At 68.2% G+C, this 56,265-nt stretch carries 51 protein-coding genes, 1 other RNA gene and 1 pseudogene (2 of these 53 cut by a window edge); 31 read left to right on the top strand and 22 right to left on the bottom strand.

The window, feature by feature from the left end; translation table 11 throughout:
• A protein-coding gene (gene ptsP / locus ACORQU_RS18680; RefSeq protein WP_491642515.1) for a phosphoenolpyruvate--protein phosphotransferase crosses the window boundary here: on the bottom strand, positions 1-2,296 show its 5' portion. Its footprint begins 212 nt before the window's first position; 2,296 of the gene's 2,508 nt are visible here — the first part of the coding sequence; its start codon is at positions 2,294-2,296; its stop codon lies off the left edge, out of view.
• Positions 2,297-2,451: 155 nt separating this feature from the next.
• On the opposite strand from ptsP, the gene ACORQU_RS18675 reads away from it, so the two are divergent.
• A complete protein-coding gene (locus tag ACORQU_RS18675; protein WP_491642514.1) occupies positions 2,452-3,438 on the top strand; it encodes a LacI family DNA-binding transcriptional regulator in 987 nt (328 codons plus the stop codon).
• A 16-nt stretch (positions 3,439-3,454) separates the two neighbouring features.
• Here ACORQU_RS18675 and ACORQU_RS18670 read toward each other — a convergent pair whose 3' ends face one another.
• The 12 genes from ACORQU_RS18670 to asnS all read right to left on the bottom strand — a co-directional run bounded on the left by ACORQU_RS18670 (position 3,455) and on the right by asnS (position 14,438).
• Positions 3,455-4,819, bottom strand: a complete 1,365-nt coding sequence (locus ACORQU_RS18670; RefSeq protein ID WP_491642512.1) for an FAD-dependent oxidoreductase — start codon at positions 4,817-4,819, stop codon at positions 3,455-3,457.
• Between the two features lie 31 nt (positions 4,820-4,850).
• Positions 4,851-6,125 (bottom strand): kynureninase, encoded by a 1,275-nt coding sequence (gene kynU, locus ACORQU_RS18665; RefSeq protein WP_491642511.1) that lies wholly within the window; start codon positions 6,123-6,125, stop codon positions 4,851-4,853.
• A gap of 96 nt (positions 6,126-6,221) precedes the next feature.
• Positions 6,222-8,342, bottom strand: a complete 2,121-nt coding sequence (locus tag ACORQU_RS18660; protein ID WP_491642509.1) for an FUSC family protein — start codon at positions 8,340-8,342, stop codon at positions 6,222-6,224.
• Positions 8,343-8,354: 12 nt separating this feature from the next.
• Positions 8,355-8,885 (bottom strand): 3-hydroxyanthranilate 3,4-dioxygenase, encoded by a 531-nt coding sequence (locus ACORQU_RS18655; RefSeq protein WP_491642508.1) that lies wholly within the window; start codon positions 8,883-8,885, stop codon positions 8,355-8,357.
• A gap of 35 nt (positions 8,886-8,920) precedes the next feature.
• A complete protein-coding gene (gene can, locus ACORQU_RS18650) occupies positions 8,921-9,586 on the bottom strand; it encodes a carbonate dehydratase (protein ID WP_491642507.1) in 666 nt (221 codons plus the stop codon).
• A gap of 124 nt (positions 9,587-9,710) precedes the next feature.
• Positions 9,711-10,523 (bottom strand): endonuclease VIII, encoded by an 813-nt coding sequence (nei, locus tag ACORQU_RS18645; protein WP_491642506.1) that lies wholly within the window; start codon positions 10,521-10,523, stop codon positions 9,711-9,713.
• A 60-nt stretch (positions 10,524-10,583) separates the two neighbouring features.
• A complete protein-coding gene (locus ACORQU_RS18640; RefSeq protein ID WP_491642504.1) occupies positions 10,584-11,372 on the bottom strand; it encodes an SDR family oxidoreductase in 789 nt (262 codons plus the stop codon).
• Positions 11,373-11,523: 151 nt separating this feature from the next.
• A complete protein-coding gene (locus ACORQU_RS18635; protein WP_491642502.1) occupies positions 11,524-12,153 on the bottom strand; it encodes an FMN-binding negative transcriptional regulator in 630 nt (209 codons plus the stop codon).
• A gap of 8 nt (positions 12,154-12,161) precedes the next feature.
• Positions 12,162-12,470, bottom strand: coding sequence for a hypothetical protein (locus tag ACORQU_RS18630; RefSeq protein WP_491642501.1), 309 nt, complete (start codon positions 12,468-12,470; stop codon positions 12,162-12,164).
• The gene (locus tag ACORQU_RS18625) at positions 12,467-12,772 is read right to left on the bottom strand and encodes a hypothetical protein (RefSeq protein WP_271645644.1); all 306 of its coding nucleotides are present in this window, start codon (positions 12,770-12,772) and stop codon (positions 12,467-12,469) included. Before ACORQU_RS18625 ends, ACORQU_RS18630 begins: the two co-directional genes overlap by 4 nt.
• Complete coding sequence (locus tag ACORQU_RS18620; RefSeq protein WP_271645645.1) at positions 12,769-13,035, bottom strand: hypothetical protein; 267 nt, start codon at positions 13,033-13,035, stop codon at positions 12,769-12,771. The genes ACORQU_RS18625 and ACORQU_RS18620 overlap by 4 nt, the downstream gene beginning before the upstream one ends.
• 2 nt (positions 13,036-13,037) lie before the next feature.
• Entirely contained in the window at positions 13,038-14,438 is a 1,401-nt protein-coding gene (gene asnS, locus ACORQU_RS18615; RefSeq protein ID WP_491642500.1) for an asparagine--tRNA ligase, read from the bottom strand.
• Positions 14,439-14,589: 151 nt separating this feature from the next.
• On the opposite strand from asnS, the gene ACORQU_RS18610 reads away from it, so the two are divergent.
• From ACORQU_RS18610 to ACORQU_RS18570, 9 genes are all read left to right on the top strand, one after another.
• Positions 14,590-14,928, top strand: coding sequence for a HesB/IscA family protein (locus ACORQU_RS18610; protein ID WP_271645647.1), 339 nt, complete (start codon positions 14,590-14,592; stop codon positions 14,926-14,928).
• A gap of 305 nt (positions 14,929-15,233) precedes the next feature.
• Positions 15,234-15,674: a 30S ribosomal protein S6 gene (gene rpsF / locus ACORQU_RS18605; protein WP_271645648.1), complete on the top strand. Its 441-nt coding sequence runs from the start codon at positions 15,234-15,236 to the stop codon at positions 15,672-15,674.
• Between the two features lie 11 nt (positions 15,675-15,685).
• On the top strand, positions 15,686-15,916 hold the full coding sequence (gene rpsR, locus ACORQU_RS18600) for a 30S ribosomal protein S18 (RefSeq protein WP_093137332.1): 231 nt from the start codon (positions 15,686-15,688) through the stop codon (positions 15,914-15,916).
• 156 nt (positions 15,917-16,072) lie between these two features.
• A complete protein-coding gene (gene rplI, locus ACORQU_RS18595) occupies positions 16,073-16,522 on the top strand; it encodes a 50S ribosomal protein L9 (RefSeq protein WP_271645649.1) in 450 nt (149 codons plus the stop codon).
• 198 nt (positions 16,523-16,720) lie between these two features.
• Positions 16,721-18,139, top strand: coding sequence for a replicative DNA helicase (locus ACORQU_RS18590; protein ID WP_491642498.1), 1,419 nt, complete (start codon positions 16,721-16,723; stop codon positions 18,137-18,139).
• A gap of 75 nt (positions 18,140-18,214) precedes the next feature.
• On the top strand, positions 18,215-19,630 hold the full coding sequence (locus tag ACORQU_RS18585; protein WP_491642497.1) for a cryptochrome/photolyase family protein: 1,416 nt from the start codon (positions 18,215-18,217) through the stop codon (positions 19,628-19,630).
• A gap of 132 nt (positions 19,631-19,762) precedes the next feature.
• Positions 19,763-20,452 (top strand): YiaD family glycine zipper/OmpA-like lipoprotein, encoded by a 690-nt coding sequence (locus ACORQU_RS18580; RefSeq protein ID WP_271645652.1) that lies wholly within the window; start codon positions 19,763-19,765, stop codon positions 20,450-20,452.
• A gap of 552 nt (positions 20,453-21,004) precedes the next feature.
• Positions 21,005-22,021 (top strand): carbohydrate kinase family protein, encoded by a 1,017-nt coding sequence (locus ACORQU_RS18575; RefSeq protein ID WP_491642496.1) that lies wholly within the window; start codon positions 21,005-21,007, stop codon positions 22,019-22,021.
• Positions 22,018-23,211 carry an AGE family epimerase/isomerase gene (locus tag ACORQU_RS18570; protein WP_491642495.1) on the top strand — a complete coding sequence of 398 codons (1,194 nt, stop codon included), beginning with the start codon at positions 22,018-22,020 and terminating at the stop codon, positions 23,209-23,211. The genes ACORQU_RS18575 and ACORQU_RS18570 overlap by 4 nt, the downstream gene beginning before the upstream one ends.
• Positions 23,212-23,376: 165 nt before the next feature.
• On the opposite strand, the gene ssrA is transcribed toward ACORQU_RS18570, so the two are convergent.
• Positions 23,377-23,777, bottom strand: a transfer-messenger RNA (tmRNA) gene (ssrA, locus tag ACORQU_RS18565).
• 164 nt (positions 23,778-23,941) lie between these two features.
• On the opposite strand from ssrA, the gene ACORQU_RS18560 reads away from it, so the two are divergent.
• Positions 23,942-26,365 (top strand): S8 family peptidase, encoded by a 2,424-nt coding sequence (locus tag ACORQU_RS18560; protein WP_491642494.1) that lies wholly within the window; start codon positions 23,942-23,944, stop codon positions 26,363-26,365.
• Positions 26,366-26,377: 12 nt separating this feature from the next.
• Here ACORQU_RS18560 and smpB read toward each other — a convergent pair whose 3' ends face one another.
• Positions 26,378-26,872 (bottom strand): SsrA-binding protein SmpB, encoded by a 495-nt coding sequence (gene smpB, locus ACORQU_RS18555; protein WP_491642493.1) that lies wholly within the window; start codon positions 26,870-26,872, stop codon positions 26,378-26,380.
• A 70-nt stretch (positions 26,873-26,942) separates the two neighbouring features.
• Between smpB and ACORQU_RS18550 the strand changes: the two genes are divergently transcribed.
• Complete coding sequence (locus ACORQU_RS18550) at positions 26,943-27,371, top strand: type II toxin-antitoxin system RatA family toxin (RefSeq protein ID WP_271645657.1); 429 nt, start codon at positions 26,943-26,945, stop codon at positions 27,369-27,371.
• Positions 27,372-27,378: 7 nt separating this feature from the next.
• Positions 27,379-27,633 (top strand): RnfH family protein, encoded by a 255-nt coding sequence (locus ACORQU_RS18545; protein ID WP_491642492.1) that lies wholly within the window; start codon positions 27,379-27,381, stop codon positions 27,631-27,633.
• A 65-nt stretch (positions 27,634-27,698) separates the two neighbouring features.
• Here the strand turns inward: ACORQU_RS18545 and ACORQU_RS18540 are convergent, their stop codons facing one another.
• Positions 27,699-28,097, bottom strand: coding sequence for an outer membrane protein assembly factor BamE (locus ACORQU_RS18540; RefSeq protein WP_271645659.1), 399 nt, complete (start codon positions 28,095-28,097; stop codon positions 27,699-27,701).
• A 114-nt stretch (positions 28,098-28,211) separates the two neighbouring features.
• Between ACORQU_RS18540 and fur the strand changes: the two genes are divergently transcribed.
• Positions 28,212-28,616 (top strand): ferric iron uptake transcriptional regulator, encoded by a 405-nt coding sequence (fur, locus tag ACORQU_RS18535; protein WP_271645660.1) that lies wholly within the window; start codon positions 28,212-28,214, stop codon positions 28,614-28,616.
• 66 nt (positions 28,617-28,682) lie between these two features.
• Here the strand turns inward: fur and recN are convergent, their stop codons facing one another.
• Positions 28,683-30,350, bottom strand: a complete 1,668-nt coding sequence (gene recN, locus ACORQU_RS18530) for a DNA repair protein RecN (RefSeq protein ID WP_491642491.1) — start codon at positions 30,348-30,350, stop codon at positions 28,683-28,685.
• A 91-nt stretch (positions 30,351-30,441) separates the two neighbouring features.
• Between recN and hrcA the strand changes: the two genes are divergently transcribed.
• The 4 genes from hrcA (at position 30,442) to dnaJ (ending at position 35,438) form a co-directional block, all read left to right on the top strand.
• Positions 30,442-31,512 carry a heat-inducible transcriptional repressor HrcA gene (gene hrcA / locus ACORQU_RS18525; RefSeq protein WP_491642490.1) on the top strand — a complete coding sequence of 357 codons (1,071 nt, stop codon included), beginning with the start codon at positions 30,442-30,444 and terminating at the stop codon, positions 31,510-31,512.
• Between the two features lie 46 nt (positions 31,513-31,558).
• On the top strand, positions 31,559-32,086 hold the full coding sequence (grpE, locus tag ACORQU_RS18520; protein WP_271645663.1) for a nucleotide exchange factor GrpE: 528 nt from the start codon (positions 31,559-31,561) through the stop codon (positions 32,084-32,086).
• Positions 32,087-32,232: 146 nt separating this feature from the next.
• Entirely contained in the window at positions 32,233-34,161 is a 1,929-nt protein-coding gene (dnaK, locus tag ACORQU_RS18515; protein WP_491642489.1) for a molecular chaperone DnaK, read from the top strand.
• Positions 34,162-34,307: 146 nt separating this feature from the next.
• A complete protein-coding gene (gene dnaJ, locus ACORQU_RS18510; RefSeq protein ID WP_491642488.1) occupies positions 34,308-35,438 on the top strand; it encodes a molecular chaperone DnaJ in 1,131 nt (376 codons plus the stop codon).
• Positions 35,439-35,506: 68 nt separating this feature from the next.
• On the opposite strand, the gene ACORQU_RS18505 is transcribed toward dnaJ, so the two are convergent.
• Positions 35,507-36,781: a cation:proton antiporter gene (locus tag ACORQU_RS18505; protein ID WP_491642487.1), complete on the bottom strand. Its 1,275-nt coding sequence runs from the start codon at positions 36,779-36,781 to the stop codon at positions 35,507-35,509.
• 66 nt (positions 36,782-36,847) lie between these two features.
• On the opposite strand from ACORQU_RS18505, the gene ACORQU_RS18500 reads away from it, so the two are divergent.
• The 5 genes and pseudogenes from ACORQU_RS18500 to dapB all read left to right on the top strand — a co-directional run bounded on the left by ACORQU_RS18500 (position 36,848) and on the right by dapB (position 41,271).
• Positions 36,848-37,486 carry a hypothetical protein gene (locus ACORQU_RS18500; protein WP_491642486.1) on the top strand — a complete coding sequence of 213 codons (639 nt, stop codon included), beginning with the start codon at positions 36,848-36,850 and terminating at the stop codon, positions 37,484-37,486.
• Positions 37,487-37,548: 62 nt separating this feature from the next.
• Positions 37,549-38,655: pseudogene (locus ACORQU_RS18495) on the top strand (prephenate dehydrogenase); the annotation flags it as partial.
• A gap of 120 nt (positions 38,656-38,775) precedes the next feature.
• Positions 38,776-39,147, top strand: a complete 372-nt coding sequence (locus tag ACORQU_RS18490) for a GNAT family N-acetyltransferase (protein ID WP_491645173.1) — start codon at positions 38,776-38,778, stop codon at positions 39,145-39,147.
• A gap of 191 nt (positions 39,148-39,338) precedes the next feature.
• A complete protein-coding gene (locus tag ACORQU_RS18485; RefSeq protein WP_491642485.1) occupies positions 39,339-40,547 on the top strand; it encodes an aminotransferase-like domain-containing protein in 1,209 nt (402 codons plus the stop codon).
• 10 nt (positions 40,548-40,557) lie between these two features.
• On the top strand, positions 40,558-41,271 hold the full coding sequence (gene dapB / locus ACORQU_RS18480) for a 4-hydroxy-tetrahydrodipicolinate reductase (RefSeq protein ID WP_271645669.1): 714 nt from the start codon (positions 40,558-40,560) through the stop codon (positions 41,269-41,271).
• A 25-nt stretch (positions 41,272-41,296) separates the two neighbouring features.
• Here the strand turns inward: dapB and ACORQU_RS18475 are convergent, their stop codons facing one another.
• From ACORQU_RS18475 to ACORQU_RS18465, 3 genes are read right to left on the bottom strand one after another with little or no spacing between them, the layout of a single operon-like run.
• Positions 41,297-41,482: a hypothetical protein gene (locus tag ACORQU_RS18475; protein WP_271645670.1), complete on the bottom strand. Its 186-nt coding sequence runs from the start codon at positions 41,480-41,482 to the stop codon at positions 41,297-41,299.
• Positions 41,479-42,912, bottom strand: a complete 1,434-nt coding sequence (locus ACORQU_RS18470) for a radical SAM protein (protein WP_491642484.1) — start codon at positions 42,910-42,912, stop codon at positions 41,479-41,481. Before ACORQU_RS18470 ends, ACORQU_RS18475 begins: the two co-directional genes overlap by 4 nt.
• Positions 42,897-43,637 carry a prolipoprotein diacylglyceryl transferase gene (locus ACORQU_RS18465; protein WP_491642483.1) on the bottom strand — a complete coding sequence of 247 codons (741 nt, stop codon included), beginning with the start codon at positions 43,635-43,637 and terminating at the stop codon, positions 42,897-42,899. Before ACORQU_RS18465 ends, ACORQU_RS18470 begins: the two co-directional genes overlap by 16 nt.
• Positions 43,638-43,944: 307 nt before the next feature.
• Between ACORQU_RS18465 and carA the strand changes: the two genes are divergently transcribed.
• From carA to recJ, 5 genes are all read left to right on the top strand, one after another.
• On the top strand, positions 43,945-45,075 hold the full coding sequence (gene carA / locus ACORQU_RS18460; protein WP_491642482.1) for a glutamine-hydrolyzing carbamoyl-phosphate synthase small subunit: 1,131 nt from the start codon (positions 43,945-43,947) through the stop codon (positions 45,073-45,075).
• A gap of 95 nt (positions 45,076-45,170) precedes the next feature.
• Positions 45,171-48,413: a carbamoyl-phosphate synthase large subunit gene (gene carB / locus ACORQU_RS18455; RefSeq protein ID WP_491642481.1), complete on the top strand. Its 3,243-nt coding sequence runs from the start codon at positions 45,171-45,173 to the stop codon at positions 48,411-48,413.
• On the top strand, positions 48,410-48,886 hold the full coding sequence (greA, locus tag ACORQU_RS18450) for a transcription elongation factor GreA (protein ID WP_271645675.1): 477 nt from the start codon (positions 48,410-48,412) through the stop codon (positions 48,884-48,886). Before carB ends, greA begins: the two co-directional genes overlap by 4 nt.
• 13 nt (positions 48,887-48,899) lie before the next feature.
• Entirely contained in the window at positions 48,900-49,817 is a 918-nt protein-coding gene (locus ACORQU_RS18445; protein ID WP_491642480.1) for a phosphoglycerate mutase, read from the top strand.
• A complete protein-coding gene (recJ, locus tag ACORQU_RS18440; protein WP_491642479.1) occupies positions 49,814-51,535 on the top strand; it encodes a single-stranded-DNA-specific exonuclease RecJ in 1,722 nt (573 codons plus the stop codon). Before ACORQU_RS18445 ends, recJ begins: the two co-directional genes overlap by 4 nt.
• Before the next feature lie 17 nt (positions 51,536-51,552).
• Here the strand turns inward: recJ and ACORQU_RS18435 are convergent, their stop codons facing one another.
• Complete coding sequence (locus ACORQU_RS18435; protein ID WP_491642478.1) at positions 51,553-53,019, bottom strand: glycosyltransferase family 39 protein; 1,467 nt, start codon at positions 53,017-53,019, stop codon at positions 51,553-51,555.
• Between the two features lie 249 nt (positions 53,020-53,268).
• Here ACORQU_RS18435 and ACORQU_RS18430 point away from each other — a divergent pair, with 249 nt between their 5' ends.
• The 3 genes from ACORQU_RS18430 to lysS form a co-directional block, all read left to right on the top strand.
• On the top strand, positions 53,269-54,135 hold the full coding sequence (locus tag ACORQU_RS18430) for a LytTR family DNA-binding domain-containing protein (RefSeq protein WP_271645679.1): 867 nt from the start codon (positions 53,269-53,271) through the stop codon (positions 54,133-54,135).
• A gap of 238 nt (positions 54,136-54,373) precedes the next feature.
• Positions 54,374-55,499, top strand: a protein-coding gene (gene prfB / locus ACORQU_RS18425; RefSeq protein ID WP_271645680.1) for a peptide chain release factor 2 whose coding sequence is annotated in 2 segments (ribosomal slippage) — positions 54,374-54,448 and positions 54,450-55,499 — 1,125 coding nt in all. Because the reading frame shifts where the segments join, the coding sequence is not laid out codon by codon here.
• A gap of 127 nt (positions 55,500-55,626) precedes the next feature.
• Positions 55,627-56,265, top strand: partial view of a lysine--tRNA ligase gene (lysS, locus tag ACORQU_RS18420; protein ID WP_491642477.1) — the 5' end (the start) only. The gene runs 885 nt beyond the window's last position; 639 of the gene's 1,524 nt are visible here — the first part of the coding sequence; it begins with the start codon at positions 55,627-55,629; the stop codon falls past the right edge of the window.

Genomic DNA, 56,265 nt, shown 5'->3' with positions numbered 1-56,265 from the left:
CGACCCAGCGCCCGTGCGCGCGGGCGCCTTGGACCGTGCTGTGAATGGCGCGCAGCACGGCCGGATGCAGGCTGTCGGCCTCGGCGGCCAGTTCCGGATTCTGGCGGTCGATCGCCAGCACGTACTGGGTCAGGTCGTTGGTGCCGATGGAGAAGAAGTCGGCGTGCTGGGCCAGCACGTCGGCCTGGGCGGCGGCGGCGGGCACCTCGATCATGATGCCGATCGGCACCTGCGGGGCGTCCAGCTCGCCGCGCAGCCGCTCGCAGATCTCGCGCAGGGCGACCAGTTCGGGCACCGAGGTGATCATCGGGAACATGATCGACAGGCGCGCGCCTTGGCTTGCGGCGCGATACAGCGCGCGCAGCTGCGGTTCGAGCAGGTCGGGGCGGCGCAGCAGCAGGCGCGCGCCGCGCACGCCCAGGAACGGGTTTTCCTCGTGCGGCAGATCCAGGTGCGCCACCTGCTTGTCGCCGCCGATGTCCAGCGCGCGCACGATCAGCGGGCGTCCGTCCAGCGCGGCGGCCATCGCCAGGTAGGTCTGCAGCTGTTCCTCCTCGTCCGGCGTGCTGCTGCGCTCCAGGAACAGGAACTCGGTGCGCATCAGGCCCACGCCCTCGGCGCCCTGTTCCAGCGCCAGCGGCACCTGGTCGGGCAGGTTGACGTTGGCGCCGATGTCGATGCGATGGCCGTCGGTGGTCTGCGCCGGCAGCGCCCGCTGCTGGGCTTCGCGTTCGCGCACCTGCTGTTGTTCGTCGATCCAGGCGCGCGCGGCGGCCAGGTCGTTGGCCGAAGGCGACAGGTACAGGCGCCCGCTGTTGCCGTCGAGGATGGCCTCGGTGCCCGATGCCACGGCCAGCAGGTCGGCGCCGCCGGCCACCAGCGCCGGCACGCCGAGCGTGCGCGAGAGGATGGCGGTGTGCGAGGTGGGGCCGCCCTGTGCCGTGGCCAGGCCGAGCACGCGCTGCGGATCCAGGTTGGCCGTGTCCGAGGGCGACAGGTCGGCGGCCAGCAGGATGCAGGGATGCTCGGGCAGCTCGGCCAGCCCGCCATCGGCGGCACTGGGATCGAGCTGGGCCAGCACGCGCCGGCCAACATCGCGCAGGTCCGCGGCGCGCCCGGCCAGCACCGGGTTGCCCAACGCCGCCAGGCCCGAGGCGGTCTGTTCGATCGCCTGGTGCCAGGACCAGGCCACGCCATGGCCTTCGACCATCAGCTGGCAGGCGCGGGTGATCAGATCAGTGTCGTCCAGCAGCGCGCCCTGCGCCTTGAAGATCGCCGCGTCCGCCGCGCCGAGGCGACGCTGGGTGTCGTCCTCCAGCGCCCGCAGCTGCTGGCGGGTGCGGCTGAGGGCCTCATGCAGCTGGGCACCGCCTTCGCCCAGCGGCGTGGGCCGGTCGGCCACCTCGGTCTGGGCGCTGGCCAGCACATGCACCGGCGCGATTGCCAGGCCCGGGCTGGCGCCGATGCCGACCACCGCCGCCTGCGCCTCGGGCGGCGTCCAGCCGTTGACCGGCGCGGCACGGCGCTGGACGGCGCGTTCGGCGTCGGCCTTTTCCTGCAGGATCAGCCCGTCCATCGCCTTGCGCAGCGCGGCCAGGGCGTCCTGCGCGTCCTGGCCCTCGGCCGAGACCACGATCTCATCGCCCTGGTGCAGGCCCAGCTGCAGCAGCGCCACCAGGCTCTTGGCATCGGCCGCCTGATCGCCGGCGCGTACCTGCAGGCGGGCGACGAAGCGACGTGCGGCTTCGGCCCAGCGCGTGGCGGGGCGCGCATGCAGCCCGTTGGGATAGGCGATGGTCCAGTCGAAGCGGTGTTCCAGATCGGCGACTGGCGCGGCCGGCTGGCTGGCGGTGTCGCCAGAGAGCGCGGCGACGATCTGCTGCGCATCGGCGGTGGTGAACAGGCGCTGCAGCGTCGCCTCGTCCTGGATCAGGCGCGTGAGCCGGCGCAGCAAGGTGATGTGGGTGTCGGACTGGGCGGCGATGCCGACCACCAGGTGGGTGACCTGGCCCGGATTCCATTCCACGCCCTGCGGCAGCTGCAGCACGGCGATGCCGTCGCGACGCACCAGATGACGGTCCTCGCCCAGGCCGTGCGGGATGGCCACGCCATGCCCCAGGAAGGTGTTGGCCAGTTCTTCGCGGCGGGACATGCTGGCCTGGTAGCCGTCGGCCACGCAGCCGCCGGCGGTGAGCAGTTGGGCCACCTGGGCGATGGCGTCGGCCTTGTCCCGCGCGCGGGCATCCAGGCGGATGAGCTCCAGCGCGACCGGAGCAGGGGAGGATTGTGGCGGCACGAGGAACTCCGAACAGATCGCTGGGATGCAATTGGGAACGTTCCCAATCAAAATTTCAATGTGCAGTGCACAAAAGCCCTGGGAGCGAGGCGCGATAAGCTTTTGCTGAGGCCAAGATGGCCGATATTGGCAACTTAACCAGGGAAACGATCCCAGTGAGCATCAGCATCAACGACGTGGCCCGGGTGGCGGGCGTCTCCAAGTCCACGGTGTCGCGCGTGATCGGCGGTGGCGCCGTCAGTGCCGAGGTCCGCGCACGGGTGGAGGCGGCCATCGCCCAGACCGGCTACCGGCTCAACCTGCAGGCCCGGCGCCTGCGCTCGCGCCACAGCGGCATCGTCGGGGTGATCGTGGCGGATATCCGCAATCCCTTCTTCACCGCCCTGATCCGCGCGGTGGAAGCGGTGGCCTATCAGCAGGGCCTGCGGGTCATGCTGTGCAACACCGACGAGGACCCCTCGCGCGAGGCGCTGTACCTGCAGATGATGCAGGAGGAGCGCATCAGTGGCCTGATCTTCGCGCCTACCCGCACCACCGTCGGCCGTCTCGATCGCATGCAGTGGGACTATCCCACCGTCCTGGTCGATCGCGCGCCGGCTGGCGGACGGCACGACAGCGTGGTGATCGACAACGTCGCGGCCATGACCGAGCTGGTCGCGCACCTGCTGGCGCAAGGCTATCGCCGCATCGGTGGTCTGTTCGGCAGCACCAGCACCACCGCGACCGAACGCCGCGACGGCTATCTGGCCGCCATGCAGGCGCACGGCCTGGCGCCGGACTACCGCGAGATCGAGCCCACCGCCGAGGCGGCGATCGCCACGGTCGGCCAGTGGCTGGCGCAGGACCAGCCGCCGCGGGCGCTGGTGGCCAGCAACAACCTGCTGCTGATGGGCGCGCTGAAGGCCGCCCGCGCCGCGGAGTTGTCCATTCCCGGCCAGCTGGCCCTGGCCGGCTTCGACAACGAGCGCTGGACCGAACTGGTCGAACCTGGCATCAGCGTGGTCGAGCAACCGGTCGAAGACATGGGCCGGGCGGCCATGTCGCTGCTGCTGGAGCGGATGAAGTTGCCGGAGCTGCCGGTGCGCCGACTGGTGATGACCGCGCGCTGCGTGCTGCGCGGCTCGACCCGCGCACCGGCCTGAGCCGGCGCCAGGCGGTTCAGGCGATGTCGGTCAGCACGCTCAGCCGCGCATGCACCTGGGCGTCCAGCCAGTCCCAGTCCACCTGGGCCAGCTCGGTCTTGCCCGCGGTGGCCTCGATGAGCAGGGCGCGCTGGATCTGGGTCCGCGAGAACGCCAGCGCATAGGGAATGCGCATGAAGGTGACCATCGTGTAGTGCGGCACGAAGCGGCTCGGGTGGCGCTGCTGCAGCGCCTGTTCCAGCTGGCGCTGCAGCAGGAAGTCCGTATCGTCCACGCGGTCGCGCATCTCGACGTAGTTCTCCAGCGCCATGGCCTGGATCGCCTCGGCGTTGGGCCTGCGCTCGGCTTCGAACGCGGCGAAGGCGCGGGCCAGGTCCTCGTGCGCGTCGAGCTGGTCGGCCAGCGCCACGCAGTCCTCGAACGCGCAGTTCATGCCCTGTCCGTGGAAGGGCACCATCGCGTGCGCGGCATCGCCCAGCAGCACCGCGCGCTCGCCCAGGCGCCAGCGATCCAGGTAGAGCGTGCCCAGCAGGCCCGGCGGATGGTGCTCCCAGTCGCGGACCAGGTTGGGGATCAGCGGAAGCGCGTCGGCGAAATCGCGTGCGAACAGCGCCCGTGCCTCGGCGCCGCTACGCACGGTCGCAAAACTGGTCGCACCCTCGTTGGGCAGGAACAGGGTGACGGTGAAGGTGCCTTCGTCATTGGGCAGCGCGATGCACATGTAGTCGCCGCGCGGCCAGATGTGCAGGGCATGGGGCTCGATGCGGAAGGCGCCCTCGGCGGCCGGCGGGATCTCCAGTTCCTTGTAGGAGTGATCGAGGAATTCGCTGCGTTCACCCAGCGGCGCGACGCGGCCCATGGCCGCACGCAGCGCCGAGCCGGCGCCATCGGCCCCGATCAGGGTCTGGAAGCGGATGTCGTGCGGCGAATCGTCGCGGTCGTCGATGAAGCGCGCATACCCGGCCGGGAAGTCGACCGTATGCAGCCGGCGATAGAAATGCACCTGGGCTCCGGCGGCCTCGGCCAGGTCCAGCAGGGCGATGTTGAGGTCGGCACGGTGGATCGACCAGATCACTTCGCTGTCGTCGCGCCCGTAGCGCTGCAGCTGCTCGCCCCCGTCCGCGAAGTGCACCATGCGCCCGCGCATCATCACCGCGCGCGCCATCACCGCCTCCTCGGCCCCGGCCTGGCGCAGGGCATGACGCCCGCGTTCGGCCAGCGCCAGATTGATCGAACGGCCGGATTCGTAACCCTTGACGCGCGGATCGCCGCGACGTTCGTAGACGGTGACCTGCCAGCCGCGACGCGACAGCAGGATGGCCAACAGACTGCCGGCCAGGCCGGCGCCGATGAGGGTGATGCAGCGTTTTGGGTGGTTCAAGGCAAGGCCTGGTCGGTGGTCGAGCGCGGGGTCAGAAGCCCGCCCAGCTCTCCACTTCTTCCACGAAGCGGTAGACGTCCTTGAACGAGTTGTACAAGGGTACCGGCGAAATGCGGATCACGTCCGGTTCGCGCCAGTCGCCCAGTACGCCGACCGACACCAGGTAGTCGAACAGCTCGCGGCCGCGCTCACGCCCGCCGGCCACGCGCAGCGACAGCTGACAGCCGCGACGCTCCGGTTCGGCGGGGGTGATGATCTCCAGCGTGTCCAGCAGGCGCGCCTCGATCAGTTCCTCCAGAAAGCCGGTCATCTTCTCCGACTTGGCGCGCAGGGCCGGCATGCCGCCGGCCTTGTCCACCAGCTCCAGCGAGGCCAGCAGCGGAGCCAACGCCAGCACCGGTGGATTGCTCAGCTGCCAGCCCTCGGCGCCGGGCGTGGGGGTGAACTCGGGCGCCATCAGGAAGCGGGTTTCCTTCTCGTGCCCCCACCAGCCGGCAAAGCGGGGCCGATCGGTGTGCGCGTGGCGCTGGTGCACGAAGGCGCCGGCCACCGCGCCGGGGCCGGCGTTGAGGTACTTGTAGTGGCACCACACCGCAAAATCCGCGTCGTCGTCGTGCAGGGTCAGCGGCAGGTTGCCGACCGCATGGGCCAGGTCGAAGCCGGCCACCGCGCCAGCGGCGTGCGCCAGGCGGGCGATCTGGCCCAGGTCGAAGGCCTGGCCGGTGCGGTACTGCACGCCCGGCCACAGCACCAGCGCCAGGCGATGGCCGTGTTCGGCGATCGCCTGTTCGATGGCGGCCATGGAAATAGTGCCTTCCCCTTCATCCGGCTGCAGCTCGATCAGGTCGGTGGCCGGATCGAAACCATGGAAGCGGATCTGCGACTCCACCGCGTGGCGGTCAGAGGGAAACGCGCCGGCTTCGATCAGGATCGCCGGCCGCTCGCGCGTGGGCCGGTAGAAGCTGACCATCATGAAGTGCAGGTTGGCGGTGAGCGTGTTCATGGCGACCACTTCACCGGGCAGCGCGCCGACCACGCGCGCCAGCGGGTCGCGGACCTGCTCGTGATAGGTCATCCACTGCGCCTGGCCGCGGAAGTGGCCTTCCACCGCTTCGTGCGCCCACTTGTCCAGCACCTGTTCGATCGCCTTGCGCGCGCCGCGCGGCTGCAGTCCCAGCGAATTGCCGCAGAAATACGCCTGTTCGACGTTCTTGTGCCGGGGCAGCAGGAATTCGGCACGCAGCGCACGGAGCGGATCGGCGGCGTCCAAGGCGATGGCGTGAGTGCGGTGCAGGGTGTCGGTCATGGGTGAAGTGGTCGAAGTCACTGGAACATCGTCGCGCGCGACGGAGCGAGGCATCACGCACGAACCGTGCCATGGATGCTTCAAGCGCCGGAAAGTCTAGCCAGGTCCCGCGTGAGCGGCCGTGTCGGCGATCCGGTTTGGGACGTGCGTACCGCTGCGACGGAGCAGGTGGGTCAGGGTATCGAGGCTGTCGGCGATGCGGTCGGCGGCGTCGAGTAGCGCCGGCGTTGCGTCATGGTCTTGCGGCAGCGCATGGGCCAGGCGCCGCTCGAACGGCCGCAGGGCGGGGATTTCCGAGAATTTCCCGGTCAGGCGCAGGTAGCGGCTCTGGGCGCCGAGCGCCTGGTCGACCGCGTCGGCATAGGCCTGGAGCTCGGGCAGGGCCGGCAGCGGCACGCCTTCGCGCAGTTGGGCTTCGAGGGTGAGCGGGGCGCGCATCAGGCGCGTGGCATTGGCCAGGAGGGACTCGGCCAGCTGGGCCTCGTCGCGGTTGCCGCCGCGGCGCGGTTCGGCCTTGAGCCGGTCGATGGACGCCTGCACGTTGGTGCGCGCCGCGCGTGCGGCGCCGCGGGTGTCGTCCAGGACGTCCACGCGCCCGGCCAGCAGCGCGGTCAGGTGGCGCTGGTCGGCTTCCAGCAACGTGGCGAGCGCGGCGCGGCCGCGCCGGCCCTCCCAGGTTGGCCACAGCGCATAGCTGACCATCGCCAGCGCGCTGCCGATCAGGGTGGCGACCACGCGTGCGCTGAGCGCATCGCCGGGCACGTAGCCTTCGAAGGAGAGCAGCATCACGACCATGCCGGTCAGCAATGCCACGCCCAGTCCATAGTTGACCTGCGCGGTCAGCCGGAAGCCAAAGCACAGTGCCCACAACAGCAGCAGCCGCACGAGGGTGCCGTCCATCGCGAAATGGATCAGCGCAGTGCCGATCAGCAGTCCGGCCAGGGTGCCGGTCACGCGCGCCGCGCCGAAGCTCAGCGTGCCACCGAAGTCCGGCTTGAGCACGATGGCCGTGGTCATGGGGATCCACACCCCGTGCGGCAGCTGCAGGGCGCGTTCCAGCAGCAGCGCCACGACCAGGCTGGTGCCACAGCGCAGGGCGTGGCGGAAGGCCACCGACGACAGGGTGAGGTTGGCGCGCAGCGTGATCCACGGCGAGTTGGGGCGCAGGGCCGGTGGCAGGCGCGCCTCGGCCCGCTGGGCGTTGATCTGGCCCTGGCTGCTGGCCCAGTAGCTGTTGCGCACCAGGGCGCGCAACTGGCCGGCCAGTCCCGCGGCACGGCCGGCGGCCAGGCGCAACAGGCGCGGGTCCCGTGTTCCCTGCGCGGTCTGCCGCGCCGCCTCCAGCGGCGGGGTGAAGTCCTTCAACTTGGCGACCTCGGCTTCGGCACGCAGCGGCGCGGCGGCCTCGCGCATGGCGGCGGACAGGTGATCCAGGACCAGGGCGGACTGCTTGAGCAGGCTTTCGATCGCCTCGCGGGCCGCGCCGCTCTCCAGGCGCGCATGCACATCGGCCAGGGCCAGCAGGTCCACCCGCACGCGTTCGCAGATCTCGGCCATGATCCGGAACGACTGCAGGGCCACGCCGCGGGTGTGGTGCTGTCCGTGCAGCAGCACCAGGGTGTCCTGCGCGGCCTGCAGGGTCGGCGAGGGCTGGCTGGCATCGGGCCGGGTGCGCGCGGTGATCGCCAGCTGCTCGAGGATGGTGGCCACGGCGAAGCGTTCGGGCCGGTAGCGCTGCAGCGGCCAGGCGGCCACCGCCATCACCATCTGCAGCAGGCCGCCGGCGAACACCAGCATGGCCACGCCCGGCGCCTGTGCCGGCGCCAGTCCCATGCTGGCGCAGATCATCAGCAGGATCATGCTGGCCAGTCCGTTGCGCGCGGCCAGCGGACCCAGTGCGACCACCAGTCCGCCCCCGAATCCAAATGCGAACACGGCCGGGACCAGCACCGCGGTGTGTCCGCCGATCAGGATGCCCAGGCCGGCGGCAAGCCCGGCGATCGCGGCGCTGAGCAGCATCCGCCGCATGCGCAATCGGTAGGCACCGGGCTGGTCGGCGAACATGGTCTGCAGCGCGCCGATGGCCACGCCCAGGCCGATGGCCGGCTGCCCCAGCCACATGGCCAGGGCGAGCGGAGCGAACACCGCGAAGGAGTTGCGCAGCGCGACCCGGACCGGGACGTCACGCGGCTTGAAGCGGAGCAGGGTGCGCAGCACGGACGACGATGCTCAGGTGTCGGGCATCACGTAGCGATCCGGGGCTGGATGGAGATGCCCGCAGGCCTGGCAGGTCCGGTGCACCGGCGAGGCGTAGAAGCGGTCGAATACCGGCGGGAAGTCGGTCTCGATGTTCCGCAGCGGGAAGTACTCCTCGTACAGCTTGTGGTTGCAGCGTTCGCAGAACCACAGCAGGCCGTCCTGCTCGTGCGGCAGGCGGCGACGTTCGACCACCAGCCCGACCGAGCCTTCCATGCGCTGCGGCGAATGCGGCACGCGCGGGGGCAGCAGGAAGATTTCGCCGGCGTTGATCGGGATGTCGCGTGCGGCGCCATCCTCCTGGATCCGCAGGACCATCTGCCCTTCGAGCTGGTAGAACCACTCCGGCCCTTCGTCGTAGTGGTAATCGGTGCGGCGGTTGGGCCCGCCGACCACCATCACGATGAAGTCACCGGCGTAGATCACCTTGTTGCCCACCGGCGGCCTGAGCAGGTGGCGGTGTTCCTCGATCCAGGCCTGCAGATTGAGCGGGGCGGGCAGCATGGCGGGACTCTCCGGTCGACGTGCGACGGCAGCGACTACGCGTCGCGCTCGCCGGTGACCGGCATCTGCGCCAAGGCGCGCTCGTAGGCGGGCCGGAGATCCTCTGGGCCGGCCACATCCATGCCCAGTTCGCGCACGCGGCCATCGGACAGGGCATAGCACCAACCGTGCACGGCCACCTGCTGGCCGCGCGCCCAGGCGTCCTGCAGGATCGTGGTGTGGCACAGGTTGGCGACCTGTTCGATCACGTTGAGCTCGCACAGGCGCGCATGGCGCAGGGCCTCGGTTTCCACCCGTTCCAGCCGCGCGGCGTGCTTGCCCGCCACATCGCCCACATGCCGCAGCCAGTTGTCCACCAGCCCCAGGCGCATGCCGGTCATGCTGGCATGCACGCCGCCGCAGCCATAGTGGCCGACGATGAGGATGTGCTCGACCTTGAGGACATCCACCGAGAACTGCACCGCCGACAGGCAGTTGAGATCGCTGTGCACGACCACGTTGGCGATGTTGCGGTGCACGAACACCTCGCCCGGGTCCAATCCCAGGATCTGGTTGGCGGGCACGCGCGAGTCGGAGCAGCCGATCCACAGATAGCGTGGCGATTGTTGCTTGGACAGGCGTTCGAAGAAGCCCGGATCGTCCTGGCGGACCTTGTCGGCCCAGTCGAGGTTGTTGCGCAGCAGGTCGTTGAGGTTGCTCATGGCACGGATTATCGCAGAAGCTTTCGATCAGGCGGCGTGGAGGTCTGCTGCTTGATGGATCGGGCGCTTCGCTGCACCGCCACGGCGGTGATGAAGCTTCCAGGCAGCGCCGCGCCCATGCGCGCTAGTGCTGGCAGTGTGCGCAGTCGTACAGCCGCCGGCCGGCCAGTTCGCGGCGGCGGATGCGCCTGCCGCACTCCGGGCACGGCTCGCCGGCGCGGTCGAACACCTTGAAGGCAAAACCATCGGGCGTATCGGTGATGTATTCGGCACGCATGCCCGCCGCCTTGCGGATGCCGCGGCTCCGGTAGCTGCGGCGGGGGACCTCCAGCAGCGCGCTTGCCAGCAGCTTGCGTTCGTCCTGGCTCAGGCTGGCCGCATCGCGGGTCGGGGCGATGCCGGCTTCGAACAACACTTCCGAGCGCAGGTAGTTGCCCATCCCGGCCAGGAACGCCTGGTCCAGCAGCAATGCGGCCAGCGACATGCGCGCAAACCGGGGTTCCTGCAGGCGCCGGGCGACCTGCGCGGCGGTCAGGCGCTTGTCCAGCACGTCCGGCCCCAGCTTGGACAGAAACGGGTGGGATGCCAGTTCCGCGTCCTGCCACAGGGCCACGTCCGAGGCCGAATACAGCAGGATCGCGGTCTTCTCGGTCTCCAGCGCCACGCGCAGGCTGCGGTTGGTCTCGGGCCGCTCGCCGGCCTGCGCGATCATCCACACCCCGTAGAGCTGGTTGTGGCTGTAGAGCGTCAGCCCGTTGTCGAAGCGGGTGAGCATGGCCTTGCCATGGGTGTCGATGGCGGTGATGCGCGCGCCGACCAACTCGCGCTGGCGCGGCTTGAGCGATGGCGCATGGAACCAGGCGCTTTCCAGCGGCTGGCCGCCGACGGCCTTGAACAGGCGATCGGCGGCGCGTCGGATTTCGGGACCTTCAGGCATGGGCGCGATTGCAGCACGGGCCGCGTCCGTGGCGGATGACGATCCGCCTTCAGCAAGACATCAGATCGACTGCAAGCGCCCGCCGTCGACCGCCAGGCTGACGCCGGTGATGTAGCCCGCCGCCGGGCTGGCGAGGAAGGCGATGGCCGCGGCAACGTCGGCCGCCTCGCCGATGCGGCGCACCGGCACGCCGGCGGCGATGCCCTCGATAACCTGTTCGGCGCTCTGGCCGCTGGCGGCCACGCGGTCGGACACGATGTGGTCCATGCGCGCGGTGCGGGTGAAGCCGGGCAACACGTTGTTGACGGTGATGCCGTCGGGGCCGAGTTCGCGCGAGAGGGTTTTGGCCCAGCCGGCCACCGAGGCGCGAACGGTGTTGGACACGCCCAGGTTGGGAATGGGCTCGTAGACCGAGGTGGACACCACGTTGACCACGCGGCCCCAGCCGGCCGCGCGCATGCCCGGCAGCACGGCCTGCACGCGGGCGTGGTTGGCCAGGGTGTGGTGGCGGAAGGCGGTGAGGTAGGCGTCCAGGTCGGCGTCGATGGCCTTGCCGCCCGGCGGGCCGCCGCCGTTGTTGACCAGGATGTGCACCGGCTGGCGGGCGGCCAGGGCGGCAATGTCGGCCGACAGCGCTTCGGTCTTGCCATCGTCGCCGACCAGATAGCCGTGGGCCTGTCCTTCAGCCTGGACCGGCAGTTCGGCCACGACCTGCTGCAGGGCGGCTTCGCGTCGGGCGAGCACGGTGACGCTGCAGCCCAACAGCGCAAGCTCGATCGCGGCAGCCTTGCCGATGCCATCGGAGGCGCCGCACACCAGGGCGTGCTTGCCGGAAAGATTCAAGTCCATCGCAATACCTCGTATTTGGATCGCTGGGTCGTACTGTGCCGCCGCGCAGGTGACGGCGTCGAGTTCGGTCGGGTGGGAGCCGGCATGGCGGCGATGAGGCGTTACCGACGAAGCCCCAATCGCCGCCATGGCGGCGATTGGGGCGGGTCTGTCAGTCCGCTTCGTCAATCAAGCCGCGCATCAGCGTTGCAAGCGCGTGCGCCTCGGGGTCCGCACGTGCAGACAGGTCATCGACCACCGCCTGCTGGTTGGCGAGCGGGTGGTTCTGGCTGAGCTTGAACTTCAGCACGGGCCGGGTGACCTGCAGGCGAAACCCCACGATCCCGCGCAGCTGGCGCGCGTGATCCTCGCGTTCGGGATCGAAGCGCCAGTCGCGTCCGACCAGACTTTCGAAGTGCTCGCTCAGGCGCTGGACCAGCGGCCCCAGCGAAGCGGCACCATCGAAGCGCTCCAGCGCGCCGTGCAGATGGGCGACCGCGTAATTCCAGGTCGGCACGCGGCCGGCCGCTTCCTTGTCCGGATAGACCGAAGGCGAAACGTAGGCGTGCGGGCCGTGGACGATGGCCAGCGCCGGGCCGGTGTGGGCGGCCTGCGGGTTGGGACGTGCCCAGTGGCCTTCGAGCAGGATCGCCTCACCCGAGCGCCGGTAGAGCACCGGCAGGTGACTGACCTGCGGGCTGCCTTCGGCGTCGGTGGTGACCAGGGTAATGAACGGATCGCGTGCGACCAGGGCGTCCAGCCGCGTCAGGTCGCCTTCGGCGAAGGCCCGTGGCACGTACATGGCTGTGCTCAGGCGCGGCCGCCCAGCGACTGCACCATCAGCGGGCGCAGGGCGGCCTCGTCCTCGGCGAAGGGGGGCACGACCTCGTGCAGGGAAAAGCCGCGCCGCAGCGCATCTTCCTCGTCCAGGCCGTCGTAGGAGACGAACTCCGCATCGAACAGCGCCGCGCGGGCACTGTCCTCGCTGTCGTAGGCCAGGGTGTTGCCATCGCTGTCCAGGACCTCGGCGGTGCCGGCGTCCTTGACCCGCAGACGGGCCCAGATCAGGGTGCGGCCCAGGCTGGCCAGCCACCATTGGGTATGGGGGGAATCGCTCATTTGAAGACCTCGTAGGCCAGCCACAGCGCTCCTGCCATGCCCAGGCCGAAAATGATCACGCCCGCGGAAATCCGTGCCGGCGTGGCCAGGCCGCTGAGGGACGCATCGCGTGCCTGGCGATAGTCGCCCCGGATCAGCCAGGCCAGGGCCGCGGGCTTCATGAAAGCTCCCGGTCCCAGGCGCGCGCCGATGTCCGGATGGCGGTCGCGCACGTGCACCAGGGTCAGCGGCCAGAAAATCACGAACGCGCAGAACCCGGCGATGGCGGTGGCCACGAACAGCAGGGCGAAGAACAGGATCATCCCAGTGCCATCCGCACCAACGAGGGCGCCGCCGCCGAGCCCACCGCCAGGGTCGCGGCCAGGATCAGGGGAACCCGCAAACCGCGCAGCGCGGCTCGGACCTGGGGATCATGCTTGGTCGCCTGCGCGTCCAGGCCCTGCTCCTGCTTGTGCACCAGCAGCTTCTGCAGGCGCAGGCTGCGCACGATGCCGATCACCCCCGCGGCAAAGGCACCCACGCCCAGGACGATGATGATCCACTGCGTGACCAGCTCAGGATGCATGCTCAGTACTCAGCGTTGCCCGGCGCGCGCGGGTAGGGGATGGCATCGCGGATGTTGCTCAGCCCGCAGACGTAGACCACCAGGCGCTCGAAGCCCAGGCCGAAGCCGGCATGCGGCACCGAGCCGTAGCGGCGGAAGTCGCGATACCAGCCGTAGTGCGAGGCATCCAGGCCGAACTGCGCCATGCGCGCATCCAACACGTCCAGGCGCTCTTCGCGCTGGCTGCCGCCGATGATCTCGCCGATGCCCGGGGCGAGCACGTCCATCGCCGCGACGGTCTTGCCGTCTTCGTTCAGGCGCATGTAGAAGGCCTTGATGTGCTCGGGGTAGTTGGTCACCACCACCGGGCGGCCGACGTGCTCCTCGGTCAGCCAGCGCTCGTGCTCGGTCTGCAGGTCCAGGCCCCATTCGACCGGGAAGTCGAACTTCTTGCCGGATTTCTGCAGCAGGCCGATCGCATCGGTGTAGTCGATGCGCTCGAACGGTGCGTTGATGAACGCTTCCAGCTTGGTGATCGCGGTCTTGTCCACGCGCTCGGCGATGAAGGCCAGGTCGTCGGCGCGCTCGTCGAGCACCGCCTTGAACAGGTACTTGAGGAACTCCTCGGCCAGGCGCGCGTCCTCGGCCAGGTCGGCAAAGGCGATCTCCGGCTCGATCATCCAGAACTCGGCCAGATGCCGGGTGGTGTTGGAGTTCTCCGCGCGGAAGGTCGGGCCGAAGGTGTAGACCTTGCTCAGCGCCAGGCAGTAGGCCTCGACATTGAGCTGGCCGGACACGGTCAGGAAGGTCTCCTTGCCGAAGAAGTCGCGGCTGAAATCGACCTCGCCCTTGGCGTCGCGCGGCAGGTTGACCATGTCCAGGGTGGAGACGCGGAACATCTGCCCGGCGCCCTCCGCATCGGAGGTGGTGATGATCGGGGTGGAGATCCAGTTGAATCCGTTCTGGTGGAAGAACCGGTGCACCGCCTGCGACAGGCAGTTGCGGATGCGGGTGACCGCGCCGAACAGGTTGGTACGCGGGCGCAGGTGCGCGACCTCGCGCAGGAACTCCAGCGAATGCGCCTTGGGCTGGATCGGGTAGGTCTCCGGGTCTTCGACCCAGCCGACCACTTCGACCGATTCGGCCTGGATCTCGAAACTCTGGCCCTGGCCCTGCGAGGCCACCAGGGTGCCGGTGGCGATCACCGAGCAGCCGGCGGTCAGGTGCTTCACCTCGGATTCGTAGTTGGGCAGGGTATTGGGGGCCACCACCTGGATCGGGGCGAAGCACGAGCCGTCGCTCACGTTGACGAAGGACAGCCCCGCCTTGGAGTCGCGCCGCGTGCGCACCCAGCCACGGACCGTCACCTCGCCGCCGGCCGGGAGCTTGCCCGCCAGCGCATGTTCGACGCTTACCACCGTCATATCGTTGATTCCTGGCCCTGCCGGCCCGATGTAGGGGAGCGCGCAAGTCTACCGGTTGGCTGCGCGGGCGGCACGCCTGTTCAGCCGCCAGACGCGACGCTGTACTCGGTGCGCGCCTTATACTGACCCGGTGTCACTTGGAGGTTCGGTCATGTCCATCACGCTTACCCCTATCGCCCACCAGCGCGTGCAGCGGTTCGTCCAGACCACGCCCGGCGCGCTGGGGCTGCGTTTCGGCGTGACCCGCACCGGCTGCTCGGGCTGGGGTCATGTAACCGAGCTGGCGCGTGAAGCGCGTCCCGGCGACACGGTGTTCGAGCAGGACGGCGTGCGCATTTACGTCGACGCCGACAGCCTGGCCCTGGTCGATGGCACCACCATCGATTTCGGCAAGCGCGGGCTGGGGGAGGAATTCCTGTTCGCCAACCCCAATGCCACCGCCGAGTGCGGCTGCGGCGAGAGCTTCACGACCCAGGCCGACGCGGCCTGAGGCCGGGTAGGAGCGCGGGGCCGCCACGCCTCCGTAGAGCGGACCTCGGTCCGCTGCTTTCCTCACCCCGTAGAAGCGGACCTTGGTCCGCTTTCTTTACGCAAGGGCTGACGCGAAAGCTCCAGCAGACCAAGGTCCGCGCGACGGCCGGTGGCGGGGCGATTGCACGCAACTCCTTGACCTGACATAATTTCCTGCTCCCTGCGGCCGTCTACGGTTCGCGGGGCTCTTGCTCCACCGCATCCAGCGGGGGGCTGTCCGGTCGGTTCCGGTGGAATCGGCCTTCATCCGAAAGGGAACAACACATGCGTTTTTACGAGATCGTGTTCCTGGTCCACCCGGACCAGAGCGAGCAGGTGCCGGCCATGGTCGAGCGCTACAAGGGCATCATCGAGAACGGCAACGGCAAGATCGTGCGCCTGGAAGACTGGGGCCGCCGCCAGTTGGCCTACCCGATCCAGAACCTGGTCAAGGCCCACTACGTGCTGATGAACGTCGAAGTCGACCAGGCCACCCTGGCCGAGCTGACCGAGACCTTCCGCTTCAACGACGCCATCCTGCGTCACCTGATCATGAAGCGCGACGGCGACGTGGCCGACACCGAGATGTCGATCATCATGAAGAGCAAGGACGAGAAGAACGACAAGCCCGAGCGTGGCGAGCGTCGCCGTCGTGATGACGACAGCAACGACAGCAGCAACGAGTCCGGCAAGTCCGACGACGCCGACTCCTCCGAAGCCGCCTAAGGAACCCTGACATGTCCAAGTTCTTCCGTCGCCGCAAGTTCTGCAAGTTCACGGCCGAAGGTGTCAAGGAGATCGACTACAAGGATCTCAACACCCTGCGCCAGTACCTGACCGAGACCGGCAAGATCGTGCCGAGCCGCGTGACCGGCACCAAGGCGCGTTACCAGCGCCAGCTGCAGACCGCGGTCAAGCGCGCCCGCTTCCTGGCCCTGATCCCGTACACCGACAACCACGACGTCTGATCCGAGTCTCCTCGGAAGCGCCCGCACTCCCATGTGCGGGTTGCGCGAGGAAGCCCGGATGTCCGGGACGCCAGTCCCGGCGTCTTAATCCCGTCCTATTCGGACAGCAAGCGTTGCGGCGCCAGGTGTGCCGCTAACGAATAACGGAGCAATGAAATGGATCTGATCCTTCTGCAGAAAGTGACCAACCTGGGTGTCCTGGGTGACAAGGTCAGCGTCAAGCCGGGCTACGGCCGCAACTACCTGGTCCCGCAGGGCAAGGCCGTGCCGGCCACTGCCGCCAACCTGGCCGAGTTCGAGGCCAAGCGCGCCGACTACGAAGCCAAGGCCAAGAGCATCCACGACGAGGCGTCCAGCCGCGCCGCCAAGTTCGAGGACGCCAGCGTCACCGTCTACGCCAATGCCTCGACTGAAGGCAAGCTGTTCGGCTCGGTGAGCCCGCGCGATATCGCCGAGGCCTTCACCAAGACCGGCAAGCCGCTGGAGAAGAGCGAAGTGCTGCTGGCCGACGGCCCGCTGCGCAACGTCGGCGAGTACGACGTGCTGCTCAAGCTGCACGCCGACGTCGAAGTCACCGTCAAGGTGGTGGTCCAAGCCGAAGCCTGATTGTCCGGGTTTGCGGTTTGATGCAACGGGCGCCGCGAGGCGCCCGTTGTCGTTTGCGCCTGTGATCGCAGGCGGTGCGACGACAAGCGCACATGTTCTCCAGAGCTTATCCACAGCTTTGTCCATACCGGCCGGGCCGCCGGCTGACTACCATGGCGTGACGCCTGCGCGCGCCTGTTTTTTGCCCGAGGATCCACCATGGCTGCTCCCCGCCGCGATCGAAATCGCGATCGCGAATTCCGCAACGATCCCAGCGACTCGCGCATCGAGCAGCTGCGCATGCCGCCGCACTCGATCGAAGCCGAGCAGGCGGTTCTCGGCGGCCTGATGCTGGTCACCGACGCCTATGACCGGGTCAACGACAAACTCACGCCCAATGATTTCTACCGGCGCGATCACCAGCTGATCTACCGGGCCATCAGCGAGCTGGCCGAGCGCAACCGGCCCTACGATGCGGTGACCCTGGGCGAATGGTTCGAAGGGCAGAGCCAGTCGGACCTGATCGCCGATGGCGCCTATCTGATCGAACTGGCCAGCTCCACGCCCTCGGCGGCCAATATCGCCGCCTACGCCGAGATCGTGCGCGACAAGGCGGTGATGCGTCAGCTGATCGACGTGGGCACCGAGATCGTCAACGACGGCTTCCAGCCCGAGGGGCGCGAGAGCGCCGAACTGCTGGCCAATGCCGAGCAGAAGGTCTTCGCCATCGCCGAGGCGGGTTCGCGCGGGCGCACCGACTTCGTGGCCATGCCCAACGCGCTGAAGGACGCGTTCTCGGTGCTGCAGGACCGCTTCAACAACGGCGGCAATGTGACCGGCCTGCCGACCGGCTACACCGACTTCGACCAGATGACCGCCGGCCTGCAGCCGACCGACCTGCTGATCCTGGCCGCGCGTCCGGCTATGGGCAAGACGACCTTCGCCCTGAACATCGCCGAGTTCGCCGCGATCAAATCCAAGAAGGCCGTGGCGGTCTTCTCCATGGAAATGTCCGCCGCGCAGCTGGCCCTGCGCCTGATTTCCTCCAACGGGCGCATCAACGCCCAGCGCCTGCGCACCGGCCAGTTGGAGGACGAGGACTGGAGCCGCGTGACCGCGGCCATCCGCATGCTCAAGGAGACCAAGATCTTCATCGACGACACGCCCGGACTGTCGCCGGACGTGCTGCGCTCCAAGTGCCGCCGCCTCAAGCGCGAGCACGACCTGGGGCTGGTGGTGATCGACTACCTGCAGCTGATGAGCGTGCCGGGCAACAGCGAGAACCGCGCGACCGAAATCTCCGAGATCAGCCGTTCGCTCAAGGGCCTGGCCAAGGAGCTCAACGTGCCGGTGATCGCCCTGTCCCAGCTCAACCGCTCGCTGGAAACGCGTACCGACAAGCGCCCGGTGATGGCCGACCTGCGCGAATCGGGCGCCATCGAGCAGGACGCCGACGTCATCGTCTTCATCTACCGCGATGACTACTACAACAAGGAAAATTCGCCGGACAAGGGCTTGGCCGAGATCATCATCGGCAAGCAGCGTAGCGGCCCGACCGGGTCGATCAAGCTCAAGTTCTTCGGCGAATACACCCGCTTCGACAATCTCGCGCACGACTCGGTGGGCAGCTTCGAGTAGCACGGCCGGTTTCACCGCCGCTGCAACGCGGCGCCTGCATGATGGCGCCGTTTTCTTCCCGGATCGATCTTGTCCATGGCCACTGCCCTGGTCTGGTTCCGCCGCGACCTGCGGCTGGCCGACAACCCCGCGCTGCATGCCGCGCTCGAGGCCGGGTTCGACCCGGTGCCGGTCTACATTCACGCCCCGCACGAGGAGGGCGGCTGGGCGCCCGGCGCGGCCTCCAATGCCTGGCGCCACCGCTCCCTCAAGGCCCTCAGCCAGGACCTGCACGCGCGTGGCTCGCGGCTGGTGGTGCGCCAGGGCGACAGCAGTGCGGTGCTGCAGGACCTGATCGCACAGAGCGGTGCGCAGGCCTTGTTCTGGAACCGCAAGTACGAGCCGACCACGCAACCGCGCGATGCGACGATCAAGAAGGCGCTCAAGGAACAGGGATTCGAGGTGCGCAGCTGCAACGCGGCGTTGCTGGCCGAGCCCTGGGACGTGGAAACCAAGAGCGGCGGACCCTACAAGGTGTTCACCCCGTACTACCGCAGCGTGATGGCCTCGTTGCCGCAGCGCAGCCTGCTGGAGGCGCCGCGCGCGCTGCCCGGCGTGTCCTCCAGGTTGCACAGCGATGGCGTCGATGCCCTTGGACTGGCCCCCCGCCTTGGGTGGGACACCGGCTTCTGGGACACCTGGCAACCCGGCGAAGCCGGGGCGCACGAGGCGCTGGAGGTGTTCATCGACGGCGCCCTGCAGGGCTACCTGGAGCAGCGCGACCTGCCGGACCGCACCGGTACCTCGCGCCTGTCGCCCCATCTGCACTTCGGCGAGATCGCGCCGTGGCGGGTGATCGCGAAGCTGGAGCAGGTGCGCACGGCCAGGCTGGACAAGGACATCGACGGCTTCGTCCGCCAGTTGGTCTGGCGTGAGTTCGCCTACCACCTGCTGCACCACTTCCCGCAGACGGTCGAGGACAACCTCAACCCGCGCTTTGCGCATTTCGACTGGGCCAAGGCCGAACCCGCCACGCTCAAGGCCTGGCAGCGGGGCATGACCGGCGTGCCGATCGTGGATGCGGGCATGCGCGAGCTCTGGCACACCGGCGTCATGCACAACCGTGTGCGCATGATCGTGGCCAGCTACCTGACCAAGCACCTGCGCATGCACTGGTTGGAAGGGGCGCGCTGGTTCTGGGACACCCTGGTGGATGCGGACCTGGCCAACAACACTCTCGGCTGGCAGTGGGTGGCCGGGACCGGCGCCGACGCCGCGCCGTATTTCCGCGTGTTCAACCCGGTGACCCAGGCGCAGAAATTCGACCCGCAGGCGCGTTACATCACCCGCTGGGTGCCGGAGCTGGAGACATTGCCTGTCAAGGCGCGCTTTGCGCCTTGGGAGTCTGCGGATCTGCTCGCGCGCCTGGCGCCGACGTATCCGCGCCAGCCGATCGTGGGCCTGGCGGCGGGCCGGGAAGGCGCGCTGGCGGCCTACGCGGCGACCCGCTGAACCTTAATAGGGTCTTCGCGCGGCTGAATGGGGCCCGACGTGGAGGGACGGGGGTTCATGCTGCTTTGTCGCTTTTGCCGCTAGCGTGCGGACACCGCAACAAAGCCGGGCCACCCCGGGGAGCGAGACACCATGCAGAACAAGATCCTTTCGCGCGCGCTGCTCTGCGGCGTGCTTTCGGCCAGCGTGCTGGCCGGCTGCGCCACCTATACCGGTCAGACCAACGATCCCAACGATCCCAACCGCACCCGCAATGGCGCGCTCATCGGCGCTGGCATCGGCGCTGCGGTCGGCCTGCTCAGTGGCCATGACGCCACCGAACGCCGTCAGCGTGCCCTGGTGGGTGCCGGCGTGGGCGGCCTGGCCGGTGGCGCCATCGGCGTCTACCAGGATCGGCAGGAGGCCGAACTACGCCGGCAGACGGCGGGGACGGGCATCGACGTCAGCCGCGATGGCGACGTCATCAAGCTCAACCTGCCTGATGGGGTGACCTTCGACTTCGGCAAGTCCAACCTCAAGCCGCAGTTCTACCCGGCGCTCAACAACGTGGCTTCCACCCTCAAGCAGTACAACCAGACCATTGTGGAGGTTAGCGGCCACACCGACAGCGTCGGCAGCGATGCGGCCAACCAGTCTTTGTCGGAGGCGCGCGCCAATACCGTGGCCGACTACCTGATTGGGCAGGGGCTGATGCGCCAGCGCTTCGAGATCATCGGCATGGGCGAGCGCTATCCGATCGCCAGCAACGACACCGATGCCGGCCGCGCGCAGAACCGCCGCGTGGAGATTCGCGTGGTGCCGGTGGAGCAGCAGGGCTCCTGACTCCCGCACTGCCAACGTCGCAGCACCTTGGAAACGGGCCGCGCATCGCGGCCCGTTTCGCTTTGTGCGGCGGGTCTTGGCGGAATCTTGTCTACATGGCGGTGGCTTGGTGGTCGCCGGGGCAGCGCTACGCAGAGGGCTGTCTTGGGCGTCGTTCTTTTCCGGGCCAGACCATGAGGCATCTGTGTCCCGCCGATCTTCCGCCGCGCCGAGACCGTGCCGCGCGAGGATCGGGTTGGAGATTGGGCAGGGGAAGTGCGCTCGATGGGCGTGATGCCTGCGGCACGGGCGAGCCGTGCCACCCGCGCAGGTCCACACCTGGCCGCGTTCAGGCCAGACCTGGGGCGAGCCTGGTTCAGGCCTCCCGGGCGGCGTGAAACCTTGGCCGGGTCGGACGGGTAGGCAAGCGGCGCGGGTCCGTGCACAATTTAGAACGATTTAAATGCACGGAAACCTTCCATCCCATGCTGATCGCCCCCGTCGTGAGCTCCACGCTCTATGCCTGTTCCACGCTGGAAAGACCGCGCTTCCGGGCGCGAGGGAGGGCGCGCCATGTCGCCGGCTGAGGAGGCGGGCGTGACTGCGCCGACACCCGTGCGCTTGGTCTGCTTCGGCGAGGTCCTGGTGGATCTGCTCGCTCAGCCGCCGGTCGAGGGACAGCCCAGGGCGTTTGCGCAGTACGCCGGCGGTGCCCCGGCCAACGTGGCCGTCGCTGCAGCGCGGCTGGGGGCGGATGCGCAGTTCGTGGGCATGCTGGCGCGCGACATGTTCGGCACCTTCCTGCATGACGAACTGGTCGCCGCCGGCGTCGGCGTGGACCACATTGTCTGGACCGATCAGGCGCGCACGGCGCTGGCCTTCGTCGCGCTGGACCAGACCGGCGATCGCAGCTTCAGTTTCTACAGGCCGCCCGCGGCGGATCTGCTGTTCCGCGCCTCGGATTTCGACGCCGGCAGCCTGTCGCGGGCCGACGTCTTCCATTTCTGCTCCAACAGCCTGACCGCCCCGGAGATCGCCGAAGCCAGCCTGGCCGGCGCGCGGTTGGCGCGCCAGGCGGGGGCCGTGGTCAGTTTCGACATGAACCTGCGTCCGGCGCTGTGGCCGCAGGGCATGGATCCGACGCCGGTGATCGAACAGGCGCTGGCCGAGGCCGACGTGGTCAAGTTCTCGCGTGAGGAACTGGCCTTCCTCGATGGCGGGCAGGGTGACGGGGCGGCCGTCGTGGCGCGGCTGTTGTCCGCGCGCGCGCGCCTGATCGTGGTGACCGATGGGCCCGGCGCGGTGCGCTGGACCACGCGCAACGGCTCGGGCATGGTGCCCAGCTTCGAGGTCACGGTGCGCGACACTACCGCGGCCGGCGATGCTTTCGTCGGTGGACTGTTGCTGCGCCTGGTCGAACTGGGAGGCGCAGGGCAGGGGCTCGATGGCTTCTGCGCTGATCCGGACAAAGTGGCCGAAGCCGTGGGATTCGGCACCGCCGTCGGCGCGGTGGCAGTCACCCGCGCCGGTGCTTTCGCGGCCATGCCGACCCGCAAGGACGTTCTCGCTCTCGTTTCAGGAATGCAATGACTACTCCCGATTTCCGTTCTGTCGATGTCCTGCGCGACCATGTCGCCCAGACGATGGCGTTCTACCATCCACGCGCGCTCGATCCGCGCGGCGGCTTTTTCCAGTATTTCAAGGACGACGGCACCGTCTACGACGCCGGCCACCGCCATCTGGTGAGCAGCACGCGCTTCGTCTTCAACTATGCGATGGCCTGGCGCGAGTTCCAGCGCCCGGAGTACTACGCGGCGATGCTGCACGGCCTGCGCTACCTGCGCGACGTGCACCGCAATCCGGCCAATGGCGGCTACATCTGGACGCTGCGCGATGGCGTGGCCGAGGACACGACCAACCATTGCTACGGCGTGGCCTTCGTGCTGCTGGCCTATGCCAGCGCGCTCAAGGCTGGCGTGCAAGAGGCGCGGGACTGGATGGACGAGACCTGGAACCTGCTGGAAGCGCGGTTTTGGGAGGCCGGTCCTGGGCTCTATCGCGATGAGGCCGACGCCGACTGGCATTTCAGCGATTACCGCGGCCAGAACGCCAACATGCACATGTGCGAGGCAATGATCGCGGCCTACCAGGCCAGCGGCGAGGCCCGCTACCTGGATCGCGCCCTGCTGCTGGCCGACCACATGACCCGGCGTCAGGCGGCCAAGGCCGATGGCCTGGTATGGGAGCACTACGACACCGACTGGAACGTGGACTGGGAGTACAACAAGGACGATCCCAAGCACCTGTTCCGCCCGTGGGGCTTCCAGCCGGGGCACCAGACCGAGTGGGCCAAGTTGCTGCTGATCTTGGATCGCGAGACCCAGGCCGATTGGCTGGTGCCCACCGCGCGTCACCTGTTCGACACCGCACTGTCGCGCAGCTGGGATCCGGTCCACGGCGGCATGGCCTATGGCTTCGCGCCGGACGGTAGCGTCTGCGACGACGACAAGTATTTCTGGGTTCAGGCCGAGAGTCTGGCTGCGGCGGCGCTGCTCGCCCAGCGCACCGGGGACGCCGGCTACTGGGCGTGGTACGACAAGCTCTGGCAGTACGCCTGGGCGCACATGATCGACCACCAATACGGCGCCTGGTACCGCATCCTGCGTGCGGACAACACCAAGTACAGCGACGAGAAGAGTCCGGCCGGCAAGACCGACTACCACACCATGGGCGCCTGCTACGAAGTGATGGAGAGCCTGCGCGCCAAGCCGGCAGGCTGATCGGCCACCGGAGGTGCCCGGGCCGAGCGCCCGGGGCATCTTCCAATGGTCTCGCGCCGTGGCGTATCGCGCGCCGAGCAAAACAAAAAGGGCCTGATCATGCTGGAGGTTCCAGTCCGATCAGGCCCTTCGTGTTTGTTCGCCAGGACCGGCCGAACAAGGTGTTGGTGGAGGTGGCGGGAGTCGAACCCGCGTCCGAAGGCACTCCATCCCCGGTACTACATGCTTAGCTCACCGTTGGATCTCGTCCTGTGGCAGCACGGTGTGCAAAACGCACCCCAGGACCAGCCTGTTTTGGTTAAGCGATGACTGACAGGCAGCCGTCAAAGCCGGTTCCGTGATAATGACCCTACATCCACGAGCACGGGCACAAGTGGTTTCGGGGGTTCGCCTTAGGCGGCTGTAGAACTACAACTCAACACTGCTGTTTAGGCGGCGAGAGCGAAGTCCGAACCGTAGTTGTCGTCGTTGGCAACTAGAAGTTTGCAGCTGGATTTACGAGGAAAGCTACCCCCTCGGCATGCACCAGGTAATTTCGCAACCCCCGTCGAAGCCAGTGCACCCCCGGTTCGAACAAGGTCGGAAGATTGTCCCGATGTCGCCAGTGTAGGGGCCGGGGACACGAGTCACAAGGCGTGCGACGCAGCGGGGTTAGCCTGCGTTGCGTGGCCGCCGGCCCGCGTCGCGGGCGTTGAGGCTGACACATCGGCAGACAGGGAGGACTTCCAGGATGGCGACCAGGCGTACGACCGCTCCGCGGACCCCGGCACGCGCACGACCGGGAAAGGGGCGAGCTTCCAATCCGGACCAGACCCAGGCCACAGGGCGCACCGGCTATATGGCCACGGCCCAGGGGCGGGCAATGACCGTGGTGTACGTGCACGGCATCGGTAACAAGCCACCGGCCGAGGTGCTGCGCTGCCAGTGGGACAAGGCCTTGTTTGGCATGGCGATGGGCGAACGCACGCGCATGGCCTACTGGGTCAATCGCGCGCGCTACCCCGTGCCGGAAGTAGCCACCTGCGCGCAGCGCGACGAAGGGCCGACCATCAGCCAGGCCGAACAGCGCCTGCTGTCCGTCTACGGGCTGCCGCCAGGCCCCGGAGACCTGCAAGACCTGGTGGACGACCTGGCGACCACGCCGCGTGAGCGGGCGGACCTTCGGGCATTGCTCGACCAGATGCAGGCCGGCGCTGCCGCGACGTCTGGTCCGGCCGCCAGCAGCCTGTGGTCCGGGTTGAACGAGATCCTGCTGCGCCTGGTCAGCGCGGCGCTGTTGCAGGACGTGCACGACTTCTTCTTCGTCCCCGCGCGGCGCCAAGCGATGGAGCAGAGCCTGCGCGAGCGCCTGATTGCCGGTGGCGGGCCATTCGTGGTGATCGGCCACAGCCAGGGCTCGATGATCGCCTACGAGGTGCTGCGCAAGCTCAAGGCCAGCGAGTGTGACGTCGCTCTGTTCCTGACCCTGGGCTCGCCGCTGGGGCTGCCGGCGGTGCGCAGCATGTTCAAACAGGACATCGGCAAGCGGAAACTGCCGTTCCCCGCCTGCGTGCGGGCCTGGCACAACGTGGCCGACCGGCGCGACGCGGTCGCCCTGGACGCGGACCTAGGCGACGACATCCAGGGCGCCAACGGGCGGTTCAGCAACGAGGCCGGGACTGGGATCAACCCCGATGGACCGCGCAATCCCCATTCCGGCTCGGGCTATCTGTCCATCGACTCGGTCCGGCAGCGCGTGCGCGGCGTGGTCGGGGCCGGCTTCGACCAGCCGGTGACCCAGACCGTCGTGCTCAAGGATCTGTCCGACCGCATGGAGGCGGAGGGCAATGCAGCCCGTCATGAGGTGTTGTTCGAACTGGACCAGTTGTCCGCCGGGTTGACGCAGGATGCGGCGCGGCTGGCCCTGGTTGAAAAAATCCGCGCCTTGGCCGGGCGCCAGACCGGGTTATCGGGTGAGGCGCTGGACGAGACGATCGTGCTGGAGGACACGCTGGAACGTTTCGTCTCCGCGCGCCTGACCCGGTTTGAGATCGAGTCGCTGCGCGACGACTATCAGGCATTGCATTTCAAGCGCCTGTGGCGTGACGCGGGCAAGCGGGCGCTGCTGGACCGCTCGCGCCGCGTCATCCAGGCCGATGCGGCGCAGGTGGCCTACCACGCCCTGGGCCAGGACATCGGCTGGGCGGTGCTGGACACGGGCATCGCCGCGGGCCATCCGCACTTCCACGCGGACAAGGCGCACCCGACCGTGGTGGCGCAGTGGGACTGCACGGTGCGGGGACGCCCGCGGCAGCTCGGCCCAGACGATGGGCGCGCGTTCACGCACCTGGACCGGGCTGGTCATGGGACGCACGTGGCCGGCATCATCGCCGGGCAATGCAGTGCGCCGCTGCCCGGGGACAAGGGGGGAAAGCCGGTGGACTTCACCGCCGTCGCGCCGCAGGCGCGGCTGTACGGCTTCAAGGTGCTCGATGATGCCGGCAACGGGCGCGACTCATGGATCATCAAGGGCATCCAGCAGGTGGCGCGCATCAACGAGCAGGCCGGTCAGCTGGTCATCCACGGGGTGAACCTGAGCCTGGGCGGCTGGTTCGATGCGGAGAGCTACGGTTGTGGCTTCACTCCGCTCTGCAACGAGCTGCGCCGGTTGTGGCGCCAGGGCGTGGTGGTGGTGCTGGCGGCCGGCAACGAGGGCCTGGCCTGGCTTGTCCAGCAGAATGGGATGGCGCTGGCCGCCAACATGGACATGACCATCGGCGACCCGGCCAACCTGGAGGAGGCCATCGCGGTCGGTTCGGTCCACAAGTCCAATCCACGCACCTACGGCGTGTCGTATTTTTCTTCCAAGGGGCCCACCGCCGACGGGCGGCGCAAGCCGGACGTGGTGGCGCCGGGGGAGAAGATCATCTCGGCGCACTACGACTACCGGGTGCGCGATCGCTCCACCTGGATGGTGGAGATGAGCGGCACCAGCATGGCCGCCCCGCATGTGTCCGGGCTGGTGGCGGCGTTCCTGTCGGTGCGGCGCGAGTTCATCGGCTTCCCCGACAAGGTCAAGGACGAGCTGCTGGCGCGCTGCAATGACATCGGCCGCGATCCCTACATGCAGGGCAGGGGCGTGCCGAACCTGGTCAAGATGCTTGCCGAGACCTGAGCGCGGGCGAGTTCAGGCGTCGCGGTTGTGCCGACGCATCAGGCGCTGCTTGTCGCGGGCCCACTCACGGTCCTTCTCGCTGGCGCGCTTGTCGTGGTTCTGTTTGCCCTTGGCCAGGGCCAGTTCCAGCTTGACCTTGTTGCCCTTCCAGTACATCGCGGTGGGAATCAGGGTATAGCCGTCGCGCTCAACCTTGCCGACCAGCGTGTCGATCTCGCGCCGGTGCAGCAGCAGCTTGCGGGTGCGGCGATCATCGGCCACGACGTGCGTGGAGGCCTGGATCAGCGGGGTGAACTGCGCGCCGAACAGGAACAACTCGCCCTGGCGCACCACCGCATAGCTCTCGCCGATGTTGGCGCGCCCGGCGCGGATGGACTTGAGCTCCCAGCCCTGCAATGCAAGACCGGCTTCCATCCGTTCCTCCAGGTGGTACTCGTGGCGCGCGCGTTTGTTCAGCGCGATGGTGCCCGTGCTGTTTGCTTTATCCTTGTCCGACTTCTTTGCCATCCGCCCATTGTCGCCGATGGGCCGATTCCCGGCGAGTAGAACTTTTCACAGGCCCACACGCACTCCCAAGATGCCCACCATTCGTCGCAGCGCCCTGGTCGAACATCCGGCCCAGTACATGTTCGATCTGGTCAACGACGTCCAGGCCTATCCACGACGTTTCGGCTGGTGTGACCGGGCGGAGATCCTGGAATCCAGCGATGAACGCATGGTCGCGCGGCTGGATCTGGGCCTGGGGGCCCTGCGCACCTGGTTCACCACCGAAAACACCTTGGAACGCCCGGGCCGCATCGACATGCAGCTCAAGGACGGCCCGTTCCGCAAGTTGCATGGGCTGTGGGAGTTCCAGTCGCTGGGAGACGATGTCAGCAAGGTCACCCTGACCCTGGATTTCGAGCCGTCCAGCCGACTGCTGGGCCCCGCCTTTACCCTGGGGTTCCAGGGACTGGCCGACCGCATGGTGGACGACTTCGTGCGGACCGCCGACCTGGGCGATTGAGCGGGGCATGCGGATCGAGGTGGTCCAGGCCCGGGCGCGCGGCTATGAGGCGGTCACACTGACGCTGCCCGAGGGGGCGACGGTCGGGGACGCGGTGCAGGCGTCAGGGTTCGGCGCAGGTCCGGCGCCGGCCGGTCTGGCGGTTTTTGGGGTGCTGGCGACTGCGGCGACACCGCTGGTCGATGGCGATCGCGTGGAACTGCTGCAGCCGCTCCAGGTCGATCCAAAGGAGGCGCGCCGACGGCGCGCTGCGAAGCTCTGAGGGCAAGGGCTAGAGAAGACGCCCTTGCTCTGGGTCCGGCGCTTGGCGGACGGCAGGCGGGGCGATCAGCCGCCGCCGTGGTCCTTCTTCTTGTCCTTGGCCAGGTTCGGGCCGAACTGGCGCACGCTGTTGCGTGCCAGTTCGTCGTCCTGGTTGGGGAAGTAGTCGCCTTCCCACTTGCTGACCTTGTCGTTGTCGAAGAAGACGGTGAAGTTCTTCATCTGCACGTGGCCCAGGCGGTCGGTGCGCTGGGTGGAGGTGTAGTCCCAGCGCTGGGCGTGGAACGGGTCGGCCACCGAGGGCGTGCCCAGCAGGGCCAGGACCTGCTGCTTGCTCAGCCCGACTTCGAGCTGGTCGACGTCTTCCTTGTCGATCAGGTTGCCCTGATAGATCGGCTGCTTGTAGATGATGCCGCAGCCGGAAGTGGCCAGGCCGAGTGCGGCGATAAGCAGGAATTTGCGCATGAACAAGACGTCTGCAAGGGTCGGGAAGGAACCGCCCGATGATACACTGCGCCCTTCGCCGCGACCCAATCGCAAGGCAGCTGGCGCTAAACCGCCAATGAATGGGAGCCCCCGATGGAATCGCTCGATCTACGCAAGGCCGGCCTGAAGGTCACCCACCCGCGCCTGCGCATCCTGGCCCTGCTTGAAGAAGCCAAGCCCCGGCACATGACGGCCGAGGACATCTATCGCGCCTTGATCGGGGTGGGCGATGAGATCGGCCTGGCCACGGTGTATCGCGTCCTGACCCAGTTCGAGGCCGCGGGCCTGGTGCTGAAGCACAATTTCGAGGGCGGCCAGGCCGTCTACGAGCTGGATCGGGGCGAGCACCACGATCACATGGTCGACATCGATTCGGGCAAGGTCATCGAGTTCTCCAGCGAGGAGATCGAGGCCCTGCAGGAGAAGATCGCCGCCGAGCACGGCTACGAGATCGAGGAGCACTCGTTGGTGCTTTACGTGCGCAAGAAGCGCAAGTAAGCCCACTGCCGTGAACACAAAAAAGGCCGGGGGATCCCGGCCTTTTTGCGTGGTGCCCGAGGCGCGTCAGTCGACGGCTTCGAGCAGCTTGCCGGCCGCGGCGCGGGCTTCGGCGCTGACCTGCACCCCGCCGAGCATGCGTGCCAGTTCCTCGCGGCGCGCCGGCGCATCCAAAGATTCGACCGAGGACTGGGTCATGCCCTCGACCGGCGCCTTGCTGACCCGGTAGTGGGCGTGGCCCTGCGCGGCCACCTGTGGCTGGTGGGTCACGCACAGCACCTGGCGCTGGCGGCCCAGGTCGCGCAGTTTCTTGCCGACGATGTCGGCCACCGCGCCGCCGATGCCGGAATCGACCTCGTCGAAGACCATCGTCGGTACCGCGTCCGAGCCCAGTGCGGCCACTTCGATGGCCAGCGAGATGCGCGAGAGTTCACCGCCGGAGGCGACCTTGCGCAGCGGGCGCGCCGGCTGGCCGGCGTTGGCCGCCACCAGCAGTTCGACCCGCTCGGCGCCCTGCGGGTCGGGGCGCTCGGTGTCGACCGGTTCGAGCAGCACGTCCAGCTTGCCGCCGCCCATGCCCAGCTCGCCGATCAGGGCGCTGGTCTGTTTTGCCAGCGCCGCGGCGGCCTTGGTGCGGACCTTGGTCAGCGCGGCGGCGGCGGTCTTCCAGGCCTGGCGGGCGGCTTCGATCTCGGCGTTCAGGCCGGCCAGGCGCTCGCCGGCGCCCCGCAGGCTCTCAAGTTCCTGCTCGATCCGGCTCGCCACCTCGTCGAGTTGTTCCGGTGTGACCCGGTGCTTGCGCGCCAGGTCGTGCAGGCGGGTCAGGCGACGCTCGGCCTGTTCGAACTGGTCCGGGTCCACGTCCAGGTCGTCGCGGATCTGGTTGAGCAGGCCCAGCGCCTCCTCCAGCTGGATCTGGGCGCTGTCCAGCAGGGCATCGACCTCGCCCAGGCGCGGCTCGTGGCTGGCCGCGCGGGCCAGCTCGCCGCGGGTTTGCAGCAACAGCTGGCTGGCCGAGGGCGCATCCTCGCCGGACAACCTGCCCAGGCTGTCGTCGCAGGCCTGGATCAAGGTGGCGGCATGCGCCTGCCGGCGATGGGTGGTCACCAGGGCCTCGATCGACTCGGGGCCCAGGTCCTCGGCGCTGAGCTCGTCGAGCTGGTGCTGCAGGTAATTCAACCGGTCGGAGACGTCGCCCTGTGCGGTCAGTCGCTCGCGTTCGTCCAAGCGCTGGCTCCAGGCCGCGGCGGCGCGGCGCACGGCCTCGGCCTGCGGCTGGCAGTTGGCGAAGGCGTCCAGCAGGGCGAGTTGGCGCGGCCTGGAGAGCAGGGCCTGGTGTTCGTGCTGGCCGTGGATCTCCACCAGCAGCCCAGCCAGTTCGCTCAACTGCGAAAGGGTCACGCTGCGGCCATTGATCCAGCTGCGCGAGCCGCCGTCGGCGCGCAGCACGCGGCGCAGCTGGCAGGCGCCGGACTCGTCCAAGGCGTGTTCGGCCAGCCAGGCCAGGGCGGGGGACTTGGGTGGCAGCTCGAATTCGGCCGACAGCTCGGCGCGCTGGGCGCCGTGGCGCACCACGCCGGCATCGGCGCGCAGGCCGGACAGGAACCCGAGGGCGTCGACCAGCAGCGACTTGCCGGCGCCGGTCTCGCCGGAAATCACCGTCATGCCGGGGCCGAATTCCAGGTCCGTGGCGCGGACCACGGCGAAGTCCTTGATGGTGAGATGTCTGAGCATATGCGGCCGGCATTGTAGGGCCTGGCGGCGCACGTGCTGAGACCGTGCGCGGGCAGTTGCAAACCCCGGTCCGGGCCGTTATCTATCGGCCATGAGTTCCCGACGGCCAGAACTGGATGCGCGTGCACGGCAACTGCTGCGCACGCTGATCGCCCGCTACATCCACGACGGCGAGCCGGTCGGCTCGCGCACGCTGGCGCGGCATTCGGGCCTGGACGTGAGTCCGGCCACCATCCGCAACATCCTGGCCGACCTGGAAGATGCCGGCCTGCTCAGCTCGCCGCACACCTCGGCCGGCCGGGTGCCGACTGCGCAGGGTTACCGGGTCTTCGTGGACAGCCTGGTGCAGATGCAGCCGCTGGCCGAGCGCGAGGTCGCCCGCCTGCGCGCCGAGCTGCCGTCCGGCACCGGCACCCAGGCCCTGCTGGGCAATGCCTCCGAGCTGCTGTCGGCCATGACCCACTTCGTCGGCGTGGTCGGCGCACCCAAGCGCGAGCAATTCGCGTTCCGGCACATCGACTTTGTGCCGCTAGACGGGCGCCGGGTGCTGGCCATCCTGGTCTTCGCCGACAACGACGTGCAGAACCGGGTGATCGAACCGCGCCGGCGCTACGACCCGTCCGAGCTGGAGCGGGTGGCCAATTACCTGAACGCGCATTTCGCCGGCCGCCCGATTTCCGAGATCCGGGCCACGCTGCTGCGCGAACTGCGCGCGGCCCGCTCGGAGATGGAAGGCCTGCTGGCCCACACCGTGGAGCTGGCCGAACACGCCCTGGTGCCGTCCGACGATGACATGGTGCTGGCCGGCCAGACCCGGTTGATGGGTGTGCAGGACCTGTCCGACCTGGACCGCCTGCGCGAACTGTTCGAGGCCTTCGCCCGCAAGCGCGAGATCCTGCAACTGCTCGAACGCACGATCAGTGCCCCGGGCGTACGCATCTTCATCGGCGAGGAAACCGGCCTGGCGCCGCTGGATGGCATGTCATTGGTCGCCGCGCCGTACCGGGCCAGTGGCCAGGTCCTGGGCGTGCTGGGCGTGATCGGGCCCACGCGGATGGCGTACCAGACGGTGATTCCGGTGGTCCAGGCGGCCGCCGATGCGCTCGGCGCGGCAATGCTGCGTCCCGGGGATGACTTGAATCCGTCCACGCCGGCCCCATAGCTGGGCCTTGCGGCGGACCAACCCCCGCCAACGACGGATCTGGAGCATGACTGCAAACGAATACACCGACGGCCAGCCGACGGCCGACACCACCTCCGCCGAGCAGACCACCGAGGCGCTGCTGCAGGCCGAGCTGGAAACCCTGCGCAACGAGCTGGACCAGGTCCGTGCCTCGGTCCTGCTGGATCGTGCCGACCTGGAGAACCAGCGCAAGCGCGTGGCCCGCGACGTGGAGCAGGCGCGCCGCTTCGCCAATGAAAAGCTGCTGGGCCAGCTGATGCCGGTCTTCGACAGCCTGGACGCCGGCCTGCTGGCCGCCGGCACCGAACCCAGCCCGCTGCGCGAGGGCCTGGAACTGACCCAGAAGCAGCTGCTCAAGGTGGCCGACGACAACGGCCTGACCGTGCTGGACCCGATGGGCCAGCCGTTCAACCCGGAACACCACCAGGCCATCAGCCAGGCCGAGCCCAACGGCGCGGCCCCCGGCAGCGTGATCCAGGTGTTCCAGAAGGGTTACCTGCTCAACGATCGCCTGCTGCGTCCTGCGCTGGTGGTCGTCGCGCGTCACGACTGAGCGGGCACTGAGCGGCCGCAGGGCGGCCGGAAATTTGTGTTCCACGAGCGCTTGAAGCGCGTCACAGCGTCCTTATATCTGGTTCATCGGCCGGGCACGCACCCGGCCCCAACCCGACAAACCTTCGCTTTTACGGAGTAATCACCATGGGCAAGATCATCGGCATCGACCTCGGCACGACCAATTCGTGCGTGGCGATCATGGAAGGCGGCAAGGCCCGCGTCATCGAGAACTCGGAAGGCGATCGCACCACGCCCTCCATCGTCGCCTATACCAAGGACGGCGAAGTGCTGGTCGGTGCCTCGGCCAAGCGCCAGGCCGTGACCAACCCCAAGAACACCTTCTACGCGGTCAAGCGTCTGATCGGCCGCAAGTTCACCGACGCGGAAGTCAAGAAGGATCTGGACCTGGTGCCCTACGGCATCCTGGCCCATGACAATGGCGACGCCTGGGTGGCCACCGCCGACGGCAAGAAGATGGCCCCGCAGGAAATCTCCGCCCGCGTGCTGGAGAAGATGAAGAAGACCGCCGAGGCCTTCCTGGGCGAGACCGTCACCGAGGCGGTCATCACCGTGCCGGCGTACTTCAACGACAGCCAGCGTCAGGCGACCAAGGACGCCGGCAAGATCGCCGGCCTGGACGTCAAGCGCATCATCAACGAGCCCACCGCCGCGGCCCTGGCCTACGGCTTGGACAAGGGCGATTCGCAGGACCGCAAGATCGTGGTCTACGACCTGGGCGGCGGCACCTTCGACGTGTCGATCATCGAGATCGCCAACGTCGACGGCGAGAAGCAGTTCGAGGTGCTGGCCACCAACGGCGACACCTTCCTGGGTGGCGAGGACTTCGACGCGCGTGTCATCGACTACCTGGTCGACGAGTTCAACAAGGACCAGGGCATCGACCTGCGCAAGGATCCGCTGGCCCTGCAGCGCCTGAAGGACGCCGCCGAGCGCGCCAAGATCGAGCTGTCCTCCTCGCAGCAGACCGAGGTCAACCTGCCGTACGTGACCGCCGATGCCTCCGGTCCGAAGCACCTGAACATCAAGCTGACCCGCGCCAAGCTCGAAGCTCTGGTCGAGGACCTGATCAAGAAGTCGATCGAGCCGTGCCGCACCGCGCTCAACGACGCGGGCCTGCGCGCCAGCGACATCGGCGAGGTGATCCTGGTCGGTGGCCAGACCCGCATGCCCAAGGTGCAGGCGGCGGTGGCTGAGTTCTTCGGCAAGGAGCCGCGCAAGGACGTCAATCCCGACGAGGCCGTGGCGCTGGGCGCCGCGATCCAGGGCGGCGTGTTGGCCGGCGACGTCAAGGATGTGCTGCTGCTGGACGTGACCCCGCTGTCCTTGGGCATCGAAACCCTGGGTGGCGTGTTCACCAAGATCATCGAGAAGAACACCACGGTGCCGACCAAGGCCTCGCAGACCTTCTCCACCGCCGAGGACAACCAGTCGGCCGTGACCGTGCACGTGTTGCAGGGTGAGCGCGAGCAGGCCCGCTTCAACAAGTCGCTGGCCCGCTTCGACCTGTCGGGCATCGAGCCGGCGCCGCGCGGCATGCCGCAGGTGGAGGTGTCCTTCGACATCGACGCCAACGGCATCGTCCACGTGACCGCCAAGGACAAGAAGACCGGCAAGGAACAGAAGGTCGAGATCAAGGCCGGCTCGGGCCTGTCGGACGACGAGATCCAGCGGATGGTCGCCGACGCCGAGGCGCATCGCGACGAGGACAAGAAGTTCCAGGAACTGGTCGTGGCCCGCAATCAGGCCGATGGCCTGATCCATGCCACCCGCACCGCGATCACCGAGCATGGCTCCAAGGTCGGCGGCGATGTGATCGGCAAGGTCGAAGCCGCGCTGGGTGAGCTGGAAACCGCGATGAAGGGCGACGACAAGGCCCAGATCGAGGCCAAGTCCAAGGCGCTGGAAGAAGCCGGCCAGTCGCTTTACGCCGCCGCCGCGGCGGGCGAGCAGGGCGGTGCGCCGGGTGCCGAGGGCGGTGCCGAGCAGGCCAACCGCGCGACCGACGACGTGGTGGATGCGGAGTTCACCGAGGTCAAGGACGACAAGAAGTAAGCGCAGCCCGAGGCTGCAGTAGGAACGCATGGAGGAGCGGGGCTACGGCTCCGCTCCTCCGGCGTTTCCGGCACTGCCCGCCGCAGGCCCTCGAAGGCCAGGCGGCGATGCCATGATTCCCCATTCAACGCAGGCTGCATCCGGCAATGAGCAAACGCGACTACTACGAGGTTCTGGGCGTCGCCCGCAACGCCAGCGACGAGGAGCTGAAGAAGGCCTATCGTCGTTGCGCGATGAAGTTCCACCCTGATCGCAACCCAGGCGATGCCACGGCCGAGGTGTCCTTCAAGGAGTGCAAGGAGGCTTACGAGGTCCTGTCGGACGGCGGCAAGCGTCGCCTCTACGACCAGCATGGCCACGCCGCCTTCGAGCACGGCATGGGCGGTGGTGGTCCTGGCGCCGGCTTCGGCGGCCCGGACATGGGCGACATCTTCGGTGACATCTTCGGCAACATCTTCGGTGGAGGCGGCGCGCGGGCGGCCCGGCGTGGCGCGGACATCGGCTACGTGATGGAGCTGGACCTGGAAGAAGCCGTGGCCGGCGTGGACAAGCGCATCGAGATCCCGACCATGGCCGCTTGTGAGCCCTGCCACGGCAGTGGTTCGGAAGATGGCAAGACCGAGACCTGCACCACCTGCGCCGGGCGCGGCCAGGTGCGCATGCAGCGCGGTATCTTCACCATGCAGCAGGCCTGCCCGCATTGCGAAGGCCGCGGCCAGGTCATCCGCAACCCCTGCAGGACCTGCCATGGCGCCGGTCGCGTGGAGGAGGAGCGGGTGCTGTCGGTCAAGATCCCGGCGGGCGTGGATACCGGTGACCGGATCCGCTTGGCGGGCGAGGGCGAAGCCGGTCCGGCGGGCACGCCGGCCGGTGACCTGTACGTGGAAGTGCGCGTGCGCGAGCACGAGATCTTCCAGCGCGACGGCGACGACCTGCACTGCGACGTGCCGATCCGCATTTCGCAGGCGGCCCTGGGCGATACGGTGCGTGTGCCGACCCTGGGCGGCGAGGCGGAGATCCGCGTTCCGGCCGAGACCCAGACCGGCAAGCTCTTCCGTCTGCGCGGCAAGGGCGTACGATCGGTGCGCAGCCGTTCCACCGGCGATCTGTTCTGCAAGGTCGTGGTTGAGACGCCGGTGAACCTCACCGCACGCCAGCGCGAATTGCTGGCGGAGTTCGAGGCCACCTTTGGGGGCGATGACGCGCGCAAGCACTCGCCCAAGTCGGCCACGTTTCTGGACGGGGTCAAGGGCTTTTGGGACCGAATGACGTCCTGAGGACACTTGGGAAAGGCATTGAGGCAATATGAAAAAGCCGGCTCGCGCCGGCTTTTTCATGTCTGGATTCAGTGCGCATGCGGATCGGCCGCATCGGGCCGTGGCGGCGCCTGGCTGATCGGCAGGCTACGCGCGACCCGGCCGATGGTCAGTCCCTGGACCAGGATCGAAAACACCACCACGACATAGGTGATGCCCAGCAGCATGTCGCGGGTCTCGCCGGCCGGCAGCGACAACACCAGCGCCACCGAGATGCCACCGCGCAGCCCACCCCAGGTCAGCACCTTCCATGAGCCGCGCGGCAGGCCGAACCCGCTGCGCAGCACCGCGATCGGCGTGCCAACCGCCACCAGCCGCGCCAGCAAGGTGACCGCGATGGTAAGCGCGGCCGCGCCCAGCAGGGCCAGGCTGAAGGGAACCACCAGCACTTCCAGGCCGATGAGCACGAATAGCACGGCATTGAGGATCGAGTCGAGCAGCGCCCAGAACAGGTCGTGGTACTTGCGCGTGGTATCGGACATGCCCAGGCGCCGCCCGCGGTTGCCGACGATCAGCCCGGCCACGACCATCGCCAGCGGCCCGGACACATGCAGGCGGTTGGCCAGCGCGTAGCCACCCAGCACCGCGGCCAAGGTAATCAGGACTTCTTCCTGGTAGCTGTCGATGCTCTTGAGCAGGCGGTAGGTCGCATATCCCAGGACGCCGCCCAGCAGCAGACCGCCGCCGACCTCGTGCACGGCCAGCTTGGCGACCTCGCCGGCACCCGGGGTATCGCCCATGGAGGCCGCCTCGAGCAGCAGCACGAACAGCACCACGCCCACGCCGTCGTTGAACAGCGACTCGCCGGAGATCACCAGCTCCAGGCTCTTGGGCGCGCGGGCCGACTTGAGGATGCCCATCACCGCGATCGGGTCGGTCGGGGAAATCAAGGCGCCGAAGACCAGGCACCACGGCAGCGCCAGCGGCAGGCCCAGCATCGGCAGCAGCCAGTACAGCCCGTAGGCCACGATGATCGTGGAGACCAGCGTGCCGCCGACCGCCAGCAGGCCCACCTGCCAGCGATAATTGTGCAGTTCGCTCAGGTCCACGTGCAGCGCGCCGGCGAACAGCAGCATCGAGAGCATGCCCTGCATCAGCACCTCGCTGAAGTCGACCGAGCGCAGCAACGCGGTCGCGTGCTCGCGGAAGGTCGCCACGCCCAGCGCGTCCAGCCCGATCAACGAGAACGACACCAGCATGGCCACCACCATGACGCCGATGGTGTCGGGCAGGCCGATGAAGCGGCGGTTGACGTAGGCCATCAACGAGGTCACGACCAGGAAGACGACGGCGATCTCGAACATGGCGATCCTGGGGCAGCGAGCTGGCATCCATTGTCGCCGAGTGGCCCACGCTGCGGTAAGCCCATCGTGCGCGTCGCGCTGGCCCCTTGCGGCGTGCTTGGCGAGGGCGCCGACATTGGGCATGATCTGAGGCGTTGGATCGAGATGCCCCCGGCGTGCAAGGCGCCGGGAACAGGGACGTCACAGGGGGAGTCAAAGGTGCGAACACTCGCGATGTTGGGCGTGCTGGCCATTGCGGCCGGCGTGGCGTATTGGCTGTGGTTCGGGCGCGAAACATTGACCGAGGCCGATGTGCAGGCGTTTTATGCGGCGCAGATGGAAGCGGGGGAGGCGTTGGATGCGCCGGCACTGTGCGCGATGATGTCGGAGGACTACCTTCAGCGCGGGACAATGTGGATCGAGGGCCGCTCGCGGCAGATGCAGCAGGATCGCGAGGAAACGTGCGATGGCATGACCCAATTGATCGGCCAGATGGCCCAGCTGCGCGCACGCAGCGGTGGCCGCTTCAAACCCGATTCCAGTCAGACCATTGTGTCGGTGGACGTGGCGCCCGATGGCTCTCGGGCCATCGTCAAGACCCGCAGCACCTTGTACATCGGCGCGCTCGGGATGTCGTCACGCTCGACCGACACGGTGATCAAGCGCCGCGGACGCGTCATGATCACCGGTTCGCAGAGCATCAACTGGATGGGCGTCAATCGCTGAGGCCGCCTGCGGGCCCGCCCTTGCCTACAATGCGCGCTGCTCTTTGGACATGATCGCGCAGCATGCACAGCCCTTCTCCCGTCGTCGGCATCGTCGGCAGCGCTGGCGCCTACGGCCGCTGGCTCGCGCGTTTCCTGGAACGCCACATGGGGCTGCGGGTGATCGGACACGATCCGTCCGATCCCGCCTCGCTATCCCCCGAGGCCCTGCTGGCACAGGCGCAGGTGCTGGTGTTCAGCGCGCCCATCCGGGTCACGGCCGAGGTGATCGCGCATTACGTGGCGCTGGCCGCCGGGCGTGAGTCCGGCCAGCTATGGCTGGACCTGACCTCGATCAAGACCGAGCCGGTGGCCGCGATGCTGCGCTCGCGGGCCGAGGTGGTCGGCCTGCACCCGATGACCGCACCGCCCAAGTCCCCCACGCTCAAGGGCCGGCCGATGGTGGTCTGCGAGGCGCGCCTGGACGCGTGGCGTCCGTGGCTGCAGACCCTGTTCGACGCACTGGAAGCCCAGTGCGTACGCACCACGCCCGAGCACCACGACCAGGTCATGGCCGTGGTCCAGGCCATGGTCCACGCCGGCCACCTGGCCCAGGCCGGTGCGCTGCGGCGGCTGGCGCCGCAGGTTGGCGCCTGGGCCGAGTTGTTCCCGTATCGCTCAGCATCCTTCGAGATGGACGGGGCGATGATCGCGCGCATCCTCTCGCTCAACCCTGCGATCTACGAGGACATCCAGTTCGGCAATCCGCACGTCGGGCCGGCGCTGGAGGCGCTGGTCGAGGAGTTGTCGGCACTGCGCGACCAGGTCGTGGCTGGGGACGAGGCGGCCCGCGCCGCGTTCCGCCAGCGGATGCTGGCCGACAACCGCGACGCCATCGGCCCGGGGGCCTTGGCCGAGGGCAATTACCGCTTCGAGCGGATCGGCTACCTGCTGGCCGATCTGGCCGAGCCGCGCAGTCTGTCGGTGCACCTGCCGCTGGACCAGCCCGGCTCGTTGCGCGCCTTGCTGCATGTGTTCGAACGCCACGGCGTGAGCATCGCCTCGCTGCATTCGCTGCGCAATCCATCGGGAGAGGTGCACTTCCGCCTGGGGTTCGACACCGGCACCTCGCTGCAGGCGCTGACCGCGGCGGCGGCCGAGGTCGATGCCAGCGGGGTCGGGCGGGTGCTGTCCGGGAGCTTCGATGGCGTGCCGGCTCCGATCAACGGGACCTCGCTGCCGCAGGGCGTGATTCGGCGCGCGGCCCGTCCCGGGGACGTGCAGGCCCTGCTGGCGCTGCGCGAGACCACCATGCGCGAGCACATGGCCAACTCCGGCGCGGATACTTCGCAGGGCAACATGCTCGCGCGGCTGCTCAACGGCTACCAGCACGCCGATGTGCTGGAGCGCGATGGCCGCATCGTCGGCCTGCTCAAGCTGGACCGGACCGGCGCGGACTGGGTGGTCATGCAGATCCAGATCGCGCCGGAGCTACAGGGGCAGGGCCTGGGCCGCCGCCTGCTGCTGGACTACATCGCCCAGGCGCAGGCAGGCGGACATGACGTGACTCTGCACGTGCTGAAGGCCAACCCGGCGCGCGGACTGTACGAGCGGCTGGGCTTCGTGGTCGAGGGCGAGGATCCGGAGGAGTTCCACATGCGCCTGGCGTGCCCGCGCGGCTGAGTGATCCCAGTCATCCACATGACATGTGGACGACCCTCGGCACAAACCTGTGGACAACCTTCCCGGGCCTTGTCCGGCAAGGCGCTCGATCGGTCTGGTGAATATTTCGCCAGCGACGGGTGGCGATCTGGCTCGGTGCCTGCCGCAGCGCAGCGCGTCGGCACGCGGGCGCGCGCGGTATCCTTGCCGGCATGAGCACTCAAATCGTGTTGTCCCAGCGCGCGCAGGCCCTGACCAGTTCGGCCATCCGCGAAATCCTCAAGGTCACCGAGCGTCCCGAGGTGATTTCCTTCGCCGGTGGCCTGCCTTCGGCGTCCACCTTTCCGGTCGAGCGCCTGCGTGCGGCCACCGACAAGGTGCTGACCGATGCCCCGCAGGCCGCGCTGCAGTACGGCCCGACCGAAGGCTTCGCGCCACTACGCGAATGGGTGGCCGAGCGGCTCACCCGCGCCGGCGCGCCGGTCCCGGCCAGCCGGGTGCTGATCGTCACCGGCTCGCAGCAGGGACTGGACCTGCTGGGCAAGACCCTGATCGACGAAGGCAGCAAGGTGCTGGTGGAGACCCCCAGCTACCTGGGCGCGCTGCAGTCGTTCTCGCTGTTCCGCCCGGCGTTCGCCTCCATGCCATCGGACGACGGCGGCATCGACACCGATGCGTTGACTCCGGCGCTGCTGGACGGCGCGCGTTTCATGTACTGCCTGCCCAACTTCCAGAACCCCACCGGCAAGCGCCTGTCGCTGGACCGCCGCAAGGCACTGGTGGCCAAGGCGCTGGCGGCTGGCGTGCCGGTGGTCGAGGACGATCCCTATGGCGAGCTGAGCTATGGCGGGGAGCATCTGCCCAGCCTGCTGTCGCTCAATCCCGAAGGCGGCATCTACATGGGGTCCTTCTCCAAGGTGCTCGCCCCGGGCCTGCGCCTGGGCTACGTGGTCGCGCCCGAGCCGCTGTACGCCAAGCTGGTCCAGGCCAAGCAGGCCGCGGACCTGCACACGCCCTCCTTCAGCCAGCGCATCGTGTACGATACCGTGCGCGATGGCTTCCTGGACGAGCACATCCCGACCATCCGCGACCTGTACGCGCATCAGTGCCAGTTGATGCTGCGGGCGCTGGCCGAGCACTTCCCGCCGGCGGCGACCTGGACCCGTCCGGAAGGCGGGATGTTCATCTGGGTGACGCTGCCGCAGGGCATCGACACCACCGCGCTGCTGGCCCAGGCCATCGCCCGCAACGTGGCGTTCGTGCCGGGCGCGCCGTTCTACGCCACCGATCCGCAGGTCAACACGCTGCGCTTGTCCTTCGTGACCGTGCCGGCCGAGAAGATCGAAGCAGGGATGAAGGTGCTGGGAGAACTGGTCAGCGAGGCCATTGCGGCCCTGCCTGCCAGCGCGGTCGCGGCATGAGGGTGGCCCGGTGAGCAACGCGGTGCGTGTGTTGATCCATGGTGCCTCCGGGCGCATGGGCCAGGCCTTGGTGCGCCTGGCCGCCGAACACCCGGGATTGGACGTGGTCGCCGCCGTGACCCGGCGGGCGCCGTCGCCGCGCGTGGTCGACGGGGTGGCGTTCTTCGCCGCGTCCGAACTGTCCGGCGTGCCGGCGTTCGACGTGGCGATCGATTTCAGCCTGCCGGAAGGCTTCGACGCGGTGCTGGCGCTGTGCGTGGCGCGCAAGGCCGCGCTCGTCTCGGGCACCACCGGCCTGTCCGAGGCCCAGCGTGCGGCGCTGGCCGATGCGGCCGCTGGCATCCCGCTGGTCTGGGCCTCCAATTTCAGCCTCGGCGTGGCGGTGCTGGCCGAACTGGTCGAGCGCGCCGCTGCCGCGTTGCCGGGCTGGGACTGCGACATCGTCGAGTCGCACCACGTGCACAAGCTGGACGCGCCGTCCGGCACGGCGCTGACGCTGGGCCAGGGGGCTGAAGCGGCCGGCGCCACGCCACGCTATGCCAGCCTGCGTGCCGGCGACATCGTCGGCGAGCACCTGGTGCAGTTCACCGGCCTGGGTGAACGGATCGAGCTGACCCACCGCGCCAGCAACCGCGACATCTTCGCGCGCGGCGCGCTGCATGCCGCCAGCCGGCTGGCCGGACGCGCGCCGGGCAGCTATCGGGTGCGCGACCTGCTGGATTGAGCGGTCGCTCGGCGGCAGCCGCCGCTCAGTTCATCGCGATCATGCCGAAGCACGCGGCGGCCAGCAGGATGGTGAGCCCGCCGATGGTGGCCAGGATGCCGATGATGATCTTGGCCCAGGTCGGGAAGCCGGTCCGCTGCGGTGCCGGTGCAGGGGGAAGTTCGGGCGGAGGTGCCGTAGGCGAGGCGTCGTGTTCGTCCGGGAGATTCATGCCGTGGCTTCCTTGAGCGGTGTGCCGTCGACCCAGTCGCGCAGGGCGTCGAGCTGCTGGCGACGGTCGTCGCGGTAGAACAGGTTGTAGGTGTCGAACGGCACGATCGTGCCATCGGGCTGGGCGATGTGCACGCAGCTCTTCTTCACCGAGCGCAGGTCGAAGCCCTCGGCGTCGATGAAGGCCATGATCAGCACGCGGAACACGTTGCGGTAGTCCAGTCCTTGCGGGGCCTGCACCTGCGGCAGGCAGCACAGCAGGTCGGCCAGCGAGCAGGCTTGCGACTGCGGCGAGTGGTTGGTGGCGAACAGCTTGAACACGGCCTCGCGCAGCGACGCGTCCTTTTCCACCACGATGCTGTTGCGGCCGCCCTCGATCAGCACCTCCGGTGGAATCAGGCCGGTCAACGGCAGGACGCGATCCTCCAGCTTCAACGCGTAAGCCATCGCCAGCGCGTCGGGATGGCAAGGCACCGGGATCAGGTCCTCGGGGCGGAACAGCTCGCTCTGCTCGAGGATGCCGCGGCGGACCTCGGTCAGGGTCAGGCGGTCGCGCGCCGGGTCATAGCCCTCGGTGCGGCCGGCATGCTGGATCGGCTGGAAGGTCACCCCACGCACGCAGGGCTGGCGCCTGGCGAAGTCGATGATCTCGCCGAGTTCGCCGTCGTTGAGGCCTTTCTTGACCGTCACCACCAGGGTGGTGGAGATGTCGTGCCGGTTCAGCGCCTCCAACGCGCGTCGCCGGATCTCGCCCAGGCGCGCGCCGCGCAGTTCCTGATGGACCTCATCACGCAGCGAGTCGAACTGCAGGTACAGCTCGAAGCCGGGCATGTAGCCGGCCAGACGCTCGACGAACGCCGGATCCTTCGCGATCCGCAGCCCGTTGGTGTTGACCATCAGATGGCGGATCGGCCGCGCCTTGGCCGCGTCGAGGATTTCGAAGAACTGCGGATGCAGGGTCGGCTCGCCGCCGGAGATCTGGACCACATCCGGTTCGCCCTCGTTGGCAACCACCGCATCGAGCATGCGCTCGATGGTGGCCAGGTCGCGGAAGCCGGGGCGATGCGGCCCCGAATCGGCATAGCAGATCGGGCAGCGCAGGTTGCAGTGATCGGTGACCTCGATCAGGGTCAGGCAGCTGTGCTGCATGTGCTCCGGGCACAGCCCGCAGTCGTAGGGACAGCCCCAGCGCCGCTCGGTGTTGAAACGCTGCGGCAGTTCGGGCGGCTTGATGAAGCGCTCGCGGCACAGGCGGTAGTAGTCGATGTCGTCGGCCACCAGCACCCGTTCGCGCCCGTGCTGTGGGCACCACTTCTCCAGGTAGACGCCGCCATCCTTGAACAGGATGGTCGCCTCCACCCGACGCAGGCAGGTCGAGCACACCGACACGGCGGTGTCGTAGAACAGGTAAGGCCTTACTTTTGCCGCCATGCAGGGGTCCATGCGATGCGTGGGAGGTCGCGCACATGGTAGGCCACGCCTAGCACGCACAGCAGCTGGAGGCCTGACAGCAGGCCGAAGTAGTACAGCGGGATGGGACGGATGGACTCGATCACCAGCCGGTACAGCAGGTAGCCGACCAGGAACAGCTTGAAGCGGTCGCCCGGGCGCGGCAGGCGATCGCCGTAGCGGGTCAGCAGGCCGCCCCAGAGCGCGACGAAGGCGATCTCGTAAAGCTGGGTCGGGTGCCGCGGGACGCCATCGCCGAAGTCCACGCCCCAGGGCAGGGACGTGGGATTGCCGTAGGTGTGGTCGGCCAGTCCGCCCAGGAAACAGCCGATGCGCCCGATGATCATCCCGATGGTCAGGGGCAGGACGAAGGCATCCCCGGTCGAACCGCGGATCCCGGCCAGGCGCTTGGCGATCTCCACGCCGGCCCGGCCGCCGAGCAGCGCCCCGATGATCGACTTGCCCTCCAGCAGCCGGCGCAACGTCGGGAAATCGGTGAAGGCATAGGCCGGGTCGTAGAGCCAATAGGCGATCTTGCTGCCCAGCGCCGCGCCCAGGACGGTCCCGCCGACCAGCAACAGCGACTGGACCTTATCGGTCTGGCCGGGCAGGGGCAGGCGGCGGCGTTGGCGCAGGTAGAGCTGGAAGCCGACCGAATAGGCGGCCGCTTCCAGCAGCGTGTGGACCCAGTAGGCGTTCAGCGTCATCAATGCCAGTGTAGTCGCCATTCCTGGCCGGTGGTTGGGTGTTGGCAGGCGCCAAACGCGCGTCCTGGCACGGTTTGCGCGAGGCTACGGCGTCACGCTGGTTCCGACAGGGTTTGATCGGATCTCGTCCGGCCGCGTCATCCATGTGAAAAATACGGCTGGCGCCCGACCCCCCGGGTCCGTACAATTCGCACTCGCCTGATGACCACATCACCTCGGACCGGAGAAGCGCCGCGTCCGCGGTTTCTTGCAGCCGCAAGTTTGACGTGGGCACAGGGTTTTCCTCCATCCCCAAGGCGAACCTGCAGTGACCCAACCCGCAATCCTGGTCCTCGAAGACGGCACCGTATTCGAGGGCGAATCGGTCGGCGCAAACGGACTGTCCGTCGGCGAAGTGGTGTTCAACACCGCCATGACCGGCTATCAGGAGATCGTCACCGATCCGTCCTACGCGCGTCAGCTGGTGACGCTGACCTATCCCCATATCGGCAACACCGGTTGCACCGACCAGGACGACGAGGCCGCCAAGGTCTGGTCGGCCGGCCTGATCGTGCGCGACGTACCGCGCCGTCCCAGCAGCTGGCGTAGCCAGGTTTCGCTGCAGGACTGGCTGAGCGCACGCGGCGTGGTGGCCATTTCCGGCATCGACACCCGCAAGCTGACCCGCCTGTTGCGCGAGAAGGGCGCGCAGAACGGCGCGGTCATGGCCGGGCAGATCGACGTCGAGCAGGCACTGGAAGCCGCCCGCAAGTTCCCTGGCCTCAAGGGCATGGACCTGGCCAAGGTGGTCTCCACCGACAAGACCTATCCCTGGACCGAGGGCCAACTGGACCTGGATACCGGCGCGCCGGTACAGGTCGAGGCGAAGTTCAAGGTGGTGGCCTACGACTACGGCGTGAAGCTCAACATCCTGCGCATGCTGGCCGAGCGTGGGTGCGAGGTCACCGTCGTCCCGGCGCAGACGCCGGCCGCCGAGGTGCTGGCGCTCAAGCCCGACGGTGTGTTCCTGTCCAATGGCCCTGGCGATCCGGAACCCTGCGACTACGCCATCGCCGCGATCAAGGACTTCGTCGCGCAGAAGGTGCCGACCTTCGGTATCTGCCTGGGCCACCAGCTGCTGGCGCTGGCTGCAGGGGCCAAGACCATGAAGATGGGCCACGGCCACCACGGCGCCAACCATCCGGTCATCGACCTGGACTCGGGCCGGGTGATGATCACCTCGCAGAACCACGGCTTCGCCGTGGACGAGGCGAGTGTGCCGGCCAACGTGCGGGTCACCCATCGCTCGCTGTTCGACGGCACCAACCAGGGCATCGCGCTGACCGACGCCCCGGCGTTCTCCTTCCAGGGCCACCCGGAAGCGTCGCCCGGCCCGCATGACGTGGCGCCGCTGTTCGACCGCTTTGTCGAGCTGATGGGAGCCCAGGCGCGCGGGTGAGCCCGCGCACCTGACTGCCTTGTCGGCATGGTCCAGGCCATGCCTTTCGATTCCAGCGTCGCCGCCGTTCGCGCGATGCCAACACGAGTAGCGAAATGCCCAAGCGCACCGACCTCAAGACCATCCTCATCATCGGCGCCGGCCCGATCGTCATCGGCCAGGCCTGCGAGTTCGATTACTCCGGCGCACAGGCCTGCAAGGCGCTGCGCGACGAGGGCTACCGCGTGGTCCTGGTCAACTCAAACCCGGCCACGATCATGACCGACCCGGAGATGGCCGACGCGGTCTATATCGAGCCGATCAACTGGCAGACGGTCGAAAAGATCATCGCCAAGGAAAAGCCCGACGCGCTGCTGCCGACCATGGGCGGACAGACCGCGCTGAACTGCGCGCTGGACCTGGCCGACCACGGCGTGCTGGAGAAGTACAACGTCGAGCTGATCGGTGCCAAGCGCGAGGCCATCCGCATGGCCGAGGACCGCGAGCTGTTCCGCGTGGCGATGGGGGAGATCGGCCTGGAGTGCCCCAAGGCCGAGGTCGCGCGCAGCTTCGAGCAGGCCGTGGAGATCCAAGCCAAGGTCGGCTACCCGACCATCATCCGCCCGTCCTTCACCCTCGGCGGCACCGGTGGCGGCATCGCCTACAACCGCGAGGAGTTCGAGGAGATCATCAAGCGCGGCCTGGAACTGTCCCCGGTGCATGAGGTGCTGGTGGAAGAGTCCGTGCTGGGCTGGAAGGAGTTCGAGATGGAGGTGGTCCGCGACACTGCGGACAACTGCATCATCGTGTGCTCCATCGAGAACCTGGACCCGATGGGCGTGCACACCGGTGACTCGATCACCGTGGCCCCGGCCCAGACCCTGACCGACAAGGAATACCAGCGCCTGCGCGATGCCTCCATCGCCGTGCTGCGCAAGATCGGCGTGGATACCGGTGGCTCGAACGTGCAGTTCGGCATCAGCCCGACCACCGGCCGGGTGGTGGTGATCGAGATGAACCCGCGCGTGTCGCGCTCCTCGGCGCTGGCCTCCAAGGCGACCGGCTTCCCGATCGCCAAGGTCGCCGCCAAGCTGGCCGTGGGCTACACCCTGGACGAGCTGAAGAACGAGATCACCGGCGGCAAGACCCCGGCCTCGTTCGAGCCGTCGATCGACTACGTGGTCACCAAGATCCCGCGCTTTGCCTTCGAGAAGTTCCCGCAGGCCGATGCCCGCCTGACCACGCAGATGAAGTCGGTGGGCGAGGTGATGGCCATGGGCCGAACCTTCTCCGAGTCGGTGCAGAAGGCGCTGCGTGGACTGGAAACCGGCAAGGTCGGCTTCGATCCCACCGGCCTGGACCTGTCCAACGAGGACGACCTGACCACCCTGCGCCGCGAGCTCAAGGCGCCGGGCCCGGAACGCCTGTTCTATGTCGGCGATGCGTTCCGCGCCGGCATGAGCGTGGAAGAGGTGTTCGCCCTGTCCTTCATCGACCCGTGGTTCCTGGACCAGATCCATGACCTGATCGCCGACGAGGCGCAGGTGGCGGCCGACGGGCTGGGCTCGCTGGACAAGACGCGCATGCGCAAGCTCAAGCGCGCCGGCTTTTCCGACGCCCGTCTGGCCCAGCTGACCGGCACCGACGAGAACGCCGTGCGCGTGCTGCGCAAGGCGCTGGGCATCAAGCCGGTGTACAAGCGCGTGGACTCCAGCGCGGCCGAGTTCGCCACCGACACCGCTTACCTGTATTCGACCTACGAGGACGAGTGCGAGGCCAACCCGACCAGCCGCGACAAGATCATGATCCTGGGCGGCGGCCCCAACCGCATCGGCCAGGGCATCGAGTTCGACTACTGCTGCGTGCATGCGGCGCTGTCCCTGCGCGAGGACGGCTACGAGACCATCATGGTCAACTGCAACCCGGAGACGGTGTCCACCGACTACGACACCTCCGACCGCCTGTACTTCGAGCCGCTGACCCTGGAAGACGTGCTGGCCATCGTCGAGCTGGAGCAGCCCAAGGGCGTGATCGTGCAGTACGGCGGGCAGACCCCGCTGAAGTTGGCGCGCGCGCTGGAAGCCAATGGCGTGCCGGTGATCGGCACCTCGCCCGATTCGATCGATCTGGCCGAGGACCGCGAGCGTTTCCAGAAGCTGGTCGACAAGCTGGGCCTGAAGCAGCCGCCGAACCGCATCGCCCGCAACGACCAGGAAGCCCTGCTGCTGGCGCGCGAGATCGGCTATCCGCTGGTGGTGCGCCCGAGCTACGTGCTCGGCGGCCGCGCAATGGAGATCGTCTACGGCGAGTCGGACCTGGCGCGCTACGTGCGCGACGCGGTCAAGGTCTCCAATGATTCGCCGGTACTGCTGGACCGCTTCCTGGACAACGCCGTGGAAGTGGACGTGGACATCATCGCCGACAAGGACGGCCACGTGCTGATCGGCGGGGTGATGGAGCACATCGAGGAGGCCGGCGTGCATTCGGGCGATTCGTCCTGCTCGCTGCCGCCGTACTCGCTCTCGGCTGAAACCCAGGCCGAGCTGCGCCGCCAGGTGGTCGAACTGGCCAAGGCCCTGAACGTGGTCGGCCTGATGAACACCCAGTTCGCGATCCAGGCCGGCGAGAACGGCGAAGACATCGTCTACCTGCTGGAAGTGAACCCGCGTGCCTCGCGCACCGTGCCGTTCGTGTCCAAGGCCACCGGCATGCCGTTGGCCAAGATCGCCGCGCGCTGCATGGCCGGCAAGACCCTGGCCGAGCAGGGCGCCACCAAGGAAATCGTGCCGGAGTATTACTCGGTCAAGGAAGCGATCTTCCCGTTCGCCAAGTTCCAGGGCGTCGACCCGATCCTCGGGCCGGAAATGCGCTCCACTGGCGAGGTCATGGGCGTAGGCCGCAGCTTCGGCGCGGCGATGGCGCGTGCGCAGGAGGCGGGCGGCATCAAGGCCCCGCAGCCGGGCAAGGCCTTCGTTTCGGTCCGCGACCCGGACAAGCAGCGTGTGCTGCCGGTGGCCCAGGCCCTGATCGAGCGTGGCTTCACGCTGGTGGCCACGGTGGGCACGGCAAAATGGCTGCGTGAGCACGACATCGAATGCGAGCAGGTCAACAAGGTCACCGATGGCCGCCCGCATATCGTCGATCTGATCAAGAACGGCGAGATCGTGTATATCGTCAACACGACCGAAGGCCGTCGTGCGATCTCCGATTCGTTCTCCATTCGTCGTGAGGCGCTGCAGCAGCGCGTTACGTATTCCACCACGATCGCCGGCGCCCGCGCGCTGGTGAACTCGCTGGAGTTCCGCGGCACCGGTCCGGTGCTGGCGCTCCAGGAGCTGCACAAGGAGCTGCAATCATGAGAGCCCCCATCACCAAACAGGGTGCCCAGCGCCTGCGTGACGAGCTGGACCAGCTGAAGTCGGTCAAGCGCCCGGAGGTCATCGCCGCCATCGCCGAGGCGCGCGCGCACGGCGACCTGAAGGAAAACGCCGAGTACCACGCCGCCCGCGAACAGCAGGGTTTCATCGAAGGCCGCATCAACCAGCTGGAGGCCGAGCTGTCCACGGCCGAGGTGATCGACGTGGCCGCGCTCAACGCCGGCTCGCGCGTGGTGTTTGGCGCCACCGTGGTCCTGGCCGACGTGGAGACCGACGAGGAGAAGAAGTACCAGATCGTCGGTGACCTGGAGGCGGACATCAAGCAGTCGCTGATCGCCATTTCTTCGCCCATCGCGCGTGCGCTGATCGGCAAGAACGAGGGGGACAGCGTGACCATCCAGGCCCCGGCGGGCGAGCACGAATACGAGATCGTCAGCGTCTCCTACGGCGCCTGAGTCCCTCGCAGGCATGGCCTCCGCCACGCTGTTGCTGCCGGCGCGCGCAAGGTTCGCCGGCGCCCTGCCGGCCCAGGTCGGCAAGGCCCTGGGCCGCGCCGACCGCGCCCAGGGCGAGCCAGGCGAACGCGCCCAACTGCGCCGCCACTTCCAGCTTGTTCCCGACCACTGGCCCGTGGCGGCGCTGACCCGGCAGCTGGACGCCGGTGATGCCGCCGGAGGTCGCTGGCTGCGCGCCGATCCCGCCTATCTCGCCCCGGACATGACCGGGGCGCGGTTGCTGGCCCACGGGCCGGCCCTGGGTCTGGATGCCAGCGATGTGGCCGCGTTACTGCCCGCCTTGAAGCCGCTGTTCGGCGATGCTGGCCTGCTGCTGGATGCGCCGGAGCCGTCGCGCTGGTACCTGCGTTTGCCCTCGGACAGCTCGCTGCCGGACTTCGCCGCGCCGGAGGACGTGGTGGGTGACGACCTGTTCGGTCATCTTCCGCACGGCGACACCGGGCGCCGGTGGCGCGCCTTGTTTACCGAGGCCCAGGTGCTGCTGCACCAGCATCCGTGGAATGCCCAGCGCGCCGCGCAGGGCAAGCCGGCGGTCAATGCGCTGTGGTTCTGGGGGCAGGGCGTGCTGCCGCAGTCGGTGCGCACGGTCTATCGACAGGTCCGCAGCCGCGACGACCTGTTGCGTGCCTTGTCGGGTCAGGCCGGCGTGCCCGAATCCATCGAAGAAGGCGTCGATGCCTTGGTGGACCTGCGGCACCTGAAGTCGCGCGCGATGTTGGTCGATGAGGCGCTCATGCCGCTGCTGGCCGAGTTGCGCGGCGGCAAGCTCGCGCAGGTGGTGCTGGATTTCCAGGACGGGACTCAGTTCACCCTGCGCCCGGGCCAGCGCTGGCGACTGCTGCGTCGCGCCTTGCCGCAGCTGGACGCATGAGCGCAGCCACGCGGATTACCCGCCGCATCGCTGCGCCGGGTGGGCAATGGTCCGGCGCCGTCCTGCCCCTGCTGCAGCGGGTCTACGCCGGTCGCGGCGCGCTGGACGATGCCCGCGCCCGGCCGCGCTTGGCCCAGCTGCATGCGCCGGATCTGTTGACTGGGATGGACGCGGCGGTGGCTCTGCTGGCCGAAGCCATGGCCCAGGACCGCCACATCGTGGTGGTTGGCGATTTCGACTGCGATGGCGCCACCGCCTGCGCCACGGCCGTGCGCGGGCTGATCCTGCTCGGCGCGCGCCATGTCACCCCGGCCGTGCCCAACCGGGTCACCCACGGCTATGGGCTCTCTCCGGGGCTGGTGGCCGAACTGGCCGAGCTCAAACCCGAGCTACTGGTCACCGTCGACCATGGCATCGCCTGCCATGCCGGCATCGAACAGGCGAGGGGGCTGGGCTGGCAGGTGCTGGTCACCGACCACCATCTGCCCGGGCCGCGGTTGCCGCAGGCCCATGCCATCGTCAATCCCAACCTGGCCGGCGACGGCTTCCCGAGTAAATCGTTGGCCGGGGTCGGGGTGATGTTCTACGTGTTGCTGGCGCTGCGGAAATATCTGCGCGAAGCCGGCCGGCTGCCGTCGCCCGAGCCGGATCTGTCCACGCTGTTGGACCTGGTCGCCGTCGGCACCGTGGCCGACCTGGTGCCGCTGGACGCCAATAACCGCGCCCTGGTCTCGGCCGGCCTGCGTCGACTGCGTGCCGGACAGGGTTGCGCGGGCCTGCGCGCCTTGATCGAGGTCTGCGGGCGCCGCGCCGAAACCCTCACCGCCGCCGACATCGGCTTTGCCATCGGCCCGCGCCTCAATGCCGCCGGGCGCCTGGAGGACATGGCGCTGGGGATCGCCTGCCTGCTGTGCGACGAGGACGCGCCGGCGCGCGAGATGGCCGGCATCCTGCACGGCATCAACGCCGAGCGTCGCGGCGTACAGCAGCAGATGACCGACGAGGCCGAGGCCGCCCTGGCCAGGCTGGCCGCGCTGGAGGGCGATGCGCCGCTGGCGGTGTGCCTGTTCGACGCAGACTGGCACCCGGGCGTGGTGGGGCTGGTGGCTTCCAAGATGAAAGATCGCGTGCACCGCCCGGTGATCGCCTTCGCCCCGGCCGAGCCTGGCAGCACGGCGCTGCGCGGTTCGGCGCGCTCGATCCCGGGCTTCCATATCCGCGATGCGCTGGCCGCCGTCGATGCCCAGCATCCGGGCCTGATGCAGAAGTTCGGCGGCCACGCGATGGCGGCCGGCTTGAGCCTTGAACTGGAGCAACTGCCGGCCTTCCAGGCGGCCTTTGTCGCCCAGGTGTCCGCCACCCTGGACGCCGCGCTGCTGCAGGCCGAACTGCTCAGTGACGGCGAGCTGGCCCCGCATGAGTTCGATCGCGTCCATGCCGAGGCGTTGCGCGATGGCGGGCCGTGGGGGCAGGGGTTTGCCGAGCCGCTGTTCGATGGCGTGTTCGAGGTGATCGACTGGCGCGCGGTGGGCGAACGGCATCTCAAGCTGGTCCTGCGTTGCCCGCAACGCGCCGCGCCGCTCAACGCCATTCACTTCAACGGCCTCACGCGCGAGCCGCCGGCCGCACGCGTGCACCTGGCCTATCGCCTGGCGCCGGACGACTATCGCGGCGGCGATGCCATCCAGCTCATCGTCGAGCATTGCGTTCCGGCCTGAATCAGGCCGCGTGCGGCTCAGCCGAACCGAGGTTTGGTCCCCCAGATCTGCGGCCAGATCGGCGGGATGTCGCGGCAGACGAAGATCTCGTAGCCGTTCGCCGATTCCTCGTTGGCCACCCCCTCGCGGTTGCGGAAGGTGCCGTGCGAGCTGCACCTGGCGACACTCCCGCGCTGGTCCTCGGCGGTATTGCCCAGCTCGATGATCACGCTTGGCTGCGGGTCGCCATAACCGCGATACCAGGCCGAGTTGGTCCGGCTGATCACCGGCGGCAGGCCGAGCACCGGGCCATATAGCGCCATGGCGCCGGCCTCGCCGTAATTGTTGGCCAGGATCGCCGCGTTGGCCCGCTCGGCGGCGGGCAAGCCACGGTAGATCGCAGCCACGCGCTGGGCCAGTTCCTGCCAGCCCACCTGCTCGGCGTAGTCCCCGTGCAGACGCCGGGTCAGCTGCCAGAGCGGGGAATTGACCGGCGCGATCGGCAGATGCAGCGCGGCGCCCAGCGGTAGGCCGACCGCCAGCAGGGCGGCGACCGCAATGCGCAGTCCACGCGCGCGACCGGCGGACATGGACGCACACCAGCGCTCAATGGCCACGTAGCCGGCCGCCAACAGCATCGGATAGCCCGGCGCCATGTAGTAGCCGCGGCCGCGCGAGAGCGCGAACAGCAGCAGCGGCACCGCATACATCCAGGCCAGCACGCGGTAACGGCGCATCGAACCGGCCAGCGTGAGGAACCCCAGCCCCGCCAGCCAGACCGGCAGGGTCAGCGCGCTGGCGTTGGCGTACAGCTGCTCGGGGAAGAACAGGTCGGTGCGGCCGATGGCCACGTCGCGGGTGTGGATGTGGGCGACGAAGTCCACGTAGATGAAGTCGTGCCGCACCTGCCAGACCAGGTTCGGCAGGAAGATCACGAAGGCCACGCCCACGCCCAGCCAGGGCCAGCGCGTGCGCAGTTGCGCGCGCAGCGGTCCGCCCAGCACGCCGACGGCCAGGCCCGCGGCCCAGAACACGATGGTGTAGCGCGTCATCAGCCCAAGGCCAAAGATCACCCCGAGCGCCAGCCACAGACGCGGATCGCCGTCCTTGGCCAGGCGCAGCACCAGCCACCCGGCCGCCACCACCCACAACAGGTCGGGACCGCAGTACATGAGGATGCTGCTGTTGACCAGGCCAAAGGGCATGCATGCGGTGGCCAGCGCCGCGCAGACCTGGGCGAAGCGCCGGCCGCCGAGCTCGGCGGCGATCAGCCCTGCCAGCACCATCGCACCGCACTGCGCGAGCGCGGCAATCACGCGAAAGCCAATGAGCGAGGTCCCGAACACCGCCAGCTCCACTCGCGCCAGCCACGGCACCAGCGGCGGGTAGGGCACATAGCCCCAGTCCAGATGGCGGGCGTCGTCCAGCACCTGCAGTTCGTCCCGGTGGAAGCCGTAGGCGCCGTTGAGCCACACATGCACGAGGAAGCGCATGAGCGCCAGCACGAGCAGCAGCTTCAGTTCGGAGCGGCCCCGGGCTCCGTTCGAAGCGGTTTCATGCCGGCACGTGCGCTCAGGGCCGAGGGAGGAAGCGGTCGGGGACGCGTTCATGGCAGAGCATCGGCCGAAGAGGCGGGTAGTGTTTCCGCACCGTCCCCGGCCGAACCAGCCCAATGTGACCATCCGCCCCAGATTGGGGACCAACCGCGGACCTGCGGGGCCGGACGGGACCGGCGGGTCCCTTAGAATTGCGGCATGCAAGCATCGAGACCCACCGCCTACGAGCGGCTGCTGCCCTGGAAGCGTACGGTCGAGGTGGGATTCTGGGTCGTCTATATCGCCTGGAACGCCACCTTCAACAGCATCACCGTGGTCATGGACGTGCACAAGGCGGGTCTGGCCTTCGCCGACTGGGAGCCGGTGGTGTGGGAGTGGTCCAGCAACCTGGGCTGGCTATTGTTGGTCTGGCCTCTGGTGCGCTTCACCGCGTGGCGGCCGTTGCGCTGGACGGGCGGGCTGCGCAAGGTGGCCGAGTATCTTCTGGCCAGCGTGGTCTTCTCGCTGCTGCACGTGGTCGGCATGTATGCCCTGCGTGCCTTGGTGTATCGCTGGATGGGCGGCGAGTACCGGTTCGGTGGCTGGCTGTCCGCCTGGCCCTACGAGTACCTCAAGGACGTGCGCAGCTTCTTCGTGCTGGTCGTCTTCATCGAGACCTGGCGCCTGCTGATACGGCGCCTGCAGGGCGAAGCACAGCTGCTGGATGCGCCCGATGACGGCCCGCCAGTGGAGCCGGTCGAGCGCCCTGAGCGCTTCCTGGTGCGCAAGCTGGGGCGCGAGTTCCTGATTGCCGTCTCCGAGATCGAATGGGCGCAGGCCTCGGGCAACTACGTCAATCTGCGGGTGCGCGGGCATGACTATCCCTTGCGCAGCACCATGGCCGCGCTGGAAGCCCGGCTGGACCCGCAGTGCTTCGTGCGCATCCATCGCAGCTATCTGGTCAATCTGCGGCAGGTGGCTTCGATCGAGCCGCTGGAGAGTGGTGATGCGCGGGTGCATCTGCGCGAAGGCGTGCCGTTGCCCTGCAGTCGCAGTTATCGCGCGGCGCTACGCGAGGCCGCCTGAGGCGAAGGATCTGGCATCCCCGTGCGTGTGGCCGCCCGGTCGGCGGCTTCGCACGGCTGCTGGCGGCGCCGGCCCCTGCCGGATGGCCCTGGAGTCCCAGGACAAAGGCAAGGTGTCGCGCGACCGGCCGGTCCGCTGTTCCCGGAATGGCCTGCCTTAGCCGCGCAGGTGACCGGAGGCCGGCCCCAGGTGGCAGTCTTGCTAGAATTGCAGTCTTGTCTCAGACCGTTGTCATTTCATGATCGAACTCAATCCCGTGCGCCAGCGCATCGCCGACCTGACCGGCCGCCTGGACTCACTCAGGGGGTATCTTTGACTACGACGCCAAGCGTGAGCGTCTGGAAGAAGTCGAGCGCGAGCTCGAAAACCCCGATATCTGGAACGATCCGGAACGCGCCCAGGGCCTGGGCCGCGAGCGCGCCCAGCTGGACCGGACCGTCAACGGCATCCGCGACCTGACCGAGGGCCTGACCGGCGCCAACGAGCTGTTGGAACTGGCCGAGATGGAATCCGACGAGGACACCGCCAACGCGGTGGTCGCCGATGTCGAACGCTTCGCCCGTGACGTGGACAAGCTGGAGTTCCAGCGCATGTTCTCCGGCGAGATGGACACGGCCAACGCGTTCGTCGACATCCAGGCTGGCGCCGGCGGCACCGAAGCCCAGGACTGGGCCGAGATCCTGCTGCGCATGTACCTGCGCTGGGCCGAAGGGCGCGGCTGGAAGGTCGAGTTGATGGAAGCCTCCGCAGGCGAAGTGGCCGGCATCAAGTCCGCCACCTTCCGCGTGGAGGGCGATTACGCCTACGGCTGGCTCAAGACCGAAATCGGCGTGCATCGCCTGGTGCGCAAGTCGCCGTTCGACTCGGACAACCGCCGCCATACCAGCTTCACCTCGGTCTTCGTCGCGCCGGAAGTCGACGACAACATCGACATCGAGATCAATCCGGCCGACCTGAAGACCGACGTGTACCGGTCCTCCGGCGCCGGCGGCCAGCACGTCAACAAGACCGAGTCGGCGGTGCGCATCACCCACGTGCCGACCAATACGGTGGTGGCCTGCCAGACCGAGCGTTCGCAGCACGCCAACCGCGACCGCGCCATGAAGATGCTCAAGGCCAAGCTGTACGAACTCGAAGTCCAGAAACGCAACGCGGAAAAGAACGCGCTGGAAGCCACCAAGGCTGACATCGGCTGGGGCAGCCAGATCCGCAACTACGTGCTGGACCAGAGCCGCATCAAGGACCTGCGCACCGGCGTGGAGCGTTCCGATACGCAGAAGGTGCTCGACGGCGACCTGGATGAATTCCTGGAAGCCAGCCTCAAGTCCGGCCTGGATGCCGGCGCCAGGCGCATCGACGCCTGACCTGCAACAGGGTGGGAGCCGCCATGGCGGCGAGGCGCTGGCCCGGTGCTTTCCGGGTTGCCCGCATCGCGGCCATGGCCGCTCCCACCGTTTCACTCCTACATTTCACACCTGAATCCACACCGCCATGACCGAACAGCCCCCCGCGCCGCAGCCCCCCGTCGACGAGAACAGCCTCATCGCCGAGCGCCGCGGCAAACTCACCGCGCTGCGCGGGCAGGGCATCGCCTATCCCAACGACTTCAAGCGCGACACCTACGCCGGCGACCTGCAGGCCGAGTTCGCCGATGCGCAGGCCTTCGGCGCCGAAGCACTGGAAGGCCTGGGGCGCCAGGTCAAGCTCGCCGGTCGCTTGATGGCCAAGCGCGTGATGGGCAAGGCCAGCTTCGCCCAGATCCAGGACGAGTCCGGCCGCATCCAGCTGTTCCTGCAGGGCAATGTGCTGGGCGATGCCTACACGGCGTTCAAGGGCTGGGACGTGGGCGACATCATCGCGGTGGAGGGCGGGCTTACCCGCACCCGCACCGGCGAGCTGTCGGTCAAGGTCTCGGCCGTGCGTCTGCTGACCAAGTCGCTGCGCCCGCTGCCGGACAAGTGGCATGGCCTGAGCGATGTCGAGCAGCGCTACCGCCAGCGCTACGTGGACCTGATCGTGACCCCGGAGGCGCGCGAGGTCTTCATCAAGCGCTCCAAGATCATCCGCGCGATCCGCTCGTGGCTGGACAACCGGCGCTTCCTGGAAGTGGAGACGCCGATGATGCATTAC

It is taken from the genome of Pseudoxanthomonas sp. JC1303, from assembly GCF_058448525.1.
The sequence above is the reverse complement of the archived record's forward strand: the minus strand, read 5'-3'. Positions and strand labels throughout refer to the sequence as shown.

Excerpts from the sequence above, each read along its gene's own strand:
- kynU (WP_491642511.1), bottom strand. The coding sequence starts at position 6,125 with ATGACCGACACCCTGCACCGCACTCACGCCATCGCCTTGGACGCCGCC.
- ACORQU_RS18655 (WP_491642508.1), bottom strand. The coding sequence starts at position 8,885 with ATGCTGCCCGCCCCGCTCAATCTGCAGGCCTGGATCGAGGAACACCGC.
- can (WP_491642507.1), bottom strand. The coding sequence starts at position 9,586 with ATGAGCAACCTCAACGACCTGCTGCGCAACAACCTCGACTGGGCCGAC.
- nei (WP_491642506.1), bottom strand. The coding sequence starts at position 10,523 with ATGCCTGAAGGTCCCGAAATCCGACGCGCCGCCGATCGCCTGTTCAAG.
- ACORQU_RS18640 (WP_491642504.1), bottom strand. The coding sequence starts at position 11,372 with ATGGACTTGAATCTTTCCGGCAAGCACGCCCTGGTGTGCGGCGCCTCC.
- ACORQU_RS18635 (WP_491642502.1), bottom strand. The coding sequence starts at position 12,153 with ATGTACGTGCCACGGGCCTTCGCCGAAGGCGACCTGACGCGGCTGGAC.
- ACORQU_RS18630 (WP_491642501.1), bottom strand. The coding sequence starts at position 12,470 with ATGAGCGATTCCCCCCATACCCAATGGTGGCTGGCCAGCCTGGGCCGC.
- ACORQU_RS18625 (WP_271645644.1), bottom strand. The coding sequence starts at position 12,772 with ATGATCCTGTTCTTCGCCCTGCTGTTCGTGGCCACCGCCATCGCCGGG.
- ACORQU_RS18620 (WP_271645645.1), bottom strand. The coding sequence starts at position 13,035 with ATGCATCCTGAGCTGGTCACGCAGTGGATCATCATCGTCCTGGGCGTG.
- asnS (WP_491642500.1), bottom strand. The coding sequence starts at position 14,438 with ATGACGGTGGTAAGCGTCGAACATGCGCTGGCGGGCAAGCTCCCGGCC.
- ACORQU_RS18610 (WP_271645647.1), top strand. The coding sequence starts at position 14,590 with ATGTCCATCACGCTTACCCCTATCGCCCACCAGCGCGTGCAGCGGTTC.
- rpsF (WP_271645648.1), top strand. The coding sequence starts at position 15,234 with ATGCGTTTTTACGAGATCGTGTTCCTGGTCCACCCGGACCAGAGCGAG.
- rpsR (WP_093137332.1), top strand. The coding sequence starts at position 15,686 with ATGTCCAAGTTCTTCCGTCGCCGCAAGTTCTGCAAGTTCACGGCCGAA.
- rplI (WP_271645649.1), top strand. The coding sequence starts at position 16,073 with ATGGATCTGATCCTTCTGCAGAAAGTGACCAACCTGGGTGTCCTGGGT.
- ACORQU_RS18590 (WP_491642498.1), top strand. The coding sequence starts at position 16,721 with ATGGCTGCTCCCCGCCGCGATCGAAATCGCGATCGCGAATTCCGCAAC.
- ACORQU_RS18585 (WP_491642497.1), top strand. The coding sequence starts at position 18,215 with ATGGCCACTGCCCTGGTCTGGTTCCGCCGCGACCTGCGGCTGGCCGAC.
- ACORQU_RS18580 (WP_271645652.1), top strand. The coding sequence starts at position 19,763 with ATGCAGAACAAGATCCTTTCGCGCGCGCTGCTCTGCGGCGTGCTTTCG.
- ACORQU_RS18575 (WP_491642496.1), top strand. The coding sequence starts at position 21,005 with ATGTCGCCGGCTGAGGAGGCGGGCGTGACTGCGCCGACACCCGTGCGC.
- ACORQU_RS18570 (WP_491642495.1), top strand. The coding sequence starts at position 22,018 with ATGACTACTCCCGATTTCCGTTCTGTCGATGTCCTGCGCGACCATGTC.
- ACORQU_RS18560 (WP_491642494.1), top strand. The coding sequence starts at position 23,942 with ATGGCGACCAGGCGTACGACCGCTCCGCGGACCCCGGCACGCGCACGA.
- smpB (WP_491642493.1), bottom strand. The coding sequence starts at position 26,872 with ATGGCAAAGAAGTCGGACAAGGATAAAGCAAACAGCACGGGCACCATC.
- ACORQU_RS18550 (WP_271645657.1), top strand. The coding sequence starts at position 26,943 with ATGCCCACCATTCGTCGCAGCGCCCTGGTCGAACATCCGGCCCAGTAC.
- ACORQU_RS18545 (WP_491642492.1), top strand. The coding sequence starts at position 27,379 with ATGCGGATCGAGGTGGTCCAGGCCCGGGCGCGCGGCTATGAGGCGGTC.
- ACORQU_RS18540 (WP_271645659.1), bottom strand. The coding sequence starts at position 28,097 with ATGCGCAAATTCCTGCTTATCGCCGCACTCGGCCTGGCCACTTCCGGC.
- fur (WP_271645660.1), top strand. The coding sequence starts at position 28,212 with ATGGAATCGCTCGATCTACGCAAGGCCGGCCTGAAGGTCACCCACCCG.
- recN (WP_491642491.1), bottom strand. The coding sequence starts at position 30,350 with ATGCTCAGACATCTCACCATCAAGGACTTCGCCGTGGTCCGCGCCACG.
- hrcA (WP_491642490.1), top strand. The coding sequence starts at position 30,442 with ATGAGTTCCCGACGGCCAGAACTGGATGCGCGTGCACGGCAACTGCTG.
- grpE (WP_271645663.1), top strand. The coding sequence starts at position 31,559 with ATGACTGCAAACGAATACACCGACGGCCAGCCGACGGCCGACACCACC.
- dnaK (WP_491642489.1), top strand. The coding sequence starts at position 32,233 with ATGGGCAAGATCATCGGCATCGACCTCGGCACGACCAATTCGTGCGTG.
- dnaJ (WP_491642488.1), top strand. The coding sequence starts at position 34,308 with ATGAGCAAACGCGACTACTACGAGGTTCTGGGCGTCGCCCGCAACGCC.
- ACORQU_RS18505 (WP_491642487.1), bottom strand. The coding sequence starts at position 36,781 with ATGTTCGAGATCGCCGTCGTCTTCCTGGTCGTGACCTCGTTGATGGCC.
- ACORQU_RS18490 (WP_491645173.1), top strand. The coding sequence starts at position 38,776 with ATGCGCGAGCACATGGCCAACTCCGGCGCGGATACTTCGCAGGGCAAC.
- ACORQU_RS18485 (WP_491642485.1), top strand. The coding sequence starts at position 39,339 with ATGAGCACTCAAATCGTGTTGTCCCAGCGCGCGCAGGCCCTGACCAGT.
- ACORQU_RS18475 (WP_271645670.1), bottom strand. The coding sequence starts at position 41,482 with ATGAATCTCCCGGACGAACACGACGCCTCGCCTACGGCACCTCCGCCC.
- ACORQU_RS18470 (WP_491642484.1), bottom strand. The coding sequence starts at position 42,912 with ATGGCGGCAAAAGTAAGGCCTTACCTGTTCTACGACACCGCCGTGTCG.
- ACORQU_RS18465 (WP_491642483.1), bottom strand. The coding sequence starts at position 43,637 with ATGACGCTGAACGCCTACTGGGTCCACACGCTGCTGGAAGCGGCCGCC.
- carB (WP_491642481.1), top strand. The coding sequence starts at position 45,171 with ATGCCCAAGCGCACCGACCTCAAGACCATCCTCATCATCGGCGCCGGC.
- greA (WP_271645675.1), top strand. The coding sequence starts at position 48,410 with ATGAGAGCCCCCATCACCAAACAGGGTGCCCAGCGCCTGCGTGACGAG.
- ACORQU_RS18445 (WP_491642480.1), top strand. The coding sequence starts at position 48,900 with ATGGCCTCCGCCACGCTGTTGCTGCCGGCGCGCGCAAGGTTCGCCGGC.
- recJ (WP_491642479.1), top strand. The coding sequence starts at position 49,814 with ATGAGCGCAGCCACGCGGATTACCCGCCGCATCGCTGCGCCGGGTGGG.
- ACORQU_RS18430 (WP_271645679.1), top strand. The coding sequence starts at position 53,269 with ATGCAAGCATCGAGACCCACCGCCTACGAGCGGCTGCTGCCCTGGAAG.